Annotated in this window: 51 protein-coding genes (2 of these 51 cut by a window edge); 34 read left to right on the forward strand and 17 right to left on the reverse strand. The window is 41.3% G+C overall.

The window, feature by feature from the left end:
• The 6 genes from nudC to HCZ11_RS04635 form a co-directional block, all read left to right on the forward strand.
• Positions 1-826, forward strand: the 3' portion of a protein-coding gene (nudC, locus tag HCZ11_RS04610) for an NAD(+) diphosphatase (protein WP_130051241.1). 92 nt of this gene lie to the left of the window's left edge; 826 of the gene's 918 nt are visible here — the last part of the coding sequence; its start codon lies beyond the left edge, outside the window; it ends in the stop codon at positions 824-826.
• A gap of 19 nt (positions 827-845) precedes the next feature.
• Positions 846-2,024 (forward strand): cystathionine beta-lyase, encoded by a 1,179-nt coding sequence (locus tag HCZ11_RS04615; RefSeq protein ID WP_130051242.1) that lies wholly within the window; start codon positions 846-848, stop codon positions 2,022-2,024.
• A gap of 114 nt (positions 2,025-2,138) precedes the next feature.
• A complete protein-coding gene (locus tag HCZ11_RS04620) occupies positions 2,139-2,957 on the forward strand; it encodes an ABC transporter permease (protein ID WP_167657779.1) in 819 nt (272 codons plus the stop codon).
• Positions 2,954-3,862, forward strand: coding sequence for an ABC transporter ATP-binding protein (locus HCZ11_RS04625; protein WP_130051244.1), 909 nt, complete (start codon positions 2,954-2,956; stop codon positions 3,860-3,862). Before HCZ11_RS04620 ends, HCZ11_RS04625 begins: the two co-directional genes overlap by 4 nt.
• A gap of 2 nt (positions 3,863-3,864) precedes the next feature.
• The gene (locus HCZ11_RS04630) at positions 3,865-4,239 is read left to right on the forward strand and encodes a PH domain-containing protein (protein ID WP_130051245.1); all 375 of its coding nucleotides are present in this window, start codon (positions 3,865-3,867) and stop codon (positions 4,237-4,239) included.
• 220 nt (positions 4,240-4,459) lie between these two features.
• Positions 4,460-5,248 (forward strand): putative porin, encoded by a 789-nt coding sequence (locus tag HCZ11_RS04635; protein ID WP_130051246.1) that lies wholly within the window; start codon positions 4,460-4,462, stop codon positions 5,246-5,248.
• Between the two features lie 57 nt (positions 5,249-5,305).
• Here the strand turns inward: HCZ11_RS04635 and HCZ11_RS04640 are convergent, their stop codons facing one another.
• Complete coding sequence (locus HCZ11_RS04640; RefSeq protein WP_130051247.1) at positions 5,306-7,156, reverse strand: M2 family metallopeptidase; 1,851 nt, start codon at positions 7,154-7,156, stop codon at positions 5,306-5,308.
• 168 nt (positions 7,157-7,324) lie between these two features.
• Here HCZ11_RS04640 and HCZ11_RS04645 point away from each other — a divergent pair, with 168 nt between their 5' ends.
• On the forward strand, positions 7,325-9,604 hold the full coding sequence (locus HCZ11_RS04645) for an acyl-CoA dehydrogenase (RefSeq protein ID WP_167657780.1): 2,280 nt from the start codon (positions 7,325-7,327) through the stop codon (positions 9,602-9,604).
• 58 nt (positions 9,605-9,662) lie between these two features.
• Here HCZ11_RS04645 and HCZ11_RS04650 read toward each other — a convergent pair whose 3' ends face one another.
• Positions 9,663-12,032, reverse strand: coding sequence for an EAL domain-containing protein (locus HCZ11_RS04650; RefSeq protein ID WP_167657781.1), 2,370 nt, complete (start codon positions 12,030-12,032; stop codon positions 9,663-9,665).
• Positions 12,033-12,223: 191 nt separating this feature from the next.
• Here HCZ11_RS04650 and pyrC point away from each other — a divergent pair, with 191 nt between their 5' ends.
• The 10 genes from pyrC (at position 12,224) to HCZ11_RS04700 (ending at position 21,377) form a co-directional block, all read left to right on the forward strand.
• Positions 12,224-13,270, forward strand: coding sequence for a dihydroorotase (gene pyrC / locus HCZ11_RS04655; RefSeq protein WP_130051250.1), 1,047 nt, complete (start codon positions 12,224-12,226; stop codon positions 13,268-13,270).
• 345 nt (positions 13,271-13,615) lie between these two features.
• On the forward strand, positions 13,616-13,825 hold the full coding sequence (locus HCZ11_RS04660; RefSeq protein WP_036967526.1) for a cold-shock protein: 210 nt from the start codon (positions 13,616-13,618) through the stop codon (positions 13,823-13,825).
• Positions 13,826-14,254: 429 nt separating this feature from the next.
• Positions 14,255-14,869, forward strand: a complete 615-nt coding sequence (locus HCZ11_RS04665; protein ID WP_130051251.1) for a response regulator transcription factor — start codon at positions 14,255-14,257, stop codon at positions 14,867-14,869.
• 474 nt (positions 14,870-15,343) lie between these two features.
• Positions 15,344-16,114 (forward strand): DUF3450 domain-containing protein, encoded by a 771-nt coding sequence (locus tag HCZ11_RS04670; protein ID WP_054551560.1) that lies wholly within the window; start codon positions 15,344-15,346, stop codon positions 16,112-16,114.
• A gap of 6 nt (positions 16,115-16,120) precedes the next feature.
• Positions 16,121-17,485: a MotA/TolQ/ExbB proton channel family protein gene (locus HCZ11_RS04675; RefSeq protein WP_130051252.1), complete on the forward strand. Its 1,365-nt coding sequence runs from the start codon at positions 16,121-16,123 to the stop codon at positions 17,483-17,485.
• Positions 17,485-18,009 (forward strand): MotA/TolQ/ExbB proton channel family protein, encoded by a 525-nt coding sequence (locus tag HCZ11_RS04680; protein ID WP_062570716.1) that lies wholly within the window; start codon positions 17,485-17,487, stop codon positions 18,007-18,009. The genes HCZ11_RS04675 and HCZ11_RS04680 overlap by 1 nt, the downstream gene beginning before the upstream one ends.
• A gap of 14 nt (positions 18,010-18,023) precedes the next feature.
• A complete protein-coding gene (locus tag HCZ11_RS04685) occupies positions 18,024-18,428 on the forward strand; it encodes a biopolymer transporter ExbD (protein WP_054551557.1) in 405 nt (134 codons plus the stop codon).
• Positions 18,428-19,045, forward strand: coding sequence for an energy transducer TonB (locus tag HCZ11_RS04690; RefSeq protein ID WP_054551556.1), 618 nt, complete (start codon positions 18,428-18,430; stop codon positions 19,043-19,045). Before HCZ11_RS04685 ends, HCZ11_RS04690 begins: the two co-directional genes overlap by 1 nt.
• A gap of 11 nt (positions 19,046-19,056) precedes the next feature.
• Positions 19,057-20,316, forward strand: a complete 1,260-nt coding sequence (locus HCZ11_RS04695; RefSeq protein ID WP_130051253.1) for a tetratricopeptide repeat protein — start codon at positions 19,057-19,059, stop codon at positions 20,314-20,316.
• A 56-nt stretch (positions 20,317-20,372) separates the two neighbouring features.
• Positions 20,373-21,377 (forward strand): hypothetical protein, encoded by a 1,005-nt coding sequence (locus HCZ11_RS04700; RefSeq protein ID WP_167657782.1) that lies wholly within the window; start codon positions 20,373-20,375, stop codon positions 21,375-21,377.
• A gap of 14 nt (positions 21,378-21,391) precedes the next feature.
• Here the strand turns inward: HCZ11_RS04700 and HCZ11_RS04705 are convergent, their stop codons facing one another.
• On the reverse strand, positions 21,392-21,727 hold the full coding sequence (locus tag HCZ11_RS04705; protein WP_130051255.1) for a TraR/DksA C4-type zinc finger protein: 336 nt from the start codon (positions 21,725-21,727) through the stop codon (positions 21,392-21,394).
• A 51-nt stretch (positions 21,728-21,778) separates the two neighbouring features.
• Complete coding sequence (locus HCZ11_RS04710; RefSeq protein WP_130051256.1) at positions 21,779-22,756, reverse strand: tRNA-dihydrouridine synthase; 978 nt, start codon at positions 22,754-22,756, stop codon at positions 21,779-21,781.
• Positions 22,757-22,929: 173 nt separating this feature from the next.
• Between HCZ11_RS04710 and HCZ11_RS04715 the strand changes: the two genes are divergently transcribed.
• From HCZ11_RS04715 to adk, 10 genes are all read left to right on the forward strand, one after another.
• Entirely contained in the window at positions 22,930-23,418 is a 489-nt protein-coding gene (locus tag HCZ11_RS04715; RefSeq protein WP_167657783.1) for a hypothetical protein, read from the forward strand.
• A gap of 54 nt (positions 23,419-23,472) precedes the next feature.
• A complete protein-coding gene (locus tag HCZ11_RS04720; RefSeq protein WP_167657784.1) occupies positions 23,473-24,336 on the forward strand; it encodes a DUF692 domain-containing protein in 864 nt (287 codons plus the stop codon).
• The gene (locus tag HCZ11_RS04725; RefSeq protein ID WP_256854835.1) at positions 24,329-25,081 is read left to right on the forward strand and encodes a DUF2063 domain-containing protein; all 753 of its coding nucleotides are present in this window, start codon (positions 24,329-24,331) and stop codon (positions 25,079-25,081) included. The genes HCZ11_RS04720 and HCZ11_RS04725 overlap by 8 nt, the downstream gene beginning before the upstream one ends.
• Positions 25,082-25,172: 91 nt before the next feature.
• Positions 25,173-25,295 (forward strand): hypothetical protein, encoded by a 123-nt coding sequence (locus HCZ11_RS19700; protein ID WP_254907726.1) that lies wholly within the window; start codon positions 25,173-25,175, stop codon positions 25,293-25,295.
• A gap of 151 nt (positions 25,296-25,446) precedes the next feature.
• Positions 25,447-25,992 (forward strand): adenine phosphoribosyltransferase, encoded by a 546-nt coding sequence (gene apt / locus HCZ11_RS04730; protein WP_130051259.1) that lies wholly within the window; start codon positions 25,447-25,449, stop codon positions 25,990-25,992.
• Between the two features lie 3 nt (positions 25,993-25,995).
• Entirely contained in the window at positions 25,996-28,443 is a 2,448-nt protein-coding gene (dnaX, locus tag HCZ11_RS04735; protein ID WP_167657785.1) for a DNA polymerase III subunit gamma/tau, read from the forward strand.
• Positions 28,444-28,502: 59 nt separating this feature from the next.
• Positions 28,503-28,829: a YbaB/EbfC family nucleoid-associated protein gene (locus HCZ11_RS04740; RefSeq protein WP_036967566.1), complete on the forward strand. Its 327-nt coding sequence runs from the start codon at positions 28,503-28,505 to the stop codon at positions 28,827-28,829.
• 10 nt (positions 28,830-28,839) lie between these two features.
• Positions 28,840-29,448: a recombination mediator RecR gene (recR, locus tag HCZ11_RS04745; protein WP_167657786.1), complete on the forward strand. Its 609-nt coding sequence runs from the start codon at positions 28,840-28,842 to the stop codon at positions 29,446-29,448.
• 160 nt (positions 29,449-29,608) lie between these two features.
• Positions 29,609-31,522, forward strand: a complete 1,914-nt coding sequence (htpG, locus tag HCZ11_RS04750; protein WP_167657787.1) for a molecular chaperone HtpG — start codon at positions 29,609-29,611, stop codon at positions 31,520-31,522.
• A gap of 179 nt (positions 31,523-31,701) precedes the next feature.
• Entirely contained in the window at positions 31,702-32,346 is a 645-nt protein-coding gene (gene adk, locus HCZ11_RS04755) for an adenylate kinase (RefSeq protein WP_036967590.1), read from the forward strand.
• Positions 32,347-32,426: 80 nt separating this feature from the next.
• On the opposite strand, the gene tpx is transcribed toward adk, so the two are convergent.
• Positions 32,427-33,008: a thiol peroxidase gene (tpx, locus tag HCZ11_RS04760; protein WP_130051262.1), complete on the reverse strand. Its 582-nt coding sequence runs from the start codon at positions 33,006-33,008 to the stop codon at positions 32,427-32,429.
• Positions 33,009-33,213: 205 nt separating this feature from the next.
• Between tpx and HCZ11_RS04765 the strand changes: the two genes are divergently transcribed.
• Together HCZ11_RS04765 and HCZ11_RS04770 are read left to right on the forward strand one after the other, a co-directional pair.
• A complete protein-coding gene (locus tag HCZ11_RS04765; protein ID WP_130051263.1) occupies positions 33,214-34,218 on the forward strand; it encodes a response regulator in 1,005 nt (334 codons plus the stop codon).
• A gap of 3 nt (positions 34,219-34,221) precedes the next feature.
• Complete coding sequence (locus tag HCZ11_RS04770) at positions 34,222-35,184, forward strand: diguanylate cyclase (RefSeq protein ID WP_130051264.1); 963 nt, start codon at positions 34,222-34,224, stop codon at positions 35,182-35,184.
• 50 nt (positions 35,185-35,234) lie between these two features.
• Here the strand turns inward: HCZ11_RS04770 and HCZ11_RS04775 are convergent, their stop codons facing one another.
• The 5 genes from HCZ11_RS04775 to HCZ11_RS04795 all read right to left on the reverse strand — a co-directional run bounded on the left by HCZ11_RS04775 (position 35,235) and on the right by HCZ11_RS04795 (position 41,713).
• Complete coding sequence (locus HCZ11_RS04775) at positions 35,235-36,116, reverse strand: universal stress protein (RefSeq protein ID WP_130051265.1); 882 nt, start codon at positions 36,114-36,116, stop codon at positions 35,235-35,237.
• 5 nt (positions 36,117-36,121) lie between these two features.
• Positions 36,122-37,636, reverse strand: a complete 1,515-nt coding sequence (locus tag HCZ11_RS04780) for a SpoVR family protein (protein ID WP_130051266.1) — start codon at positions 37,634-37,636, stop codon at positions 36,122-36,124.
• A gap of 20 nt (positions 37,637-37,656) precedes the next feature.
• Entirely contained in the window at positions 37,657-38,943 is a 1,287-nt protein-coding gene (locus tag HCZ11_RS04785; RefSeq protein WP_167657788.1) for a YeaH/YhbH family protein, read from the reverse strand.
• Positions 38,944-38,969: 26 nt separating this feature from the next.
• The gene (locus tag HCZ11_RS04790; protein WP_130051268.1) at positions 38,970-40,892 is read right to left on the reverse strand and encodes a PrkA family serine protein kinase; all 1,923 of its coding nucleotides are present in this window, start codon (positions 40,890-40,892) and stop codon (positions 38,970-38,972) included.
• Between the two features lie 239 nt (positions 40,893-41,131).
• Positions 41,132-41,713, reverse strand: a complete 582-nt coding sequence (locus HCZ11_RS04795) for a superoxide dismutase (protein ID WP_054551537.1) — start codon at positions 41,711-41,713, stop codon at positions 41,132-41,134.
• A 264-nt stretch (positions 41,714-41,977) separates the two neighbouring features.
• On the opposite strand from HCZ11_RS04795, the gene HCZ11_RS04800 reads away from it, so the two are divergent.
• A complete protein-coding gene (locus HCZ11_RS04800) occupies positions 41,978-42,316 on the forward strand; it encodes a Grx4 family monothiol glutaredoxin (protein WP_054551536.1) in 339 nt (112 codons plus the stop codon).
• A 68-nt stretch (positions 42,317-42,384) separates the two neighbouring features.
• Here the strand turns inward: HCZ11_RS04800 and HCZ11_RS04805 are convergent, their stop codons facing one another.
• From HCZ11_RS04805 to HCZ11_RS04830, 6 genes are all read right to left on the reverse strand, one after another.
• Positions 42,385-43,686, reverse strand: a complete 1,302-nt coding sequence (locus tag HCZ11_RS04805) for a PAS domain-containing sensor histidine kinase (RefSeq protein WP_167657789.1) — start codon at positions 43,684-43,686, stop codon at positions 42,385-42,387.
• On the reverse strand, positions 43,686-45,014 hold the full coding sequence (locus HCZ11_RS04810; RefSeq protein WP_167657790.1) for a sigma-54 dependent transcriptional regulator: 1,329 nt from the start codon (positions 45,012-45,014) through the stop codon (positions 43,686-43,688). The genes HCZ11_RS04805 and HCZ11_RS04810 overlap by 1 nt, the downstream gene beginning before the upstream one ends.
• Positions 45,015-45,095: 81 nt before the next feature.
• Entirely contained in the window at positions 45,096-46,301 is a 1,206-nt protein-coding gene (locus tag HCZ11_RS04815) for an ABC transporter permease (protein ID WP_167657791.1), read from the reverse strand.
• Between the two features lie 11 nt (positions 46,302-46,312).
• Positions 46,313-47,626 (reverse strand): ABC transporter permease, encoded by a 1,314-nt coding sequence (locus tag HCZ11_RS04820; RefSeq protein ID WP_167657792.1) that lies wholly within the window; start codon positions 47,624-47,626, stop codon positions 46,313-46,315.
• 2 nt (positions 47,627-47,628) lie between these two features.
• Complete coding sequence (locus HCZ11_RS04825) at positions 47,629-48,336, reverse strand: ABC transporter ATP-binding protein (RefSeq protein ID WP_130051273.1); 708 nt, start codon at positions 48,334-48,336, stop codon at positions 47,629-47,631.
• A 21-nt stretch (positions 48,337-48,357) separates the two neighbouring features.
• Entirely contained in the window at positions 48,358-49,611 is a 1,254-nt protein-coding gene (locus tag HCZ11_RS04830) for an efflux RND transporter periplasmic adaptor subunit (protein ID WP_130052275.1), read from the reverse strand.
• Between the two features lie 695 nt (positions 49,612-50,306).
• On the opposite strand from HCZ11_RS04830, the gene gltB reads away from it, so the two are divergent.
• The 4 genes from gltB to HCZ11_RS04850 all read left to right on the forward strand — a co-directional run bounded on the left by gltB (position 50,307) and on the right by HCZ11_RS04850 (position 57,382).
• Positions 50,307-54,764 carry a glutamate synthase large subunit gene (gene gltB / locus HCZ11_RS04835; protein ID WP_167657793.1) on the forward strand — a complete coding sequence of 1,486 codons (4,458 nt, stop codon included), beginning with the start codon at positions 50,307-50,309 and terminating at the stop codon, positions 54,762-54,764.
• A gap of 9 nt (positions 54,765-54,773) precedes the next feature.
• Positions 54,774-56,189, forward strand: a complete 1,416-nt coding sequence (locus tag HCZ11_RS04840) for an FAD-dependent oxidoreductase (protein ID WP_167657794.1) — start codon at positions 54,774-54,776, stop codon at positions 56,187-56,189.
• Positions 56,190-56,463: 274 nt separating this feature from the next.
• A complete protein-coding gene (locus HCZ11_RS04845; RefSeq protein ID WP_233786743.1) occupies positions 56,464-56,676 on the forward strand; it encodes a hypothetical protein in 213 nt (70 codons plus the stop codon).
• A gap of 13 nt (positions 56,677-56,689) precedes the next feature.
• Entirely contained in the window at positions 56,690-57,382 is a 693-nt protein-coding gene (locus HCZ11_RS04850; RefSeq protein ID WP_167657795.1) for a response regulator, read from the forward strand.
• 23 nt (positions 57,383-57,405) lie between these two features.
• Here the strand turns inward: HCZ11_RS04850 and HCZ11_RS04855 are convergent, their stop codons facing one another.
• Positions 57,406-57,671 carry the 3' portion of a hypothetical protein gene (locus HCZ11_RS04855; protein ID WP_167657796.1) on the reverse strand. It continues 196 nt past the right edge of the window, so the window shows 266 of its 462 coding nt (coding positions 197-462); its start codon lies off the right edge, out of view — the gene reads right to left on this strand; its stop codon occupies positions 57,406-57,408.

Below are 57,671 nucleotides of genomic sequence, written 5' to 3' on the forward strand. Positions count from 1 at the left end.
CTGGTTATTAGTCAATAACAATCAAAGTTTATTTGTTAAAGACAGTCCTGAAGTGTGTTATTTACGCTTATCTCAAGTGGATCATCTCGATTTATCAAAAGGCATTTTATTGGGGTTAGACGACGATGATGTGGCTCATTTTGCATTAGATGTCAGCCATGAACCAGACTCACTTATTGAGCCAATGCTCAACGGCGCTGAGTTTGTTGATATTCGCAAGTTGGGCCCACAAGTTGAGCTTAAACAAGGCTCAATTGCAGCACTGGCAAGAGGCTTGTGTTTTTGGCACGCAACGCACCGTTTTTGTGGTCGTTGTGGTCATGAAAATAATATGGTTGAAGCTGGGCATTCGCGTTTATGTGAAAACCAAACTTGTCAGCATCAAACTTTTCCGCGAACCGATCCTGCCGTTATTATGATCGTTACGAAAACTTTTTCAGACGGAATAGAGCGTTGCTTGCTGGGCCGTCAAGCAAGCTGGCCTGAGGGTGTTTTTTCAACACTTGCAGGTTTTGTTGACCCAGGTGAAACACTAGAGCAAGCCGTTGCCCGTGAAGTAATGGAAGAAGCGGGTGTTGCTGTTACAGATATTCAATATATAGCTTCACAGCCCTGGCCATTTCCATCATCAATTATGTTTGGCTTTATGGCCACAGCAGTTTCAGAAGATATTCAGGTAGATAAAGACGAGTTAGACGATGCAAGATGGTTTAGCCGTGCTGAACTTAATGAATTCGGCCAATGGCATGAGCAGGGCAGCCATCTTAAACTAACCCGGCAAGATTCTATTTCTCGATTTTTGGTTGAGCACTGGCGCAACCTGTAAAGCACAGCTTGGACAAATTATGACAAAGACAAATAAAAATACCCAAATCGTCTCTGCAGGGCGTAAAAAAGCGTATACACAAGGGGTTGTGAACCCTGTCGTACAACGTGCATCAACTGTGGTATTTGACTCAGTTGCCGACTTAAAAGCTGCGGCTAAGAAACGTGGCGATAAAACTTTATTTTATGGCCGTCGCGGTACGACGACGCATTTTGCTCTGCAAGAAGCAATTGCAGAGCTTGAAGGTGGTGAGGGTTGTGCGCTTTACCCATCAGGTGCGGCTGCAATCAGTAATGCCTTGCTATCGTTTGTGAAAACGGGTGATCATATTTTAATGGTGGATACAGCTTATGAACCTACCCGTGATTTTTGTGACAAAATACTTGCTGGCTTAGGGATTGAAACAACCTATTACCCGCCGGGGATCGGCGCAGGGATTAGTGAGCTTATTAAAGATAACACCCGTGTATTGTTTTTAGAATCACCTGGCTCAATCACCATGGAAGTGCAAGATGTCCCAGCGATGGTTGCTAAAGCAAATGAGTGCGGTGTTATGACCATGCTAGATAACACTTGGGGTAATGGTCTGCATTTTAGACCGCTCGAGCATGGCGTTGATATTAGTATTCAAGCGGCTACAAAATACATTGTTGGTCACTCAGATGTGATGATGGGTGTTGCTGTTGCCAACAAAAAGTATTGGCCAACACTTCGAGAAAATTCATACCTACTTGGTCAATGTACCTCTGCAGATGATGCCTATTTAGCGCTACGTGGTCTGCGTACTATGGCTGTGCGTTTAAAACAACATGAACAAGCAGCCATAGAAGTGGCTAAATGGCTTGAAACACACCCTTTGGTTGATCATATTCGCCATCCAGCCTTTGCAACGTGCCCTGGTCATGAGTTCTTCAAACGAGACTTTGATGGCAGTAACGGCTTATTTTCATTTGTAATGAAGCAGGGTAATCAACAAGCGATTGATGCCTTTTTAGATAGCCTGCACCATTTTAAAATGGGCTTTTCATGGGGCGGTTATGAGAGCTTAGTCACGGCAAACTTGAGCATGAAAGGTCTTCGCTCTGAAACTGGTTGGTCGCAGGGCCCAGTGATAAGGCTACACATTGGTCTTGAAGATGTGGCTGATTTACTAGCCGACCTTGATCAAGCACTGGCTGTGTACGAAAGCCACCTCTAGGTTAAAGTTTATACTTTGTTACATAAGACCTGCTAGTCGGGTCTTTTTTTTCTGGTAATTCAAGCTGTTTCAACTTAGTGTAATTCTAATAATAAAATTCATTAAGGATTATGAGTGACGCAGTTACATCCTAAACGTCTTGCACAAATTGCCCAATTTGAGCTGGTACGACTATTTTTGACCAAGCGTGGTTTGTTGGCGGTTGCCGCTTTTGCCATTTGTTGGCTACTTATTTTACGCTATCCCATTGCCCAATCTGTGACCTTGATTAGCTCACCTGATTTTGCCGACTTTGCTAGGCAGGCATTTGGCGCCATTGGCATCAGTAAATTACTTGATTGGCCTGAATCTGAACTGGCCGTTTATTGGCTGATTGCTTTATTTAGTTTCCCAAGCTTTTGTTTGTTTTTATGTAGTGACCAGACAGTGGGCGACAGACAACGAGGTACGTTACGCTTTTTATCACTTAGAGCCACTCGCTCAGAAATTATCATTGGCCGCTTTTTAGGACAGCTATTAATTTTAGCGGCACTGTTGTTTGTTACTTTGATGGCAACGGTTGCAATGCTCGGTTATCGTGAGCCAAGTTTGCTGCTTTCTGGCTTATCGCGAAGCTTTATGTTGTTATTTTATTTGCTTGTTGCGGTTATGCCTTTTATTGCCCTAATGAGCTTTTTGAATACCTTTGCTCGTTCATCGCGTCTTGCATTTGTATTGGCTATTTTGTTCTTTGCTGGCGGTAATATTGTGATTGGCTTACTAACATGGCAATGGCCTGCATTTGAGGTTTTAAATTACATATTTCCGGGCTATCAACTTGATTTAATGGCTGGTCAACGTGCCGGCGTAACACTTGCTCTTGGTTTACCACTCTTACAAACTGCAGTGTTATTGATTGCTGGTGAACGAATTTTTTCGAGGAGCTCACTATGACCGTTTTAATTCAAGCACAAGGTTTGTCAAAAAACTATGGGGCTAAACGAGCGCTAGATAACGTCAGCTTTGAAATAAATAAAGGGGCTCCAGTGGCGCTGGTTGGTCCAAATGGTGCGGGTAAAACGACCTTATTTAGCTTGTTATGCGGCTATATTTTACCTAGTTCAGGAAAATTATCGGTAATGGGACATACCCCAGGGAGTGCGGAGTTATTTGGTAAGCTAACGGCATTACCACAAGATGCACAGCTTGATCCTCGCTTTAGTATTGCGCATCAACTTAACTTTTATGGTCAATTACAAGGGCTAAGTGGTGCGGTTCGTAAAAAAGAAACGGCTCGTGTTTTAGAGCTCGTTGGTTTGTCAGAAGTGGCTAAGCAGCGACCAGATGACCTTTCTCATGGTATGCGTAAGCGAGTGACGATTGCACAAGCCTTGATTGGTTCACCAGAAATAGTGATGCTTGATGAAGCAACTGCGGGCCTTGACCCAATTCATGCTCGTGAGGTGAGAGAGCTGGTAAGTTCTTTAAGTAACGAAGCAACATTTATTTTAAGCTCCCATGACTTGACTGAGCTTGAGCGTTTATGTTCTCAGGTGTTACACCTTGATAAAGGTATTTTAAGTGAACATCAAGCCCGTTCAAGCACTCAAGATAACAAACACTTTATTACGCTACAGTTGAATCAACAATATGATGATGTAGAAGCAAAGCTTGCTGGCCTTGCCCACGTACATCATGTTTATATGAGCCAAGCAAAAGAATATGTGATCGAGTTTGAGAAAACAGCCGAGCCTTTTGATATCAATCTTCTACACTTTTGTTATCAACAAGGTTGGCAGTATCGTCAACTGGTGAATGGTCACACACTCGAAAACCAAATCTTTCATAAGGAGAGCTAGTTATGGGGCTATTAAGTGGATTAATGGGTAACGCAAGTGAAGTTGATAACGACGATTTAGAAGAACTGCTTGCCAATACCCTGATTGATGGTGAAACAGTACAAAGAGCCTATAAAGTCATTCGTGATATGTTCATCTTTACAAATAAAAGATTGATTATCATTGATAAACAAGGTGTTACTGGTTCAAAAGTTGAAATGTTGAGCATTGCTTACTCAAAAATTACTAAGTTTAGTAAAGAAAGTGCCGGGCATTTTGACCTAGATGCTGAACTGAAAATTTGGGTTGGTTCAGATCCAACACCAATTAGTAAAGACTTTAAAGCAGGAGATAACATTAATGAGGTTTATAGAATTATAAGCCAGTTTGCTTTATAAGGTACTGACACACTTTATTTTTTCTTTGAAAGTTGGCTCAGAGGCGAAAGTTTCGGCCAACTTTTTCTTTACATTTGCCGACACTTTATTACAATTAATCAAGTAAAAACAAATGCTTAGTTAAGTTCTCATTCAGTTTTCTCACGTTAGCATGTGCCCAACTTAGCCATCAGGCTAGTTTTCAACAGCAATGAAACAATGTTAATAGGGAAATCTGTTTATGAAAAAGTTAGCAGTTATTATTTCGAGTATGCTTCTGTCAACTGCCGCGACTGCTGCGGATAGTTACCAATCAATCAGCCATTTAGGGTACATGGACACCGATGGCAACGACACAGTAAGTGTTGATTCAACATATTACTTCGCACCAAAGAAAACAATGGGTCCATACGACCAGTTTGAATACATTAACAGAACAACCAACGTGTTTGGTTCGTACGCTGATGATGACTTTGGTGATGTGACTAACATCGGTGGTGAATACTTCGTACAAGATTTCGTAATCGGTGCAGGTTACAGCAACTACGATTACGGTTCAGATACTGATTTATTCAACGTGTCTGCAGGTTACTTCTTTAATCCTAACCTTCTTCTTAAAGCGACATTTATTGACGTAGAAGACGGTGATAACACAGTAATGTTTGACCTTAAGTACAATCATCAGCTTAACAGCACTGATTACTTAGGTTTTACTTTCACAGCTGACGACGAGTTTGATTACCGTGCAGTAAATGCGAAATACTTCATGGATCTTAAACAAGGTAACTACCTAACAATTGAAGGTACAATCTTAGATACAGACGATAGCGGTAGCTCTTGGGAACTAGGTTCAAACTACTACTTCTCTAAAGCAACATCAGCTTTTGTAACCTTTAATAAAGAAGATGACTACAGCTTTGGTGCACAGCACTTCTTTAACAAAAACGTTGGCTTAAAAGCAGGTTATGCAAACAACTGGGATGACTCAGATTACGATGCATACTTTGCAAACGTAAGCTTACAGTTTTAATCATTAATTTGATGACATAAAAAAGCCCGCATTATGCGGGCTTTTTCGTTTTTATCATTACCAACCGCACTGGCGGCCTTCATTTTGCTCATCAAGGTATTTTTGTAACGGTGCAAAGTAATCTAAGATTGCTGTTGCATCCATTTCTTCTTTACCAGTGATCGTCGCAAGAGCTTCTTGCCATGGGCGGCTTGAACCCATTTCTAACATCGCATTTAGTTTTTCACCCGCCTCAGCAGAGTTGTAAACTGAGCAGCGGTGTATCGCTTCTTTGTTACCAGCAATTTCACATAAACTTCTGTGGAAGTCGAATTGTAAAATGTGTGCTAAGAAATAACGCGTGTAAGGCGTGTTACCTGGTACGTGATATTTTGCACCCGGATCGAAGTCTGCTTCGCTACGTGCGATAGGCGCTTGTACACCTTGGTATTTTTCACGTAATTCCCACCACGCTTTGTTGTAGTTCTCTGGCGTTACTTCACCTGAGAAAACTTTCCAGCGCCATTGGTCTACTAATAAACCAAATGGGATAAATGCTACTTTGTCTAATGCCATTTTCATTAGTAGGCCAATATCTTTTGACTCATCAGGCACTTCGTCTAATAAACCAATTTCTTTTAAATAACCCGGTGTAACCGAAAGCGCAATGGTGTCACCAATCGCTTCGTGGAAACCATCGTTCGCACTCTCTTGATAGTAAACAGGCTGATTTTTGTATGCACGTTGATAGAAGTTATGGCCTAGCTCATGGTGAATAACAGAGAATTCTTCACCTGTACGTTGAATACACATCTTAATACGCAGGTCATCTTTGCTATCAATATCCCATGCTGAAGCATGACACTGCACGTCACGGTCTTGTGGTTTAGTAAACAGTGAGCGTTCATAGAAAGTATCTGGCAGTGGCGCAAAGCCCATCGATGTAAAGAACTTCTCAGCACCACGTACCATTTTAAGTTCGTCGTAATCGTGCTCAGCTAATAGCTCTGTTACGTCATAACCAGGATCGGCATTTTCAGGTGCGACAACATCGTAAATGTTACCCCAAGTCTGTGCCCACATATTACCTAAAAGGTGTGCTGGGATAGGTTGGTCTTGTGGTACTTTATCTTCGCCATATTTTTCACCTAGCTTGGCACGAACATGACAATGTAATGAATCATAAAGAGGTTTAACTTGGCCCCAAATACGGTCAAGCTCTTTTGCAAAATCATCGGCTGGCATGTCGTATTTACTACGCCACATAGCACCTGTATCCGCATAACCTAGCTCTTTTGCGCCTTCATTGGTTAAAGCAACTTGTTGTTCATACAGTGGGCGCATTGGTTTTGAAACCTGACGCCAACCTTGCCATAAATCAAGCAATTCATTGTAATCACGGCTCGTTGCCATTTTAGCGGTCATTTCGCCAAGGCTTAAACAGCTACCATCTTCTTTACAGTATTTACCTTTACCATATATACCACCTAACTCAGCAACTAACTGCGAGAGTTTTGCTGTTTTTTCAGCATCTTGTGGTGCAGGTAAAGTGAGCGCTAGTTTTAGCTTATCAAGTTTACGGCGTGCATCGTAATCAAGTTCTAAACTATCAAATTTTGCAGCTTCATTAGCAAGGCGTACAACGGCTTCGGTCATTTTGCGATTAACTTCAGCAGATAGCTCAGCAGTATCATAGGTGATGAAGTTGGCATAAATCCACTCAGCGCGGCTTGCTTCTAAATAAAGCGCACTTAATTCTTTTTCAGTATCGGCGATAAATTTAGCGGCATCTTGTGCGGTTACTTGACTTGTTTGGACTTCAGTCGTTGTCGTTTTTGTACTCGCAGCGTCATCATTACAGCCAGTAAGTGCAAGAGCACTCGCTACCATAAGTGCGCTCATACTGAGCTTAAATGGAGTCTTTTTCATAACGTTCCCTAGAAGTTTATTGTTATTTATTGCACATGCATAATAGCAGTGTCTTAGTAAACAACAAACAGCATCGCTAAAAACAACCTTAGTAAGAGCTGCTTACGTTGTATTTATGGCACGATCAGTCATACTTGAAGCAGTTAAATAAAATAAAAGGATTGCACAATGACGACCGTAATTATTCTGTTACTAGTTGCTGTGATTGTAATTTTTGCTGTGAAAGACATTCGCATCAATCTTGTTACACGACCTACGTTTAGTATGTTTAAAAAAGTTTTGCCGCCATTATCGCAAACAGAGCGTGAAGCCATGGAAGCAGGTGATGTTTGGTGGGATGGTGAATTATTCAGCGGTAACCCTGATTGGCAAAAGCTGCATCGTTTCCCTAAACCCGAACTTAGCGAAAAAGAACGCGCATTTATGAGCGAGCAAGTCGAAACCTTGTTAGCTATGCTTGATGACTATCAAATCGTGCAAAAAGATAAAGACCTACCAAAAGAAGTGTGGGACTACCTAAAAAAAGAAGGTTTCTTTGCGTTAATTATTCCTGAAAAATTTGGTGGCCGTGAGTTTTCAGCCATAGCTAATTCAACCATCGTATCGAAAATTGCCACTAAGAGCTTAACCGCTGCGGTCACCGTCATGGTGCCAAATAGCTTAGGCCCAGGCGAATTACTGCTTCATTATGGTACTACCGAGCAACAAGAGCGTTGGTTACCAAGCCTAGCGAAAGGTGATGATGTGCCTTGTTTTGCTTTAACGGGCCCTGAGGCGGGTTCTGATGCGGGTAGTATTCCAGATACTGGTGTAGTTTGTAAGGGCATGCATAACGGTGAAGAAGTGATTGGCTTAAAACTTAACTGGTCAAAACGCTATATCACGCTTGCGCCAATTGCTACAGTGCTGGGTCTTGCATTTAAAATGTACGATCCTGACGGCTTATTAGGTGATAAAACAGAGCTTGGCATTACATGTGCGCTAATTCCTACTGATCACGAAGGTGTACAGACAGGTGAGCGTCATTACCCGTTGAATATGGCATTTATGAATGGCACAACTTACGGTAAAGATGTGTTTATTCCACTTGATTGGATCATTGGTGGCGAAAAAGGCGCAGGTAGAGGTTGGCGCATGTTAGTTGAGTGTTTAAGTGCAGGCCGAGGTATTTCGTTACCTGCGCTTAGTACAGCAACAGGCCATTTGGCTTCAAGAATGACATCAGCCTATGCAACTGTGCGTCAACAATTTGGTGTTTCAATTGGACAATTCGAAGGAGTGCAAGAGGCTCTTGCGCGCATAGGTGGTTTAACTTACACCTTAGAGTCTGCAAGACTAATGACTGCAGGCGCGATTGATATGAAGTTGAGTCCGTCTGTGGTTACTGCAATTGCAAAATATCATATGACAGAAATGGGTCGTACTGTTATGAATGACGCTATGGATATTCACTCAGGTAAAGGGATCCAAGTGGGCCCAAATAACTATTTAGCTCATGGCTATATGGGGATCCCGGTGTCGATTACTGTAGAAGGTGCAAACATTCTCACTCGTAATTTGATGATTTTTGGTCAAGGTGCTACGCGTTGCCATCCTTTTGTTCTTAAAGAAATGGAAGCGGCTGCAATGGAAGATCATGATGTTGCTTTAAAAGAGTTTGACTCATTACTACTGCAACATATTTTGTTTGCTGGTAGCAACGCAGGTATGGCGTTTGTACACGGGTTAACACGTAGTTACTTCGCAAAAGCGCCGGTATCTGGTGCAACAGCTGTGTATTACAAACAATTAAGCCGCATGAGTCGTGGCTTAGCGTTTTGTACTGATGTTGCTATGCTGGTTTTAGGCGGTGAGTTAAAACGTAAAGAGATGATTTCGGCGCGCCTAGGTGATGTGCTTAGTCACTTATATTTAGCTTCATGTGTACTGAAACGCTACGAAGATGAAGGCCGTCAACAAGCTGATTTATCATTTGTACAATATGCTGTTGAGCATTCGTTATTTTGCATAGGTCAGGCATTCGATGGTTTCTTTAAAAACTTCTCTAATCCTGTTATTAATTTCTTACTGAAACGCATTGTGTTCCCGGTAGGTAATCATTATCTCCGCCCAAGTGACGAGTTAGCACAAACTATGTGTGAGCACATGAGCAAGCCAGGTGTCTTCAGAGACAGATTAACTCACCTTTGTTATGTTGATGAAAATGCCGGTACAGGGGTGATGGAAAATGCCTTTCTAGCCATGATTGATACCCACGATGACTTTAAGCAGCTTCGTAAATGGCAAAAAGAAGGCACTATTGCTAAAAACCTTGAACTTGAGGATGCAATAGTCGTAGCGGCAGAGAAAAACTTGATTAACGAAACCGTTGCTGAGCGAATGAACAAAGCCAATGAGCTGCGCAAAAAAGCGATAGCTGTGGATAACTTCGCTCCTGGGGAGCTGTAAACGTTCCTAATATTTAATAGAGCCAAGCCTTGCATTCGCAAGGCTTTTTTATACTTAGTTACAGGCCGTTTGCTATCACTTTTTCTGCTTCACTAGCGGGCATAGGCTTTGCTTTTAAAAAGCCTTGACCAAATTTACATTGAGTTTGCTTTAAAATAGCCAATTGTTTTTCCGTTTCAATTCCTTCTGCGACTACATCGAGCTTTAATGATTGCGCTAACGATAAAATAGCATCGACTAAGGGGTTGTGCGCTTTGTTTAAATGGTCAATGAAACTTTTATCAATTTTCATTATATGAATCGGTAATTGGTGTAAATACCCAAGCGCGGAATAGCCTGTACCAAAGTCATCTAAACACAGTTTCACTTCAAGAGGCTCAAGACCCTTGATGATTTTTGTCGCCAGCTCTAGATTACCGATAAGTCCAGATTCGGTTATTTCTAAGCATAGTGAGCCAAGAGGTAACTTATATTGCTTATATAAGGCATGTATTTGTTCCACAAAATCGAGGCTAGCAAAGTGACGCGATGACACATTTACGGTAATTCGGCCAAATGCTTTTCCTTCACTCGTCCACTTTGCAATTTGCTTTGCAGCAAGCTGAAGTAAATGTAAATCTAGGTTGATAATTTGACCTGTGTCTTCTGCTACCGGAATAAAATCATTTGGCGAGACAAAGCCTTTGCTTGGGTGATGCCAGCGCACAAGGGCCTCAAAACCAACAACTCTTGTGTCTTGAATAGTAAAAATTGGCTGGTAGTAAAGTTCAAAGTCGTCATGCTCAATGCCATGCTGTAAATCATTTTCTATATCGGCATGATTTTTAAGTTTTTTACGCATTGTATTGTTGAAAAACTTAACTTTACCACGGCCAGATGATTTCGCTTCGTACATTGCTGCATCAGCATGCTGCAATAGCTTATACGCTTGATCTCGACTACTTTCACAAAAAGCAACACCTATACTAGTCGATGCTTGTAAAAGGTGTCCATCAATATCAAGGGGCTGTGCGAGCACATGCTGGATCCGCTCAAGGGCATCATTTATTTGTTGTTTATCGGTAATGTTTTCCATAAAAATGGCAAACTCATCGCCTCCTAAGCGGGCGAAGGTGTCGGTGTTACGAATAGTGCTTAAGATCAATTCACAAATTTTAACTAAAAAATGGTCACCAACTTCATGGCCTAACGAATCATTGATACTTTTAAAGCGGTCAAAGTCTAAATAGAGTAGGGCATGCTTATGTTGCTTATTTGCTCTTGCAAGGCGAAGTATTGCATGTTTAATTCGCTCAATCAGTAAAGACCGATTAGCAAGTCCTGTTAATTCATCGTGAAGAGCTCGATGCTCAAGCTCTTGCCTTGATAATTGACGGTCTATTGCCATGCTGATTTGACGGCTAACATAAGTGAGTAAGGCACGATCATGCTCGTCATAATGGTAACTTTTACTGTAGCTTTGTACGGCAATGACACCGCTAATACGCTCATTCACTTTAAACGGTACACCTAGCCAAGACTCAGCCTGACGACCGACCATTTTAAAATGCCCAGCATCAATGTGCTGCTGAAATTCTTCTTTAGTAAAAAGAAGTGACTGATCTATATTTAGTAAGTAATAAGACGCAGTGTCTTTTAGTTGTTCTTTCGATATTTTTTTATGAGCATTTGAGCGCACGCCTTCTTCAATAATATAAACTAAATCAAGCACATCGAGCTGCTTGTCATAAAGGCCGATGAAGAAATTATCTGCCCTGAGTAAAGAGGTAATAATGCCGTGTAATGACTCAAAAAAACTATCAAGTTCACTTGATTGATACGTCAAATTGGCGATTTGCAGCATCGATCGTTCTAGCTTTTGCGCATCGTTTAACTGCATGACGGTTTGCTGTAAGTTTTCTATGGTGCGAACCTGATTGATCTTGGCACTTAATAAATGCGCGACAGTTGATAAAATCTCTAAATGCGCGTCATTGTAGTAATCTTTTTGCGGATGCTCACAGTCAATCACACCCAGTATTTTTTCTTTGTAAACTAATGGTACGCAAAGTTCAGAAAGAGCTGGGCGAGAATCTGCGATGTAACGTGGATCTTGGCTAACATCAGCAATCATCAAAGGTTTACCAGTACTTGCGACATAACCCGTAATGCCTTGATCAAAGCTGATTTCTGTACGGTCAATATGGTAAGTATCATGGCTGCCAGCTGTGCCTATAGAAGCCATTTCTTTTAGGGTGCGAGTTTTATCATCTGCGAGGTAAATTACACATTCAATAAAGCCTAGGCGGCTAACCACTTCAGACGTAACATATTCTAATAATTCTTCAACTGTGTCTAATTGCATTACAGATGATGAAAATCGATTAATTATATGTAGTTGGTCTGTTTTGACCTCAAGTGCAAAAGCAGTGTCTAAACTCTTAGGCATAGAATAAAAGGTAACCGAAATGTTGTATTAATTTATTACGTTAACCTACTATCAAACTATCCACAAAGTTATTTTCAAAAAAAACTGGAACTGGTGTAAACTAGGCACCTGAATATGAACTTGGGTAATTTAGCAAGGTTATTTGCTCAAAGTTTACGCTATCCCCCTAACTTTAGCCGTGGAAACAAGCAATGTCAGATTTAAATTCGATGCAAACTCTAACAATTACACGCCCTGATGATTGGCACATTCATTTACGTGATGGTGAGCAACTCGTTGATACCGTTCGTGACGCAAGCCGTTACATGGGTCGCGCAATTATCATGCCTAATCTTGTTCCACCGGCAACTTGTACAGAAACTGCGTTATCTTACTATGAGCGAATTAAAGCTGCCGGCCCACAGGGTAACTTTGAACCGTTAATGGTGCTTTATCTGACAGATAAAACTACGCCAGAAGAAATCAAAAAAGCGAAAGCAACGGGTAAAATTGTTGCAGCTAAGTTGTACCCAGCTGGTGCGACTACAAACTCAGATTCAGGTGTTACTTCAATCAAAAACATCTACCCAGTACTTGAAGCAATGCAAGAAGTGGGTATGTTGTTGCTTGTTCATGGTGAAGTGACAGATTCATCTATTGATATTTTTGATCGTGAGAAGGTGTTCCTAGAAACAATTTTAGCGGACGTAGTGAACGATTTCCCTAACTTAAAAATTGTGCTTGAGCACATCACAACAAAAGATGCGGTAGAGTTTGTTAATAATGCACCTGAAAATGTAGCAGCAACAATTACTGCTCATCACTTACTTTATAATCGTAATCACATGTTAGCGGGTGGAATTCGCCCTCATTATTACTGCTTACCTATTTTGAAGCGTAATATCCATCAACAAGCGTTGATTGCTGCTGCAACAAGTGGTAGTAAAAAGTTCTTCTTAGGTACTGATTCTGCTCCGCACTACAAAGATAAAAAAGAAGCAGCTTGCGGATGTGCAGGTGCTTACACAGCACATGCTGCGATTGAGTTATATGCTGAAGCATTTGAAGAAGCGGGGGCTTTAGATAAACTAGAAGGTTTTGCAAGCCACTTTGGTCCAGACTTCTATGGTATGCCTCGTAACCAAGATACTATTACACTATTTAAAGAAAGCTGGACGGTACCAGCAAGCTATAAACTAGGTGATTCAGAAGTGGTGCCAATCAAAGCTGAAGCGAAAATGGATTGGCAAGTAAAATAATCTAAAGCAATAGCACTCTTTTCTTGAAAATTAGAAGCCCATCATTTTGATGGGCTTTTTTCATTTATTATTAATTGTTTATAAATAATACTGTCATATATTTTTGTTTCGGCAGTTGACCTTAAAATTATTTTCGATTAATAGAGCTAAAAACTATTTAATGTGTTAGTCTTAAATTGCTTTGAGTTTTTGCGTATTGAATTTACGGATAATGTGCGGCTGTACGGTTACCGGTTAGGTTATTGGTTCTTCCTGTACTTTACCCCAAGTTTATTGGGCATTCACTCAGGGAGGATAGAGCCATTATGGCTGAATTTTAATAATTGACTTACAGGAAAATTTGGTATGTCAAACACGGTTACTGGTAAAGTTAAGTTCTTCAACGAAGCTAAAGGCTTCGGTTTTATTGAACAAGAAAATGGCCCTGATGTATTCGTACACTTCAGTGCTATCACAGGTACAGGCTTCCGCACTCTTAGCGAAGGTCAACAAGTATCTTTCGGCATCAAACAAGGTCAAAAAGGCCCTGAAGCTGAGAACGTAGAAGTAGCATAATTTATTATGTGAACCTCTCATTTTGGTGGAACAGTTTCTGTTTCACCAAAATTCATCATTACCTCGCAAATATCGCAACATCCATATCTCACCAAACATTAATTAGCTGTACCGAAATTATATTCCTCCAAAGGCATTGAAAACGACTAATTTAATCAGAAGATAAGCTAGAACTTCACGATCTATGCTCTAAAAGCTACTCTCCATAACTAAAGTATTATATGCTGTAACGATGTAATTTATTAAACATAACAGCGTCTGTTATGTTAGTTAGTAGTTTTGATTGAACTCGAAAGTTAGCAGCAAAATGTTTACAGTTATTTTTCACCAAACTAGAAATAACCCGCTAAACTTAACTTATCCACATGTGGAAATAATGCTGAGTAACTTATACTTGTTTGATGAAATATAATGAAGGTTTGCTAATCGATGAGCATAGGAAACAATATACTTTTGGTAGACGACCACCCAATGGTGGCAACAGCAATTAAAATGGCACTTGCCAAGTCTACACTAGTAAACGAAGTACAAGCTGTTGCAAGTCAAAAAGAAGCGTTGCAGTTTTTAAAAAGTAATAATGTAGCGCTAGCGATTTTAGACATCGAGTTAGAAGACTCCGATGGCTTTAGTTTATATAAGCGCGCCGTCAGTAGTGGTTTTACTGGTAAAGTGTTGTTTCTATCAGCTAAGCAAGACAAGCATATTATCCGTACAGCTGCAAAACTTGGTGCGCAGGGGTTTGTAAACAAAGCAGAAAGCCTTGAAGATATCTCTTCAGCCGTTGAAATGATTTTGCGTGGTTATACATTCTTCCCGCAAGAGCACTTAATCGCTTCGGAAAAAGACATCGACGAGTTATTAACTGAACGTGAGCTTGCTGTGATGAATTATTTACTACAAGGCTTATCGAACAAAGATATCGGTGAAAAGCTCTTTATTAGTAACAAAACAGTAAGTACATACAAAGCGAAAATATTTGAAAAGCTTGAAGTTGATTCAATTATTTCACTTGCCAAGCTTGTAAAAGACCGCGCAATATTTTAACTCTCTCACCCATAGCGGTGAGAGATTTCAACTCTCTCATTCTTGTGTTTAGTGCCTGATTTGGCTGCTTATTGAGCGGTTACACGTGGCGAGTGCATAAAAATTCTTCAAAATAGATTTTTTAGATGAATAAACGGAATTTTTTTTTCATTTTTCTTCAGCATTTTCAGATTTCATAAAATGTTACATTTATGTTTAAGGTTGAACCTAATATGAATGCAATGTTCGCCAGCAAAGGGCTATAGAAGTATCATATGAACACCTCTGTTATATTTTTGTTAATTCGTTGTTTTGGTTCTTTTCCTTTCAACGACGAGTCACCAAATTTTTCCGACGAAAGCCGAACATCAAGTTGACAGACTCTGATGCATTTAGCATTATTGGAGGGTTGATATCTATTAAAAGATATCAGGGTTGTCCTCTTCGGGGGGTAATTAAATTATAAAAGTAACATTACTTAATTGGTTGGGAACTATGTCTGTTAAAATCAGAAAGAGTCTTGTAGCATCAGCGTTGGTTGGCGCTTTTGCATTTGCAAGCAGCAATGTGATTGCAGATCCTTTGAAAGATGTGCAAGATGCAGGTCAACAAATTCAAAAGGCTGCTGTTAAGTCTCAAACTAAAATTGACAATGTATATGGTCAAACTCAAGAGCTAATCGCTGAGTACCGTAGCGTTGTTGACGAAACTGAGCTAATGAAGGTTTATAACGATCACGTAGCACGTTTGGTCGCTGACCAAAATGCTTCAATCGAGTCGTTTGACCGTCAAATCGCAACTATCGATAACACGAAACAAAACGTTGTGCCTTTGATGTATCGCATGATCGATACGCTTGAGCAATTCATCAAAGCGGACGTTCCGTTCAATCTTGAAAACCGTCTAGCACGTGTTGAAAGACTTCGTGACATCATGGCGTCAGCATCAGTTACTACATCTGAAAAATTCCGCCAAGTTCTTGAAGCTTACACTGTTGAAACTGCATACAGCTCAGCTGTAACTGCTTCACAAGGTACTCTTGAGATCGACGGTAAGAGCATCAACGTTGACTTCGGTCGTTTAGGTCGTATCACTTACGTTGCTCAGTCTTTTGACCTTAAGCACGCGTGGGTGTGGGATAACAACACTAAACAGTGGAAAGAATTAGGTGAAGAATACCTAAAACCTGTTAAAGAAGTTATTCGTATGGCGCGTAAACAAGCGACATTAGAACTTGTTAAACTACCAATCTTTGGCGCGGAGTAATCAATAATGAAGAAACTATTTAAAGGTTTTGCTGTTGCAGCAGTACTATCTGTTTCTGCAGGTACCGCGCTTAATGCACATGCAAACACTGATGCTTTAGACAAAATTCTTGAGCAAGTTAAGCAAGAACGTATCTCTGAAGGCAAATTAAATAAGCAACGTGAACAAGAGTTCCTTTCAGCTCGTGCTGATAAGCAAGCGTTACTTAACAAAGCTAAAAGTGACCTAGCTGCTGAAAAAGCTCGTGGTGATCGTTTAGCTAAAGAATATGCACAAAACGAAAATACTTTAGCTGAGAAAGAGCAAGCTCTTTTAAACGCTCAAGGTACGTTAGGTGAGATGTTCGGTGTTGTACGTCGTGCAGCTGCTGATGCAATCGGTTCAATCGAAGCATCACTTGTTTCTGCTGAAAAACCAGGACGTGCTGAAGTACTTCGCTCACTAGCTGCTGCGAAAGAACTTCCAACTGTACGTGAACTTGAAGAGCTTTGGATTTCTCTTCAAACTGAAATGACTGAGTCAGCTAAAGTTTCAACTTTCGAAACTGAAGTTGCGGGTCTTGACGGTTCATCTTCTGTGAAGAAAGTAACGCGTATCGGTAACTTCAACTTAGTAACTGACGATGGTTATTTAATCTACTCACCAGAAACTAAAGCAATCCAACCACTAGGTAAGCAACCTGATAGCTACATCCTAGCTGGTATCAGCGATTTAGAAAATACTTCTTCTGACAACTATGCTGGCGTATACATCGACCCGACTCGTGGCGCGATCTTACGTATCAACACGCAGAAGAAATCGTTAATGGAATACTACGAGCAAGGTGCTGAAGTAGGTTACATCATCACAGTATTACTTGTTGTTGGTCTACTTATCTTCATCGTTCGTTTCATTGATCTTGCGCTTACTAGCACTAAGATTAAGAGCCAGCTTAAAAACCTTTCTACTCCGAATACAAACAACCCACTGGGTCGTATTCTTAAGGTTTATGCTGACAACAAGAATCAAGACGTTGAAAACCTTGAGCTTAAACTTGACGAAGCAATCTTACGTGAAACGCCTCGCATTGAAGCTGGTATCAACATCATCAAGATCTTGGCAGCAATCGCTCCATTACTAGGTCTACTAGGTACGGTAATCGGTATGATCCTTACGTTCCAAACAATCACATTGTTCGGTACAGGTGATCCGAAGATCATGGCTGGTAATATCTCTCTAGCACTTGTTACTACAGCGTTAGGTCTAATTGCAGCTCTACCACTTATTCTACTTCACTCAATTGTTGCGGGTCGTAGTAAGTCGGTTCTACATGTCCTTGATGAGCAAAGCGCAGGTATCATCGCTGCTCACGCGGAGAAGGAGAAAGCCTAATGCTAGTCCTGATGGAGATCTGGGAATCTATCAGGGATTTTGTTGGCACAGGCGGCCAGGTTTTATACGTGGTCGCGATAGCACTCTTTCTTATGTGGGTTTTAATGATTGAGCGCTATTGGTTCCTACTAGCTGAGTTTCCTCGTATGACGAAGAACATTGTAGCTCAGTGGGATGCCCGCCAAGACACTACGTCTTGGTACGCACACAGAATCCGTGAAGCATGGATTTCTGAAGCGTCTGAAAAATTAGATCAGCGTATGTTGTTGATTAAGACATTGGTAGCTATTTGTCCTTTAATAGGCTTACTAGGTACTGTAACGGGTATGATCGCGGTTTTCGAAACCATGGCTACTCAAGGTACAGGTAACGCACGTTTAATGGCATCAGGTATTTCAATGGCAACAATCCCAACAATGGCTGGAATGGTTGCGGCACTATCTGGAGTATTCTTTAGCTCACGTCTAGAAGCGAGAGCGAGAATGGCGAAAGCTAAACTTGTAGATAGCATGCCTCATCACTAGAGAGAGAATTAAATATGGCACGTAAACAACGTTTTCGTGAAGAAGAAGAAGCAGCGGTTGACATGACGCCAATGCTTGACATCGTATTTATCATGCTTATTTTCTTTATCGTAACTACATCGTTCGTTAAAGAGGCTGGTATCGAAGTCAATAAACCTAAAGCAGCTGCAGCTACGAAGCAAAAAAATGCAAACATTTTTGTTGCTATCCGTGCTGACGGTGCGATCTGGATTGATAAACAACAAGTAGACGTTGAGCGTGTATCAGCTAAACTTGAAAGTTTATTAGCAGAACAACCTACTGAAGTTGTGATTTTGCAAGCTGATAAAGAAGCAAAACACGGCGTAGTGGTTAAAGTTATGGACCAGATCAAAGCGACGGGTGATAACCTTAAAATTTCAATAGCTGGAGATCAGTAATGATTCGTTTTCTGTTTTCACTGATTGCAGGTGGGGCAGTTACTTTCGGCTTGTTCTACTTCATGGCGTACCTCATCTCCGGTGGAGCTGATCGTGCGACTGAACAAAAAGAACAGATCGTAGTCGAAATTATGACGAATCCGCCTGAATCTAAGGTGCAGGAGAGGAAGCGTGTTCCGCCTCCGCCTCCGCCACCGCCAAAGCAGCCGCCTAAGCCGCAGCCGCCTCAGCCGGAAAACAGCAACCCGAACACTGGTGGTTTGTCATTTAATATGCCAAGCATCGATGTGGGTAGCACAGCTGGTGGCCTAAGTGGTCCAGGTGCATTTGGACGTGATGGTGATGCGACACCTATCGTTCGTATTGAACCAAAATACCCTACGCAAGCAGCGCGTGATGGTAAAGAAGGTTGGGTACAACTTTCATTCACTATCAATGAAGTTGGTGGTGTAGAAGATGTTGAAGTGATCGACGCCGATCCAAAACGTATCTTCGACCGCGAAGCTAAACGTGCGCTACGTAAGTGGAAGTACCGTCCGAAAATCATCGATGGTAAACCACAGAAGCAATTTGGTCTTCAAGTACAATTAGACTTTAAACTTAACCAAGGCAACTAAGGAGGCGAGTAATGAGAAATTTATCTAAAGTAACTGCACTTGCGCTTCTTATGTCTCTATCAGGTGTAGCTTTCACTGCACCTGCTTTAGCAGCGCCAGATTACGCGAAGATTGAAGCGCGTAAAAAAGCAAAAACTAAAGTTATGGGCGAGCGCGTTGGTAAGAAAGTTATTAAAGCGTTTGACTTGTACAATGAAGATAAGCTTGATGAAGCGATTGCACTACTTAAAGAAATCGATCCTTCGGATGATTTCGATAAGGCAACAGTTGATCGTTACTTAGGTCAGATGTACGCTCAAAAAGAGCAGTACCAATTGGCTATTAAGCACATCTCAGCGGCAGTTAAGCCTGACGTTTTAAACTTTGCTGACCAAGAGCAAGGCCTAAAACTTCTAGGTGATATGTACGCGGGTACTGAGCAATATGCAAAAGCGAAAGAAGCTTATGCAGCTTGGATGGACTTCACAGGTGAGGAAGACGACAAAGTTTATACACGTATTGCGCAAGCAAACTACGAGTTAAAACTTTACAAAGACGTTCTTCCTGCTGCAGACAAAGCAATTGAATTGGCAAAAGAACCTGCAAAAGCTTCTTACCAATTAAAGCTAGCTGCCTATTTTGAACTTAAACAGTACAAAAACATGGTAGAAGTAGCTGAAGAGATTGTTCGTGTTTGGCCTGAAGACAAAAAAGCCTGGGTTGGTTTAGGTAAATACTACCTACAAACCGAAGACTTCAAAAAAGGTCTAGCGACCATGGAAGTTGCCTACAAAAATGGCTATTTTGAAAACGAAGTTGAATACAAAGTACTTTCTAACTTCTATTCGTTAAATGATATTCCTTACAAAGCAGCTGTCGTGCTTGAAAAGGCAATCAACGAAGAAAAAGTTAAGCGTAACAAGCAAAATATCAGCGCAGTGGCATCTAATTACCACCGTTCTAAAGATATTGAAAAAGCAGCTAAATACTATGAAGAAGCGGCTAAATTTGATGACGATGCAGAGCTTTACCGCAAAGCAGGTTCATTACTTTTACAATCGCAAAATTATAGTGCAGCCGTTGTTCGTTTGAACAAGGCATTAGAGTTAGGTTCTGATAAAAAAGGAACTATCTATTCTGATTTAGCTGAAGCTTACTACTACCAAGAGAAGTACAAGCAAGCTTACAACGCTATCACTAAGGCAATGGATGATCCGCGCACGCGTCGTTTCGCGAAGAGCTGGTCAGCCTTCATCAAAGATAAAGCCGCTCGTAACGGTGTAAAAATCTAATTGATGTTGTTTTAAATTAAAAAGCCCCTCTGGGGCTTTTTTTATGGAATTTTAAAATGCTAAGACAGATCGTATTATTACTTGTCGCAAGTGTGATGCTGATAGCTTGCTCTGAGCAATCTTCAGGTTTCAAGACTTTTAGGGAAGGGCAGCAAGCGCTGCAAAGAATTAATAATTTATTATCTAATCAAGAACTGCAAACTGAAGCTACTAGCTGGCCTTTCTCTGAAAGTTATTTGCAAGCACGTCACCAAGCTTATCAAAAGCTAAAAGCGACGTCTTTAGATGAGTCACAACAGGCGCAATTAAATTATTTAATTATTGCCGAGCGTTATCCTGAACGTTATTTTGTCTGGCCTGTACAACGTGATGTTATTAGTCAAGCTCGTTCACAGGATAACTATTCAGCAAATGCACTAGCTAATTGGTTAGAGTTAGTTGAAATGCAGTTAATTGCTGCTGAACAAAGCAACCTTAAATTAAATAAAATTGAGTTAACGTTATTGCATAACATGGTTAAATCGCATCTGGATAACAGCGATGACAGTGTCCAAGCAGCGCTTTATAAACTTAATCAATACTTAACTCAATATAAACCTCGTACAAAGCTTGGTTTAGTTGGTTTAGCGAACGGTAAAGACTGGTACCAAAGTAAACTTAATTACTTCAGTGGTGAGACTAAGTCTCCTTTAAACTGGCTTAGTGAGGTCCAAAGTTCACTTAAGCAGTTACAAAGAGCAGATTTTGTATTACCTGTATCAGATTCTCATGTTAGCCCATTAGTGATGACTTATTTTGTGGAAAATCATCAGCACAGTGGTCTTGATTGGCAGCTTGATTATATAGACCCGCTAAAAAGTAAACGTAAGCTAACGCAAGGCGAGCAATACTTCTGGCAAGTTATGATGGAAACCGACTTAGGTATTCATTATCACACTTGGAGTGAACAGCAAGCACGTGTCAATTTAATGAAGCGTTTAGGCGTAGATCAGCTGCAAGCGGATTGGTTAATTGAGGATATTATACTTTATCCTGCAATGAGTTTTATTTTTATAAATTAGTACAGCATTGCGCTCTATGGAGCGCAACGCCGACAACGTTGGCTTGCAGGATCTGCAAGTAAACGTTCGTCATCGATTTTTTCTTCGCAATCACAGCAATAGCCATACTGCCCGATATCAATTTGGCAAAGTGCTGCTTCCAACTTTTCTATCCGAGCAATCAATATTTGATATTCAGAGCCAAGGTTATTTGCTGTCAGCTCTAACCAATCCGAAGGAGGGTTATCTTTGAGTTGCGATAGTAGTTGCTGATGATAGCTTTGTTCAGAATTAGCCAGCATATCAAGTAAACGTTGTCTGACCTGCGCAAGTTCCGCAGATAACTTTGTTTGAATTTCAGTATTGTTCATCGCGTTTCTTCCAAGTGGGCAATACTAGTATTATCAAACAAAATCCGTTTGCTAATTATGATTTGTATCAATACTCGGCGCTTTGGCATACTTTCTTAGCACATCAGCTACTTCATCTTTGGCTTTTAAGCGACGTATCTCATCAAAAAGTACGCTTGCTTGTGGGTATTGGCGTTTTAAATAACCGAGCCATTGCTTAGTTCGAGAAGCAAAGTACTTTTCACATTTACTTTCGTCTTGGTGCATTGATGAATGAATAATGTGGTATATCACATGCTCCCATAACATAGGAGTATAATGTTCGTTTTGTGCATGTGACTTTATTTGTTTTGCTAAATCAGGCATTGCTAGTGCGCCACGACCAAGCATTAAGTCTTGGCAATGGCTTCTTTTTTGGCAAAGTATAGCATCTTTAACTTGCCAAATTTCACCGTTAGCAACTACTGAAATATTCTTGTTTTTGATTAATGGGGGGATTTTTTCCCAGTAAGCAGGAGGGTTATAACCATCTCGTTTAGTTCTGGCATGAATAGCAAGACTTGAAGCGCCTGCGCTTACAACAGCATCAACAATTTCTTGGCTATTACTATCATCATCAAAGCCAAGTCTGATTTTAGCACTCACCTCATGGCGTGGGTCGACAGCATCACGTACGGCTTTGATTATCTCGTACATATGCTCAGGGTCTTTTAAAAGTACCGCACCACCTTTACTTTTATTTACCGTTTTAGCAGGGCAACCAAAGTTTAAGTCGATTCCATGTGAGCCTAGGCGTATTGCTTTAACTGCATTTTCAGCTAAAGCATTGGCAACTTGACCCAGTAATTGAATACGTACAGGTGTACCTGCACGGGTATAGCCACCTGTTTTTAGCTCAGGACAATAGCGATGAAACACGCGCTCGGGTAGCGTGTCTTCGACGACACGAACAAACTCTGTAACGCATAAATCAAATCCACCTAAATCAGTTAGGAGTTGTCGCATTTTAAAATCTACAACACCTTCCATCGGTGCTAAAACTAGTCGCATGATACCTGTTTACTTATCAAAAATTAGGACGCGTATTCTAGCTGTTCTAGATTGTTTTATAAATCGTAATTTGCTTTCTGCGCACTTTCAGAAAATAATTAGAAAAAATTGAAAGATATTTGTAGTTCACAGGTCTTGTTTAATAACCCTTTATAAAAAAAGAGAGTCATCGAATGAACACAGTTAAGAAAAATTCAATTGCATTAACATTAGGTGCGGTTGTAGTAGGTGCGTCAAGTTTTGCAGTAACTGATGCGAACGCGAATCCATTTGAATTTCAGCAAATGCAAGCAGGGTATCAGTTAGACGCGGCTGAAGGTAAGTGTGGAGAAGGCAAGTGTGGCGGCGATAAAAAAGCGGCTAAAGAAGGTAAGTGCGGCGAAGGTAAATGTGGCGCAGACAAAAAAGCAGCTAAAGAAGGTAAGTGCGGCGAAGGTAAATGTGGCGCAGACAAAAAAGCGGCTAAAGAAGGTAAGTGCGGCGAAGGTAAATGTGGCGCAGACAAAAAAGCAGCTAAAGAAGGCAAGTGCGGCGAAGGTAAATGCGGTGCAGCTAAAAAAGCAGCTAAAGAAGGTAAGTGCGGCGAAGGCAAATGTGGCGCAGACAAAAAGAAAGCTAAAGAAGGTAAGTGTGGTGAAGGTAAATGTGGTTCTAACCACTAAGCGCTCACTTAGCTTTTGAAAGGGCCGTAAAGGCCCTTTTTAGTAGGAGGTAGTATGTTAAAAGAATCAGTAGCTGATTTTGGGCAGATTGGGCTAGGTTTGCGCCGAGAAATGCTTGATGAAATGCTTATCGATGTTCCTAAACCCATTGAGTTTTTAGAAGTTGCACCAGAAAACTGGCTAAAGCTTGGGGGTCGATTTGGTAAGCAATTTAAGCAGCTAACCGAGCAACATGCCTTTGTATGTCACGGTTTGTCGTTATCGATTGGGTCACCTTCAGCACTTGATATTGAGTTTGTGCAATCGCTTAAAACTTTCTTCAAAGAGCATAATGTTCGTCTGTTTAGTGAGCACTTAAGTTACTGCTCGGGAGAAGGGCACATGTACGACTTAATGCCAATTCCGTTTACTGAAGATGCTATTAAGCATGTTGCCTCTCGAATTAGGCAAGTTCAAGATATTCTTGAGCAGCCAATTGCAATTGAAAATGTCTCTTATTATGGCGCGCCCGGTCAACAAATGACGGAACTTGAATTTACTAATGCGGTTTTAGAAGAGGCGGATTGTAAATTACTGCTCGATGTTAATAATATTTACGTCAATTCGATTAATCATGGTTATGATGCAGGGAAATTCTTAGCAGCATTACCAACTAATCGCATTGCCTATGGGCATGTTGCTGGTCATTACACTGAGGCTGAGGATTTACTCGTTGATACTCATGGTGCGCCAGTGATCGATCCCGTTTGGCAATTGCTCGAAAAAGCCTATGAAATTCATGGGGTATTTCCCACCTTATTAGAGCGTGATTTTAATATTCCTCCTATGAGTGAATTATTAACAGAGCTGAGAACCATTGGAGCGTTGCAAGAGGCTGCTGCTCATCGAAATCAAGCAACGGTGAAACACAGTGCCTAATCATTTTACGCAAGTACAGCAAGAGTTTATGGCGCATATTCGCGACCCAGAAAATAATAAGAAGCCAGCCGATGTTGAAGAGCGTCGCATGGCGATTTACCGCGATTTATTTTTTAATAATGTGGATGGTTTTGTCAGCTCTGCGTATCCAGTGCTAAAAAGTTTATATACTGAGCAAGCTTGGCAGAGACTCATTAGGCATTTCTTTAGTATGCATGACTGTAAATCACCTTATTTTTTAGATATAGCAGGGGAGTTTTTGACTTTTCTTGCAAATGACTATGAAATGCAAAGTGATGATCCTGCTTTTATGTTCGAACTGGCGCATTATGAATGGGTTGAGCTTGATGTGTCGGTTGCTCAAGAGGTGGCACAAGAAGTGAAATTATCAGCTCATAAAGTGACAAGCTCCCCATTATATTTAAGTTCGTTTGCTCGCAATTTAAGTTATAGCTTCCCAGTTCATACTATCAGTGTGGATAATCAACCAAGTGAGCCGACAGCACAAGCAAGTTACTTCGTGGTTTATCGTGATAGTGATGATGAAGTACAGTTTTTATCAACAAATGCGATGACCGCATTACTGCTTAATATTATTGAATCTAAGCCTGGTGCAGATTTAAATGATGTATGCCAAGCAGTTGCAGAGCATGCTCCTCAATTTAGCCAAGAGCAGCTGTATCAAGGGGCCCTCAATACCTTAAGCGCTATGGCAGAGCGCGGTGTTGTGGTTACTAATACATAGGTTTAAAAATCGGCTAAAGCTCTTTATTGATGAGGGCTGTTCGACTATTATGTGCACCTTATTTTGTCGTGCTTAAATAAAGGTAGTAACTATGTCGAATGATAAAGACTTTAAAGATCCGTTCAATGCAACTTATTTCATTGCGTTTTTAGCTGTATTCGGTGGCATTGGCTGCCTTAACGCTATTCTTGGTTGGATCACTTCTTTATCTTAATCTGCGCAAGCAAATTTAAGACACTAGGCTGCACCATGCAGCCTTTTTTGTTGTAGTTAAGTGATTAATTTCGAAACTTGCTACCGACTTTCCACTAAGGTGATGTTATACTCTCGAGCTTTGTTAGATAAACTTTTTGAGCAGTATAATTATGACTCAAGCAACTTCAACGCTCATCAAACAGAGCATTGCAACGATCGCTGATTACCCTAAGCCGGGCATTATGTTCCGCGACGTAACAACATTAATGGCTAATGCTGACGCATTTAAAGCAACTATCGACAGCTTTATTGCAGCATATAAAGACCAAGGTTTTACAAAAATCATCGGTACTGAATCTCGTGGTTTTATCTTTGGTGCACCACTTTCATACGCACTAGGTATTCCATTCATTCCAGTTCGTAAACCAGGTAAACTTCCTCGCGAAGTGATTTCACAAAGCTACCAATTAGAGTATGGTGAAGATATTCTTGAGCTTCATACAGACGCAATTGTACCTGGTGATAAAGTGTTACTAGTAGATGACTTACTTGCTACAGGTGGCACAATCGAAGCAACTGCAAAATTAGTTGCTAAACTAGGCGGTAACGCAACTGATGCGGCATTTGTTGTTTCTTTACCAGAGCTTGGTGGTGAGCAACGTGTTGCTGAGATGGGCATCAAAATCTTAAAGTTGGTTGAATTCGAAGGCGAATAATTAATGAGTTATCAGGTTCTAGCAAGGAAATGGCGACCACAAACCTTTCACGAGTTAGTGGGGCAGTCTCATGTTAAACAAGCATTAGTGAATGCATTAACACAAAATAGACTCCATCATGCTTATCTCTTTACTGGAACCCGTGGGGTGGGTAAAACAACCATCGCACGTATATTCGCAAAAAGCCTCAACTGCGATAAGGGTATCTCTGCAGAGCCATGTGGTCAATGTTCAAGTTGTACTGACATTGAAGCAGGTCGTTATATTGATTTATTAGAAATCGATGCGGCATCGCGTACCAAAGTAGAAGATACCCGCGAAATCCTTGATAACGTTCAGTACGCACCAACACGTGGTCGTTACAAGGTATACCTAATCGATGAAGTTCACATGCTGTCAAAGCATAGTTTCAATGCATTACTAAAAACATTGGAAGAGCCTCCAGAGCATGTGAAATTTTTATTAGCGACAACTGATCCGCAAAAACTGCCCGTGACGATTTTATCGCGTTGCTTACAGTTTAATCTTAATGCTTTGTCGCAATCAGAAATTCATGATCAGCTTGCCCATGTTCTTAATCAAGAACAGCTAAGTTTTGATGATAAATCATTGTCTATTTTAGCTAAGGCCGCTGATGGTAGTATGCGTGATGCACTGAGCCTTACAGACCAAGCAATTGCGCAAACCAACGGCAGTATAAATCATCAGGCAGTACAAACCATGCTTGGCTTGATGGATACTCAATATAGCCAAACCATGTTAGCGGCGCTACTGTGCCAAGATGGCGATGCACTACTTCAAGAAGTAAAAGCGGTCGTAAGTCGAAACCCTAACTTTGTAGCCTTGCTCGACGATTTAATCGCCCTGACGCACCTTATTCAGCTTGTGCAACTCGTGCCTAGTGCAGCGGCACTTGATGATACTAACCGTGATTTTATTGAGCAAGTAGCGCAAACCACTGATGCACAACAGATGCAGGTTTACTACCAATTGCTATTAAATGGTAAAAAAGATTTGCAGTGGGCACCCGATGCTAAACTAGGTTTTGAAATGATTATGTTGCGTTTGTTGGCATTCCAACCTACGCAATTTGCACAAAGCCAAACACCAACGAATACCCAGCAGCAGGTTAAGCCAAGTGGTGCCGGTGCACTGCGTGATATTTTGAAAAAATCAACGGCGCAACGTGAACAAGCAGCGTCAGAGCAAGCACTTTTAGCACAAAGTTCTGCACAGACAACTGCTGTTCCTTCAGAGCCTCAGCAAATTCAAGCTGAGCCTATTGAAGCTGAACCTGTTCAAGCAGCTAAAGCAGAAACAGTGCATAGCCAAGAGCCTGACCAGCAAGTTGAAGCAACAGCGGTAGTACAGCCTGGTGTTGAACAACAGCCTCAGCAATCTGTTGAAACTGCAATGACCGCTGAAGTTGAACCAGCGCCACAACAGCAAGAGCAAAGCTACTCAGAGCAAGTACCTGCAGCTGAATACTCTCCACAGGAGTATTCTTCGCAAGATTATATAGACGATCATGATGCACAAATGGACTCATCACTTGCTGCGCAATACGATGATGTGATGAATAGCGCCTATGATCAGGGCTTTACTGCAAATGAAGCACCTCAGCAACAGCAAACTGCACCAGTGCAATTACAACAGCAGCAAAGTCAGGCGCAGTCGGCCATTGCTCGTATTTTACAAGACCGCAATATCTCAGGTGCTGGGCGTTTAAGTGGTGCTGCAACGCAAACGAATGCTAAAGCAGAACAACAACCTGAAGCGAAGCCCAAAGCAGAGCCGCCAGCGCAACAAAGCACAGCCACGACCAATATTCAGCCTCAGCAGCAAGCAATGGCTGCTGAAGTAAAAAAGCCCATCCCCCAGCAAACGGGGGAGAGCAGTAATAAAGTAAAAAAAGTCGACTTTAGAGAAAAGCATCAAACAATTACTGAAAACTTAGCGCCTGAGCTGCTTGAGCAGATCAACCCGCAAAAAGTGCCAGAGCCAGTAGTAGAAGAAGCCAGTATTCCGGTCCCTGATGATTTTGAAAGTCCGATCAGCAGTATTAAATTTGCACACGAACAAGATGAATGGGCGTATTTAATAAAGCGCATGGGGCTCGGCGGACGGATGCGCCAATTTGCACTGCATTCAATTTTTACCAAGCAGAATAACCAACTGCACATTGAGGTTGACTCGTCACAGCGCCATTTAGACAGCGCAGTACTAAGGCAAAAGCTCAATGCTGCATTAAGTGAAATTTACGGCCATAATGTAGAGCTTAGTATCGAGTTTGCTGATGGCGTAATTGACTCACCGTATTTGATTCAGCAAAAAATCGATGCAGGACGTCATCAACAGGCTATTGATGTAATAAATAGCGACGAAAACATAGTGCAATTTCAACAGTTATTTAGCGCTATAATCGATGAAAACAGTATTCAGGCATTGTAATTCGTTACAATAGCCCTTATCTTCATGCCAATTAAAGTAGTTTAGAAAGAGAGACAGTTATGTTTAAAGGTGGAATGGGTAACATGATGAAGCAAGCGCAGCAAATGCAAGAGCGCATGCAAAAAGCCCAAGAAGAAATCGCAAACCTTGAAGTAGTAGGTGAAGCAGGTGCAGGCCTAGTTAAAGTAACTATGCTTGGTAACCACAATGTACGTCGTGTTGAATTAGATGAAAGCCTAATGGAAGACGACAAAGACATGATCGAAGATTTACTAGCGGCAGCGTGTAACGATGCTGTACGTCGTGTTGCTGAAGAAACGCAAGAGCGCATGAGTAAAGTAACTGGCGGTATGCAATTACCACCAGGTATGAAAATGCCATTCTAAGTGATTTTGTATGCAACTATCTCCTAGTTTAACACAGCTAATTGAAGCGCTACGATGCCAGCCAGGCATAGGCCCTAAGTCGGCACAGCGCATTGCTTTTCATTTGCTTGAGCGTGACCGTCAAGGTGGTAAACAACTTGGCCATGCATTAACTAAAGCAATGGATGAAGTAGGGCATTGTCAATCTTGTCGTACTTTTACAGAGCAAGCTGTGTGTGATATTTGTTCTAGTGTTAAACGCCAAGATAGTGGTTTATTGTGTGTGGTTGAATCACCAACCGATGTACTTGCTATTGAGCAAACTGGTCAGTACCAAGGACTTTACTTTGTTTTAATGGGTCATTTGTCGCCAATTGATGGCATAGGACCAAAAGAAATTGGCCTTGATATTCTTGAAAGCAAGTTGCAACAAGGTGGCATTAATGAGGTGATCCTAGCAACCAATCCAAGTGTTGAAGGTGAAACCACAGCCCACTATATTGCAGAGCTTTGTCATAAGTATCAGGTGAGTGCATCTCGGATAGCTCATGGTGTCCCTGTTGGTGGTGAGCTCGATTTACTCGATGGTATGACGCTTATGCACGCATTTAGCGGACGACGCGCCGTAAACCAAAGCTAATACCAAAAATGGTATCAAAAGCCTGCTTGAAGCAGGCTTTTTTGTGTTTAACCCCTAATTTTCCCGCGAATTTAATTTTTTGCCTTGAAGTTCCAAAAGCCTGCCCCATATAAAGAGTCATAGTGCAGATTAGACACTTTGTTAATTGGAGATTTACACAATGACTGCAGCACAAAAAGAAACATTAGGCTTTCAAACAGAAGTCAAACAACTATTAAACCTGATGATTCATTCTCTTTACTCTAATAAAGAGATATTTTTACGTGAGCTTGTATCAAATGCCTCAGATGCGGCAGATAAATTACGTTTCCTTGCGCTTTCTAATGGCGATTTATATGAAAATGATGCGGAACTAAAAGTACGTATCAGTGCTGATAAAGAAGCAAACACGGTCACCATTACTGATAACGGTATTGGTATGAGCCGTGAAGATGTGATTAATTCACTAGGTACCATTGCAAAATCTGGCACTGCAGAGTTTTTTCAAAACCTAACAGGCGACCAAAGCAAAGATTCACAATTGATTGGTCAATTTGGTGTTGGTTTTTACTCAGCATTTATCGTTGCTGACAAAGTAACAGTGCGTACTCGTAAAGCAGGTGAAAGCCAAGGTATTGAATGGCAATCTGCAGGTGAAGGTGAGTACACATTACAAGAGATTGATAAACCATCACGCGGTACCGAAATTATTCTTCACCTTCGTGAAGACGAAACAGAGTTTGCTGATGAGTTCCGTTTACGTAGTATCGTAACTAAATACTCTGATCATATTTCGATTCCTGTTGAAATGTATAAAGCAGAAGTACCTGAATCTGAAGGTCCTGATGGCGAGAAGATTCCAGCACAGCCAGGCGAGTGGGAAGGTATTAACCGCGCAACAGCACTATGGACTCGTGATAAGTCAGAAGTAACAGACGAAGAGTACAAAGAGTTTTATAAGCATATCGGTCATGATTGGGAAGAGCCACTAAGCTGGGCACATAACAAGGTTGAAGGTAAAACAGAATACACTAGCCTGTTATACATCCCGAAAAAAGCACCTTTCGATTTATGGAACCGTGAGCGTCAATCAGGTTTAAAACTGTATGTGCAACGCGTTTTCATTATGGATGACGCAGAGCAGTTCATGCCAAGCTACCTCCGTTTTGTGAAAGGTTTACTTGATTCAAACGACTTACCACTTAACGTGTCGCGTGAAATCTTGCAAGACAACAAAGTAACACAGGCAATCCGTAAAGGTTGTACATCGCGCGTACTTAAAATGCTCGAGCGCATGGCGAAAAACCGCGAAGAAGATTATCAATCTTTCTGGAACGAATTTGGTCAGGTGTTAAAAGAAGGCCCAGCGGAAGATATGGCAAATAAAGAAGCCATTGCTAAGCTACTGCGTTTCGCTTCTACACATACTGACGAAAGCACACAAAATGTATCGCTTGAACAATACATTGAGCGTATGAAGCCAGAGCAAGATAAGATTTACTATGTAGTTGCTGATTCATTCGCTGCAGCGAAAAACTCACCACACTTAGAGATCTTCCGTAAGAAGGGCATCGAAGTATTGTTACTAAGTGACCGTGTTGATGAGTGGATGATGAGCTACTTAACAGAGTTCAACGAAAAGTCATTCCAGTCAATTACCCGTGGTGACTTAGATTTAGGCAACATGGATGACGAAGAAACGAAAAAAGCGCAAGAAGAGTCAGAAAAAGAAGTTGCTGGCCTAGTTGAGCGTATTAAAACAGCACTAGGTGATAACGTTAAAGACGTACGCTTTACGCATCGTCTAACGGACTCTCCTGCATGTGTTGTTGCTGATGAGCATGATATGAGCTCACAAATGCAAAAGTTAATGGAATCAGTTGGTCAAACTGTGCCTGAGCAAAAGCCAATTTTTGAGCTTAACCCAGAGCATCAGCTTGTTAAACACTTAAATGTTGAACAAGATGAAGACAAGTTTGCCCAGTGGTCACAAGTACTTCTAGATCAAGCACTACTCGCTGAGCGCGGAACTTTAAAAGACCCTGCAGGCTTTGTAACTCGTTTGAATAAACTTATGCTAGATTTAAGCAAATAAGCGTTTTAGCATAATGAGTTGGAAAAGGGAGCAAGGCTCCCTTTTTTATTGCCGCTAATATAGGCAATTGGTATAAGTTACTTGAGGTATAGCCTTAGTTGTGGAAGAATTCAGGCTCTAAAAACAAAACTCCACTGATCGACCATTTTTAAGATTAGTATCACACAGAGGACAATGATATGCGCATTATTCTTTTGGGCGCGCCGGGTGCAGGTAAAGGTACTCAAGCTCAGTTTTTGATGGACAAATACGGTATTCCACAAATTTCTACGGGCGATATGCTGCGTGCAGCAATCAAAGAAGGTACACCACTTGGTCTTGAAGCTAAAAAAGTAATGGATGCAGGTCAATTAGTATCTGACGAAATTATTATCGGTCTAGTTAAAGAGCGCATCGCTAAGCCAGATTGCGAAAAAGGTTTCTTACTAGATGGTTTCCCTCGTACTATTCCTCAAGCAGATGCAATGAAAGAGAATGGCGTGGTAGTTGATCACGTTATCGAATTTGACGTTGCTGACGAAATCATCGTTGAGCGTATGGGCGGCCGTCGCGTACACCCTGGTTCTGGTCGTGTTTATCACGTTGTTTATAATCCACCTAAAGTTGATGGCAAAGATGACATCACAGGTGAAGATCTAATCATTCGTGATGACGACACTGAAGAAACAGTACGTAAGCGTTTAGGTATTTACCACGACCAAACTAAACCATTAGTTGATTACTACCAAGCTGAAGCAAAAGCAGGCAACACTCAGTACCACAAATTAGACGGTACTCAAGCTGTTGAAGCTGTTAGCCAACAACTTGGTGAGCTACTAGGTTAATTTACCTTTTAGAATCACAAATAAAAAACCGCCTCTGGGCGGTTTTTTTGTGTCTGTCTCACTGCAAGTAAAATTGCGCTTTACAGTTTCTTTAATGCCGCAATGGCACCGTCGTAATCAGGTTCTTTTGATAAATTATCAACTAGCTGCTTATAAACGATGTTATGTTCTTTATCTAACACAAACACCGCACGGGTTAATAAGCCCATATCTTTGATAATCAAACCGTAGTTCTTACCAAAGTCACGCCACACTGAATCAGACAAAGTCACCACTTTGTCGATATTTTCGGCTTTACAAAAACGCTTTTGTGCAAAAGGTAAATCTGCGCTTAAGGTAAGCATAGCAACACTTGGGTACTCAGTAGCTACTTTTTCATTAAAGTGTTTGGTTTGAATACTACACACACCCGTATCTAAACTTGGCACTACGCTTAAAAGCACTGCTTGACCTTGGTAGTTATCTAGTGTGACAGGTGTAAAGCTGCCATCTACTACTTTAAAATTAGGCGCTTTTTGACCAACTTCAACACCTTGACCTAGTAAAGTGACCGGCTTAGATTGGGCAGAAACCTTACCTGCATCTAAACTATTTTCTGATAAATCACCAGCATAACTAAACGTGCATACAGCACCTAGTGCAAATATTAGCGGACGTAACATAATAAGATTCCTTCAAATTAACGCATTTAACATCAGTGTATTATACTCATAGAGTGGCTCAAAGGATTAGTACAATTTAAAATTGTAAATAACCAATAGTTTGATTAACATGTGTTCGTGAACCGATTTTTTATATAGAAAAATAATAATAAAGTTACTGGCACTAGTTAGTATCTAGTTAAAAGTGCGTATTTAGAGAGAAGGTATGTCAACATCGGTATTAGTTTGTGATGATTCAAAGTTAGCACGTCGACAATTAGCGCGCTCTTTACCCGATGATTGGGATATTAAAGTTGAGTTCGCTGAAAATGGTGTGCACTGTATTGAGCAGATTAAAAAAATTCAGCCAGAAATTCTATTTCTCGATTTAAACATGCCTGAAATGGATGGCTATGAAGTGCTTCAAGCAATTCAAGAACAGGACCTTCATGTTCTCACCGTGGTTGTGTCTGGTGATATTCAACCTAATGCGCATCAACGAGTGCTAGAGTTAGGTGCCATCGACTTTATTCAAAAACCTTGCTCTGCGGAAAAGCTCGCTAATATCATCGAACACCATGGTATTAAAGATAAAGCCATGCGTGAGCGCCTTGCTAATAAGCTAGGTGAGCAAGTTGACCCTGATGTGCGTGATATCTATCAAGAGCTCACTAACGTCGCTATGGGGCAAGCAGGGGACTTATTAGCGCGTCTTCTTAATGTATTCGTAAAGCTGCCTATCCCTAATGTAAATGTATTAGAAGTAAATGAGCTTGATATGGCTCTGCGCTCTATTGATGCTAATGCAACTACATCGGGTGTATGCCAAGGTTTTATCGGCGGTGGAGTATCTGGCGAAGCATTACTACTTTTAAACGATTCAAGTTTTAAAGAAATCGCGTCATTGATGAATTACGAAGGTGAGCTAAACGATAATGTCGAGCTTGAGCTGTTAATGGATGTGAGCAACATCCTGATCGGTGCGATTTTATCAGGGCTTTCTAAACAGCTCGATATGCGTTTTAGCCAAGGTCATCCTGTGGTGCTAGGACAGCATTGTGATGTCACCGATTTAGTAAAAGCCAATAAATCTCGCTGGCAACGAACACTGGCGATTGAGATCAGCTATGGCATCGAAAATCACAATATTAACTGTGATTTGATGTTGCTGTTCACTGAGGACTCACTTAAAACCCTTAAGTACAAAGTAGCTTATTTATTAGAAGACTAAACTATGCCTGCAGCCGATTTTAATATGAATGAACTCCATTGGTTAATGGATATGTTTAATACCGTTGATGTAGGCCTAGTAGTGCTCGATAGAGACTACAAAGTATGCATCTGGAATGGTTTTATGGAAAACCATTCAGGCTTGCTACCAAGCGCGGTGAAAGATAAAGATCTGTTTGATTTATTTCCATCAATTGATGAAAAGTGGTTTCGCAGTAAATCAGAGTCTGTGTTCATACTAAATAATCGTTCATTTACTATTTGGGAGCAGCAGCCATATATTTTCCGTTTCAAAAACTACCGCCCAATTACCGGTAAAGCGGATCATATGTATCAAAATGCTACCTTTATTCCGCTGACAACGACCACAGGTGAAGTGTCGCATATCTGTATCATTATTTATGATGTAACGGATGAAGCTGTAAACAAAAAAGAGCTAGAAGAAGCCAACAGTAAGCTTGAACAAATGAGTCGAACAGATGCGCTGACTAAACTGACCAACCGTGGTTATTGGGAAGAAAAATTACGTAAAGAGTATATGCGTATTGTTCGCAGTGGCGGGTGTAGCAGTTTGTTGATGTTTGATATTGATCATTTTAAAAAGGTTAATGATGAGCATGGCCATCGCGGAGGTGATGAGGCGTTGCGTCATATTGCTGACCTTCTGCGTAAGACTTTGCGTGAAACCGATTTAGCTGGCCGCTATGGTGGTGAAGAGTTTGCGGTAACCTTGCTAGATACTGATCATGAAGGTGCGCATATTTTTGCTGAGCGATTAAGAACACTGATTGAGAACTCATCAATATACTTTGATGGCAAACAAATTCAACTGACGGTCAGTATTGGTTTTGCCTGCTTTGACGAAAAGTTTGATCGCTACGAAAAGTGGGTTGAAGCGGCAGATAAAGCCTTGTATCACTCTAAAGAAAATGGCCGTAACATGGTTACTGCTTATACAGATTTATAAAAAGGGGCAAAAGCCCCTTTTTTATACTAATTTTCTTAAGATTTTGCCGATTAAATGCCAAGTGGCGGTAAAACGAGAATATCTGTTTTAAGTAGCTTCATGACCTTTTCAGCAGTATTACCAATTAAATGACCTTTAATACCTGTATTACCAACCGAGCCCATAATCACTAAATCAGCATTTAATTTTGCTGCAACACTTGGAATCACTTGTTCAACCACACCAGCTTTGATTTTTAGTTTTTCTTTTAAGTCGTGTGCTTCAATTAAGGTACGCTGCGCGACGGGGAGTTTTTCAAAAGCATTTGTCACTTGTTCATCTGAAAATACAATGCCTAAATCACGTAAAAATGGTGACACGTGCACGGTATAACACGCATAAAATTCGCTTTCGTAGTCTTTAGCATAGGCCAAACCTGCTTTAATAATTGCCTCGTTTAAACAGTATTTAGTGGCTTTTTCGCTGCCTAAATCAAGAGCCGCGAGTACATTGGTATTGTTACGCCATTTGTTATCGGCGGCTAGGTAAAGGGGGAGTGGGCTAAAACGGATAAGCTGCCAATCTAGTTCGCTAAATTGCGTTTCTTCGTCAATGTGACGGGTTTTAATCACCATATCATAGTTTGACGTATCAAGCTCATTTGCAAGCCACTGTACTGGGCTTTCATGCCACAGGTTTTGCAATGTATAACTGCCGTCATCTAGATGCTCACTGATCAGAGGGCTAAGCGCTGCACGGACTTTAGCGAGTTCTTTGTCTTGTATCGCAAGCGCTTCATCTGGTGGAATAGAGAATAAAATGTTATTGGTATCTTCATAACTAAAAGCAACAAGATCAATATGCTTAACGCCTTTGGCTTTTTGCTTTGCATGTAAAATAGACGTTTTAGCATCGGCTATTGAGTCGATGATCACCAGTATTTTTTTATTCATTTTGGCTACTCTGTTGTGTGTCGGGTATCACTGCTTGGGCATTCACCCAGTAATGAAACTTCACCTGTTGAGGTTTCTTGTTCCAGTTTTACCTTAAAGCCCCATAGCCTGTAAAGGTGTTTTAGCACTTCATCTTTTGATTTAGCTAAGGGAATATTGTTATGGGGGACATAGCGCAGAGTTAATGAACGATCTCCTCTGATATCAACGTTATAGACTTGAATATTTGGCTCGAGATTACTTAAGTTATATTGAGCCGAAAGCGTTTCACGAACTTGTTGATAACCTAGCTCATCATGAATTGCCCCCACATTAAGAGTCGGTTCTTTTTCATGGTCAATAATGGTAAATAATTTAAAATCACGAATTATTTTCGGCGATAAAAACTGGCTTATAAAGCTCTCGTCTTTAAAGTTTTGCATTGCGAAATGCAGCGTCTCTAACCAATCGCTGCCTGCATATTCAGGGAACCACTTTTTATCTTCATCAGTTGGGTTTTCACACATTCTGCGGATATCAACCATCATGTTAAAGCCAAGGGCATAAGGGTTTATACCTGAATAATAGTTACTGTTGTATGGTGGTTGATACACTACATTTGTATGGCTTTGTAAAAACTCGAGCATAAAGGCATCTGTGAGTTTTCCTTCATCGTAAAGGTGGTTCAAAATGGTGTAATGCCAAAATGTTGCCCAGCCCTCATTCATAACTTGAGTTTGTTTTTGTGGATAAAAATATTGAGAAATCTTACGAACAATACGGATGACTTCCCGTTGCCATGACTCAAGCAGCGGGGCATTTTTCTCGATGAAGTACAAAATGTTTTCTTGTGGCTCATCAGGAAAGCGGCGCTCACGCTTTTTAGACTCTTGCTGTGAGGTTGGAATAGTACGCCAAAGTTCATTCACTTGTGATTGTAGGTAATCTTCACGTTCTTGTTGGCGCTTTTGTTCTTCATACAGTGAAATTCGTTGCGGGCGCTTGTAACGGTCTACACCATAATTCATAAGGGCATGACATGAATCAATCAGGTTTTCGACCTCGGTAATGCCGTATTTTTCTTCGCATTTAGCTATGTAATTTTTTGCAAATAACAAGTAATCGATAATTGAGCTGGCATCGGTCCAGGTTTTAAATAAGTAATTACCTTTAAAAAACGAGTTGTGGCCATAGCAAGCATGAGCCATTACCAAAGCTTGCATTGGTAGGGTATTTTCTTCCATTAAATAAGCAATACAAGGGTCTGAGTTAATAACAATTTCATAAGCGAGGCCCATTTGTCCTCGTTTATAGTTTTGTTCTGTTTGAATGAATTTTTTACCATACGACCAGTGGCTGTAGCCAATCGGCATCCCTACACTGGAATAGGCATCCATCATTTGTTCTGCGGTGATCACCTCAATTTGATTTGGGTAGGTATCGAGTTTATAAATTTTCGCAACCCGCTCAATCTCAGTTTGATACTCTGCTAATAAATCAAATGTCCAATCAGGACCGTCACTAATACGTTTATCGGCCATACTTTACCTCACTCGCAAGGCTATGCGGCGCCTTGCTGCTGACGATTCTTTTTAAATAATTCACGGAAAATAGGGTAAATGTCCTCAACGCCCCGGATATGTTGCATTGCAAAATTGTCGTGGGTTTGCGCTATCGACTGATACTCTCGCCACAAGCTTTGATGGGCACGGGCTGTAATTTCGATGTAGGCGTAATAGCGCACCGCCTTTAGTAGTTTATTACGTAAAATTTCGCCACAGTTCGGTGAGTCGTCTGCCCAGTTGTCGCCATCAGAGGCTTGTGCTGCATAAATGTTCCACTCTTCTGGGTTGTAGCGATCAGCGATAATTTCGTTCATTAGCTTTAATGCGCTCGATACAATTGTGCCACCCGTTTCCTGAGAATAGAAAAACTCTTGCTCATCTACTTCTTTCGCTTGGGTATGATGGCGAATATAGACGACTTCTATATTTTTGTAGCTGCGGGTTAGAAATTGATAAAGCAAAATATAAAAGCGTTTTGCCATATCTTTAGTAGCTTGGTCCATCGAACCTGAGACATCCATTAAGCAGAACATCACTGCTTTGCTTGTAGGATGTGGCTGTTTTTCATAATTACGAAAACGTAGGTCATAATTATCAATAAATGGCACTGCGTTAATGCGACTTTGTAGTTCCTCAATTTGACGTTCGAGTAACGCAATGGCAGCTTTGTCTGGTTCTTCCTCTGCTTTTAGCAGCGCTAACTGACCTTCAAGCTCAGCAAGGTGGCGCTTTTTGCCTGCGGTCATTGCTACTCTGCGAGCAAGTGAGCCTTGTAATGAGCGCACTATATCAATATTGCTTGGCATGCCATCATTACAAAAACCTGCACGATGGGTTTTCATTTGTACGAGTTTATCTAGCTGATTTTGTTGTAGGTTAGGCAGTTCAAGATCTTCGAACAGTAAGTCTAAGTATTCATCCTTTGAAATAGAGAATACAAAGTCATCTTGTCCTTCACCCGAGTCACTGGCTTCACCTTCGCCACTGCCTCCACCTTGACCACCCCCTTGCGGCCGCTTGATTTTATCGCCCGTAGAGAATTGATCATTACCTGGGTGGATTTGTTCGCGGTCACCGCCACGTCCTTGATGAAAAGTAGGTTCACTGATATCACGTTGCGGAATAGAAATACTCTCGCCGCTGGTAGTATCGGTTACGCTACGCTTATTAATGGCATCAGATACCGCTTCTTTAATCTGTTTCTTATAACGCCTGATGAACCGTTGACGATTCAAGGTACTTTTGTTTTTTCCATTCAGGCGTCGGTCAATAAAATGCGCCATAACAACCCCCTTAAAACAAACGTTTTTTACTGCGATTTTCTAACGCGTAAATACCATTCAGAAAGTAAACGTACTTGTTTTTGGGTATAGCCTTTCTCAACCATACGATTGACAAAGTCTTCGTGTTTTTTCTGATCTTCAGCCGAGGTTTTCGCATTGAAAGAAATAACAGGCAGTAGGTCTTCAGTGTTTGAGAACATTTTTTTCTCAATAACAGTGCGAAGTTTTTCGTAACTGGTCCAAAGCGGGTTCTTGCCTTGGTTGTGTGCACGCGCACGCAATACAAAGTTGACAATTTCATTACGGAAATCTTTAGGATTTGAAATACCCGCAGGTTTTTCAATCTTCTCAAGCTCTGCATTGAGTGCTGCACGGTCAAATAGCTGGCCTGTATCTGGGTCACGATACTCTTGATCTTGGATCCAGAAATCTGCATAAGTGACGTAACGGTCGAAGATGTTTTGTCCGTATTCAGAATAAGATTCTAAATACGCCGTTTGTAACTCTTTACCGATAAACTCAACGTACTGAGGAATGAGGTAACCTTTTAAGTGGCTTAAGTAACGCTCCTCAACATCGGCAGTAAACTGCTCACGCTCAATTTGCTGCTCCAGCACATAGAATAAGTGCACGGGGTTAGCAGCTACTTCTGTGGTATCGAAGTTAAATACCCGCGATAGAATCTTAAACGCAAAGCGGGTAGATAGCCCTGTCATGCCTTCATCAACACCGGCGTAGTCGCGGTATTCTTGATACGACTTAGCTTTCGGGTCGGTGTCTTTTAAGCTTTCGCCATCATAGACTCGCATTTTTGAATAAATGCTTGAGTTTTCTGGCTCTTTAATCCGCGAAAGTGTGGTAAATTGCGCCAATGTCTTTAATGTGCCGGGTGCACATGGTGCATCATGTAACTCACTGTTTTCAAGTAGTTTATTGTAAATTTTAACTTCTTCAGACACACGTAAACAATAAGGTACTTTGACGATGTAAACACGGTCTAAAAATGCTTCATTATTTTTGTTGTTCTTAAATGTTTGCCACTCAGATTCATTTGAGTGAGCTAATATCATGCCATTAAACGGTAGGGCACTAATACCTTCTGTGCCGTTGTAGTTGCCTTCTTGAGTGGCTGTAAGCAGTGGGTGTAGCACCTTGATTGGCGCTTTAAACATTTCCACAAACTCCATTAAGCCTTGGTTTGCTAAGCAAAGGGCACCAGAGTATGCATATGCATCAGGGTCGTTTTGCGCAAAGTGCTCTAGCTGGCGAATATCTACTTTACCTACCAAAGCTGAAATATCTTGATTGTTTTCATCGCCGGGTTCTGTTTTGGCAATTGCGATTTGATTTAAAATTGATGGGTAGCGCTTAACTACTCTGAATTGGCTAATATCACCATTAAACTCACTTAAGCGTTTTGCAGCCCATGGTGACATCACTGTTTTTAAATAACGTGGCTTAATGCCGTATTCTTTTTCTAAAAGCTCAGCGTCTTCATTTGGGTCAAATAACGCTAGAGGGTGGTCGTTGACGGGCGAGCCTTTTATTGAGTAAATTGGTACTTGTTGCATTAAATATTTAAGCTTTTCAGCAATTGATGATTTACCACCACCTACTGGGCCAAGTAAATACAGCACTTGCTTACATTCTTCTAAGCCCTGCGCAGCATGCTTTAAGTAAGAGACGATTTGTTCAATGGCATCTTCCATACCATAAAAATCGTGAAATGCAGGGTAGCGTGCAACTACGCGATTTGAAAACAGCCTGCTTAAGCGCGCATCGGTCGATGTGTCGATAATTTCCGGCTCACCGATCGCCATCAATAGACGTTCAGGTGCGCTGGCATAAGCTGATTTATCCTTCTTACAGATTTCGAGAAATTCCTCAATACTGTATTCTTCTTCTTGCGCTGCTTCGTATCGTGATTGGTAATGCTCAAAAATACTCATAGAGACCTCCGAAAACCCGCTAAAATGACGTGTAATTAGATTAAGAGAAAAGCAAAGGCTAATTAAAGCTTAGTCACGATTTTGAATTTTTGCGCAAGAAAATTAAGAATTTAATTGAAAAAAGCTCATCTTGATTACGCTTTTTGGCTGAGGACTTGGCTGCGACTTAGAGGGGGCGTGCAATGGCAATAAAAAAGACGCCGAAGCGTCTTTTTTGGATTACTGTTAGTAACAGAAGATTAAGCGAAGTTAGCGTTCGCGAAGTCCCAGTTAACTAATGCCCAGAAACCTTTTAGGTAATCTGGACGAACGTTACGGTAATCGATGTAGTAAGCGTGTTCCCAAAGATCCACAGTTAGGATTGGTGTAACACCTTCATCAGTTAATGGAGTTGCAGCATTTGACGTGTTTACGATATCAAGTGTGCCGTCAGCTAGTTTAACTAACCAAGTCCAGCTTGAACCAAAGTTGTTTACTGCTTTATCGTTTAACGCTTCTTTGAATGCGTCGAAAGAACCCCATTTAGCATTGATCGCGTCAGCGATTGCGCCAGTAGGCTCGCCACCACCGTTTGGAGATAGGCTGTTCCAGTAGAAAGTGTGGTTCCAGATTTGTGCAGCATTGTTAAATACGCCACCTTCTGAAGAACATACGATTTCTTCTAGAGATTTGTTTTCGAATTCTGTGCCTGGGATCAGACCGTTTAATTTCACAACGTAAGTGTTGTGGTGTTTACCGTGGTGAAACTCTAGAGTCTCTTTTGAAATATGTGGCTCTAATGCATCGATTGCGTATGGTAGTGACGGTAGTTCAAATGCCATTTTTTATCTCCATCTTCTTGGTTGATAGTCCACTCAGTTATAGGTAATAGCAAGGTAAACAGCGTACTTCCCTATACCAAGTGGTATTATAGTGTTACTATAATTGTTGAGTATTTTACTCAAGTTTTAGCAAACAGCAATGCTATTGCTAAAGACTATTTAAAATTGTGGCTACGAATGCCGATTTTAAGTTATATATCTGAGGCCACAGTGAAACTTTTTCAAGGCCAATGTAGTAAGCCAATGTCTTTTTTGAGGTTGTAAATGGAAACCATCGATAAAATTAAACAGCAAATTTCTGAAAATCCAATCCTTCTTTACATGAAGGGATCACCAAAGTTACCTAACTGTGGTTTTTCTTCACAAGCATCACAAGCACTTATGGCATGTGGTGAGCAGTTTGCTTACGTTGACATTCTACTTAACCCAGACATCCGTGCAGAGTTACCTGCATACGCAAACTGGCCAACATTCCCACAATTATGGGTAGAAGGCGAGCTTATCGGTGGTTGTGACATTATCATCGAAATGTTTCAGCGTGGTGAATTACAACCACTAATTACTGAAACAGCTGCAAAGTACAAAGAAAAAGACGCTGAATAATCGAATTTAGTGTAGAAAAAAGCCGCTGATTGCGGCTTTTTTTACACCAATATTATTGCTTATAGGTATTATGAGGGTAATAAAACATGCACGCTTAAGCCACCTTGCTCGCGGTTGTGTAAGCTAATTTGCCCGTGGTGTGCTTCAACTATTTCTCTGCAAAGTGCTAAACCTAGGCCACTACCAGTTGTCTTGGTTGAATAGAAGGGGATAAGCGCATTAGCCATCACAGCTTCACTCATGCCTTTGCCTTTGTCGCTCACTGTGATGTGAGTGCCGTTTGCTTCTTGTTGCACAGTTAAATTGATATCTTCAGGGTTAGAACCTGATTCATAGGCATTTTTTAATAGGTTGATCAGTAATTGTTCTAGTTGTGTGTGATCAGCTTCAGTTGTTACACCCTCATCTAGTGATACATCAACCTGCCACTGGCTTTTTAGCTGTTCAATAAGAGTATGCCAGTTAACCGTCGATAGTTGCGGTGTTGGTAACTTGGCAAATTTGCCATAACCTTGCACAAACTCATTAAGATGCTTGATGCGGTCCTCAATGGTAGTAAAGACCCGCTTCAAGCGTGGCTCGTCGACTTCTTTAGTTAATAACTGAGCGCTATGAAGCATGGATGACATTGGGCCGAGTGAGTTATTCAGCTCATGACTAATGATGCGAATGACTTTTTTCCACACTTCAACTTCTTGGCGGCTTAGCTCGCGAGTGAGCTGTTTAAATACAAACAGTTGGTGAAACTGATTATTAAGTAATAATCGGCCTGTCGCCATATGCCAAGTTTGCGATTCTTGCTCTTCTTTATCAAGGGTAAATAAACCATCGACCCCTTTGTGAATCGCGCGCGTTAATTGCTCACAGCTAGATTCTAAAAAGTGTTCAAGTTTAGCGCCTTCAAGAGCTGATTTAGCATCGAGTAAGCTGCGTGCACTGTGGTTGCTATAAACGATAAAACCTTGGTCGTTAGTCAAAAGCACTGCTTGTGGCGAGCTTTGTAAAACTTTATCGAGCATCAGCTCTCGCTGATATATCCATTGTTTTTCTTGGCGAAGCTGTTTTGCAGTTTGGTTATAAAGCCGACATAAATCGCCAAGCTCATCACTGCCCTCATATGCTAATAATGTAGCCAGCTCGCCATCTTTAAAATTCAGTAGCCCGGTTTCGAGAGAGTTCATTCCATCAATGAGCGGGGCAGATAACTGGGCGGCAAAAAGAGCACTTATCAACACGCATGCAAGTAGAGCTAAAATGCTGTAAAACAAGCTTATGCCCGAAAAGTAACAAACCAATATCAGCGGCAATACAGACGCTGTAATACATAAGGTTATGATTTTATATCGAAACGAAAAACGCTGTGTTGTCATTAATAATCAATCTTAAATTTATCAAGTCTACGATAAAGGGCTTGGCGACTTAATCCAAAATGACGAGCCACTTTCGCAATAACACCTTGGTACTCGCGCATGGCAAGTTCAATCTCTTGCTTGCTTGGCTCTGTTCTTGTTTGTGCGGGGCTATTTACTTCAACTTGTAAGCCAAAATCGGCAAGCTCAATCATCCCTGTGGGCTTTAAAACCCCAGCACGTTTACAGGCATTTTCAAGTTCGCGAACATTACCAGGCCAGCTGTGGGCAAGTAGGGCTTTTTCTGTGCTGAGTGAGAATGCTCGCTCAGGTAAAAAGTGTGCGACCAAAGCTAAAATGTCATCTGGGCGATCAGCAAGGCTTGGCAAATTTAACTCAATGACATTCAAACGGTAGTAAAGATCTTCACGAAACTGACCAGTTTTAATTGCATGACTTAAACCTTCATTGGTTGCTGAAATTACCCTAACATTCACTTTGCGTGTTTGTGTTGAACCTAAGCGTTCAAATTCGCCGGTTTGTAAAATGCGTAATAGTTTCATTTGCCCAGAGAGTGGCAAGTTACCAATTTCGTCTAAAAATAGGGTGCCACCATCGGCGGCTTCAAAACGACCAATACGCTGTTTAGTAATTCCTGTATACGCACCGGCTTCTGCACCAAATAGCTCAGCTTCGATCAGTTCGCTTGGCAGGGCGCCAGCATTAACAGTGATAAAGGGTTTGTCTGCTAATAATGAATTAGCCTGAATTATTTGTGCAATTCGCTCTTTGCCACTGCCGTTAGGACCTGTGATAAGCACCGAAATATCCGATTTAGCAACTTGAATTGCAAGATTAACAATGTGCTCCATAGCGGTACTTTTATATATAAGACCCACTAAATTAGCGTTATGCACAGATGCATCACGTTCTTGCTGGTGGCGGGTAAAGGTTTCGTTTTGTTGTTTTACTTTACCCAGCTCTATCAGGTTATTTACACAGGTAAGTAACTTGGTATCGTCCCATGGTTTCGGTAGATAATCAGCTGCACCCGCTTTTACGAGTTCAACGGCTGTTGACAGCTCAGTCCATGCGGTAATCAAGATAATTGGTAAATGAGGGTTAATGTCTCGTAAGGCATAAAAGAGCTCTTTGCCTTCTTCGCCTGAGGTTGTGTCGGCGGTAAAGTTCATGTCTTGAATAACAAGCGCAATACGTTGATATTGCACTGCTTGAATTGCCTCAAGAGGATTGCTTGCTGTAACGACCTCAAAATCGTGAATTTCAAGTAATAATGACAACGCATCCAAGATGGCTGGGTTATCATCGACGATAAGTATTTTTTCCATATAATTGTTTTAGTTATTTTCCTAATAAGGGTGCAAGATAAATGCTACACTGTAAATCCAGTGTAGCATAGGTTGGGAGAACTAAATTGTTCGAGTTGCAATGCTCGGAGAGATGTTCGCCGCCCGTTTTGCTGGAGCAAGTACTGCCAACAGACTCATAATAAATACTGCTAATGCTGTTACTAGCACGTAGCTAATATCAAGTTGAGCAATTGAGAAATGCTGCATCAGCACCTGGCCTAAATATATGGCAGCAATAACACCAATCACTAAACCAACTACACATATCATGGCGTTTTCAACTAAGAAGTAGTTAATAATGGCTGATTTTCTTGCACCTAAAGCGCGGCGAGTACCAATCTGTTTTGTACGTTTACTGATATTAAATAAGGTAAGTCCGAAGATACCCAGTGCAGTTACTAATACTAAGATTGCAATGAGTACAACCAGCATTCTCATCATTAATGTGTCTTCAGCCATGTACTGTTCTTTGTCATCATCTAAACCACGGATACGAGAAATAACACGTTTGTTGTAGTTTTTAAGCATGGCCTCTTCAACGCGATTCATAACTGATTGACGTTGACCTGGCTCAGTTCTGACCACAAAACGTGCATTTGTACCTGGCTTGATAAAAGGTAGCAGTGCTACGTTATCTGGGCGGCTGTCTTTTAGCCATGGACCTTTCATAAGATCAATAACACCAATAATTTTCATTGGAATGTCACCAAAATAAACTGTTTGACCTAAACCATTTCCGTCAGGGAATAGCTCATCAACTAGGGCTTTAGTTACAACAGTTACTTTTGAAAGTTCATCATAGTTATCGGTCACGATGACTTCATCTTCGGTGTAGTTACGCCCAGCAATGAGCTTAACACCGTAGGTATTAATGCCATGCTCATCGATAAACATGTAAGACGTACGGACGGATTTACTCTCTTCAGGTGCAGGCTTTAAACTAAAATCTGACGAAGATCCACTGCCTGAAAGCGGTGTATTACTAGAGTAAGCCGCATCAACTACACCTGGGATTTGACGGAGCATAGTTTCATCTAGCTCGTACTGCTGAGATGGAGACACGTCTTTGCCAAACATCATGACATTAAAAACGAAAATATCTTCTTCAGGGTAGCCTGTTTCTTGGCTTAAGTAGTTGACCCTGTCTTGAATAATAAACGCGGCATTACTGACAATCGCAGTGGTGATGGCAATTTGTATCAGTAATAAAATAGCGCCAACTTTTGAGCGGCATAAGGCGTGAAAGATAGGTTTAATTTCTAACATAGGTGTCATCCTTATTGGCTCTTAAGATAAATAGCAGGGTTGGTTTTACACACTAGCCATGCAGGGTAAAGGCCAGCAATAATACAGGTGGTAATTGCAATCACTGGCGCGCTTAATAGCATGCTTAAATCCATCGTGGCTAAGCTTTTGTAGTAGCTATAGCTATGGCGTACGCCTAATAAACCTATTTGCGCCAAAATAATACCGAAGATGCCACCCAAGAAGCCTAACATTGCCACCTCAACGATATGTTGAAAGAAGATTTGGCGCTTACTGGCGCCTAATGCGCGGCGTACACCCACTTCAGGAGCACGACGTAAAAACTTCGCCAGTAATAAGCCTAAAATATTAGCAAGGCACACGGCTAAAAACATAAAACTTAGGCCGACTAAAATTTCGTTGTCTTCACTGACAACATTGTTGTATTGCATCCACTCATTTACATCGCGCAAGGTGGCCGTTAGTTTTTCACGATTAAAACGACCGAGCTTTTGTTGCTCTTGCATATAGGCCATCAAAAAGTCTTGGTAAGCTTGTTTTTCTGCAGGTGTTTTTAGTTCAACCCAAAACTGCAACCACACCATTTCTGAATTTAGTTTGTCGTTAAAGGTGTTGGTTTTTTCATGTTTCCAACCATTGGTATTACCCCAATTTTCAAGCTCGCGGGATTTCATTAGGCTAAATGGTAAAAACAGTTGTTCGGTTTTATTAAATGCGCCGTTATTAAGGTCATAGTATTTTGTGGTGATATCCCAATCATCAATCACGCCAATAACTTCATAACTGGCATCATCTAGATAAACCATTTTACCTACGGGGTTTTGACCTGCGAAAAGCTTGTCGTTTAGATCTTTATTAATCACCACTACAGGGGCTGCATCTGCTTCTTGTTGCTCAGTCCACACTCCACCATAAATAAACGATAAGTTAAACATATCGAAAAAGTCAGGAGTGGTTAGACGCGCTTGACCAATAAATGGTTTTACTTTGTCTGAGTCTAAATAAACCGAAAAACCCGTTCTTACCATAGTGACGCGTTTACCACCGGCTTTTGCTTTATTAAGGTTGACTGCATCTTGATAAGTTAATTGCAGTGGCATGTTATCGACTGTCCACCAAGTACGGCCTTCATCCATGGTTTGTAACTGCACAGAATAAAGGCTGCTACTTTTTTCAGGAATAGGATCTGCCGACATCATGTGATACACAGATAAACTTGTCATGGTTACGCCAATACCAATAGCAATGGCCAATACCATTAAAAAGCTTACAAGTGGCGTGCGCTTAAAGCTGCGCCAGCTTAAATCTAAATAATGAAGGAACATGGTTATACTCCAGCCGCTTTGAGATTTTGGGTACCTTGATATAAGGTGAAGTCAGCTAGCTGGCCGTCAACAACTTGGATATTGCGTGGGGCTCTGCGCGCAAGTTCTGGATCATGGGTTACCATGATGATGGTTGCGCCGTCACGATTGATTTGCTCAAGTAGTTCCATTACTTGGCGTGCCATTAAGCTATCTAAATTACCCGTCGGCTCATCGGCAAGTAAAAAGCGAGGCTCACCGGCTAGTGCTCTGGCAATGGCCACACGTTGTTGTTGACCACCAGAAAGTTGTTGCGGTAAGTGTTTTGCTCGTGAAGCTAAACCAACTTGCTCAAGGCATTGCTCAATACGGCGTTTACGCTCAGCGGCTTTAATGCCACGATAACGCAATGGCACTTCAATATTTTCATATAAGTTCAAGTCAGGGATGAGGTTAAAACCCTGGAATATAAAACCAATTTTTTGATTTCGTAGATCAGCGCGTTGGTTGTCATTTAGTTTCCCCACATCAATACCATCTAACATGTACTGGCCTTCGCTAAATGGCTCCAACATACCTGCGATGTTTAAAAAAGTGGTTTTACCCGAGCCACTTGGGCCAGTTACTGCAATAAATTCACCTTCATCTACTTGTAGGTTGAAGTCGCGAAGGGCATGAGTTTGTACCATGTCAGTTTGATACACTTTGCTGATGTCGTTCATTGTAAGCATGTTGATTTTTCCTTTTATTTGTTAACGTAAAACCAGTGTGGATGCTTTTTTAAAGCGGTCGTAATTCGAGATGATTAGCTTATCGCCAGGCTCTACGCCTTCTATTATCTCGACAGCATTGATACTGCTAGCACCGGTTTTTATATCGATTAAATAAGCCATGTCACCTTCAACTTTATAAGCCTGGGTGCCACCTTGCTGTAAGAATGCACCGCGTTTTACTTGCAATACATCATCGCGATTCTCTAATAAAATACGTGCGGTTAAGCGTTGGTTTTGGCGAATACCAGAAACCTCACTGTCAAAGCGTACGCGGGTAGTTACCTCGCGATTATTCACCTCCGGTGAAATAGCCGATAAGGTTCCTGTTACATGACGGGCACCTAAAGTCAGTTCAACTTGCATACCAAGACCTAGCTCATTGGCATAGCTTTCTGGTACTTGTAGTTCAGCTTCAAAGTTACTTAAATCCACCAAAGTCATTAATGGTTGGCTTTGTGTAACGGCTTCTTTTTGCTGCACTAATAAGTTACCAACAATACCGCTTACACTGGCAGTAATTGTGAGTTCATTCACCTGCCTAAATAAGTCATCAACGATGAGTTGCTGACGCGTCAGATCGCGCTCTGCAGCTTTTAGTTCAAATGCGAGGGTATCTTTAGCTAAGCTGACTTCTTGCTCTGCATGTTTAAAGGAAAGTTTGGCGCGGGCCAAGTCATCAACGGCTTTTTCTAAATCTATTTGGCTGATTAAATGTTTTTCGATAGAGAGTTTAGCTCGGCGGTTTTCTCTGTCTGCGGCATTTAGTTCAACCTGTGCTAAATCAAGGGCTTTAGTAAGGCTTAGTTTTTGTCGACGTGCTTCAAGTTGCTTGCGTTGTAGTTCACCTTCTAATCGTGCTAATACTGATTGTTGCTGTTTTAATTCGTTAGTAAGCTCAGGGCTGGTTACGGTGGCGATTACTTCGTTTACTTCAACGCTGTCACCGGCTTTTACTTTTAAATCAACAAAACCTCGTTCAGGGCTATAAACTTTTGGCGCATTAGCTGCAACGATTTTACCGCTCGCTGCCACATCTCTAGTAAGCGTCTTTTGGCTTACTTCACTAATTTGTAGGCTTGCTGCATCAACCGAAATGCTGCCATCGCTACTGGCAAATAATGCTTGAAAGCCAAGCGCACCAACAAGTATTACACCTACTGCTAATATAAGTGGTTTCTTAATGGTGTTTTTTTTAGCCACAGTAATATCTTGGGCACTGGTATCCTTTATCATCATAACTCCTTACGATTCTCAAAACATACAATCATGAAGCCAACGGCAATCATGGTAAGCGGAGAAGCCATAAACAAACTGATAGTGAACATTTTGAAATCCTTAATTTCGCTGATGACTTATCTATACCATTAGCGTGCCAATTATTAAGTTGCTGATAATATTGTTTTTTTATTTGTTTTGATGAGTAGATGTCTGTCCGCGGACAGAAAAAGTGTCCGCTGCGGACACTTTTAAATTGCTGATTATTGACGCGAGGGTAAAGAAAGTCAGTCATTGCGACTAAGGTCGGCTGCTCAGAGACCTAGTTTGTTACTATGCTAAAGCCAAGAGTAAATAATGATGCAGCAGCGTTAGGTGTTACCTCATAAAAACTGCATTGATATTCAGATCGTGAATAATTATTCATAATTAAGCGCAGTTTACGTTAACGTAAAGAGGCTGGTTTTAGATTGTTTTTTTACAAGTTGTTAAATTTGACACCAGTGTCATAAAAAAATAACGGGTGAAATACGCCTAAATGTAAAAAAATAGCATAGAATTTAGAAAGTGCCTTTAAGTGAGAAATATTCATGAATATGAATATGTATTCAAAACTCTATTGACTCATGAGGTATTTGGCGATAGTTTTGTTCGTCTGCTAGCACTGTCACAAAAGACTGAACCGCTAGTCGTTGTAGCAAGGGGAGGGGTCTATGTTATACGACTCAAAATTAGAAAAAGATAATTGTGGCTTTGGCTTAATAGCCCAGGTCAATGGTCAGGCGAGTCACCGCTTGATTCGAACAGCAATCACTGGCTTAGATCGCATGGAACACCGTGGTGGTATTTCTGCAGATGGTAAAACTGGTGATGGCTGTGGTTTATTAATGCAAAAACCTGATAGTTTCTTTCGTGCTATTGCCAGCGAACATGATTGGCACTTAGGTAAGAACTACGCCGTTGGCATGGTATTTTTAAATGCCGATCCTGTACTTGCGCAAACAGCTAAAGATGTGTTGAGTGAAGAACTCGAAAAAGAAACCTTGAGTATTCAAGGCTGGCGCGTAGTACCTACCGATGCGTCATGTTTAGGGCCAATTGCAAAAAAACAACTACCAGGCTTTGAACAAATTTTTGTTAGCGCACCAGAAGGCTGGCGTCCAAAAGATTTAGAACGTCGCTTGTATGTAGCGCGTCGTCGTGCTGAAAAGCGCCTCGAAAACGATGAACACTTTTATATTGCCAGTTTATCTGGTTTGGTCACTGTCTATAAAGGCTTGATGATGCCTGTAGACTTACCTAACTTTTATTTAGACTTAGCTGACATTCGCATGACCAGTGCGATTTGTGTATTCCACCAACGTTTTTCTACTAATACACAGCCTCGTTGGCCTTTAGCTCAACCTTTCCGCTATTTAGCGCATAATGGTGAAATTAATACGATTCAAGGTAACCGCCAATGGGCACGTGCCCGTGCTTATAAGTTTGCCTCACCACTTATTCCAGATCTGCAATCAGCCGCACCATTCGTTAACGAAAGCGGATCAGATTCTTCAAGCTTAGATAATATGCTTGAGTTGTTCTTAGCGGGAGGCATGGATTTATTCCGTGCAATGCGTATGCTTGTGCCACCAGCATGGCAGAAAAACCGTGCCATGGATGATGACCTACGTGCGTTCTATGACTTCAACTCAATGCATATGGAACCATGGGATGGCCCAGCTGGTATTGTAATGTCTGACGGCCGTTTCGCGGCTTGTAACCTTGACCGTAATGGCTTGCGTCCGGCGCGTTATGTAATTACCCAAGATGGATTTATCACGCTTGCCTCTGAAGTGGGCATTTGGGATTACGCACCAGACGAAGTCGTTGAAAAAGGCCGTGTCGGACCAGGTGAGCTGTTAGTTATTGATACTCATCAAGGGAAAATATGGCATTCAGATGAGATTGACCAAGACCTTAAATCTCGCCACCCATATAAAGCCTGGCTAGAGGCAAACGTTAAGCGTTTAACGCCATTTGAACAGTTATCTGAAAAAGATGCGGGTAACCGTTCTTTTGATGACGAAACACTGCTTAAGTATCAAAAAATGTTTGGCTATACCAACGAAGAACTTGATAGCGTGATTCGTGTTATGGGTGAAAATGGTCAAGAAGCAACGGGTTCTATGGGTGATGACACGCCATTTGCGGTACTGTCAGAAGGCCATCGCTCACTGTTTGATTACTTCCGACAAAAGTTTGCGCAAGTAACGAATCCACCGATTGACCCACTTCGTGAAAATCACGTTATGTCACTAGCAACCTGTATTGGTAGTGAGCAAAACGTATTTAACGAAACCACCGGCCATGCTAAGCGTTTACAGTTTGATACGCCAATTTTGATGTACGCTGATATGCAACAGCTGATCAATGCTGACGATGAGCACTACAGCTACTGTAAAATTGATATCACTTACACCGCAGAAGAAGGCTTAGAAAAAGCAATCACACGTATCTGTGATGAAGCACAAGAAAAAGCGGCGTCAGGCTGTGTCATGCTTATTTTAAGTGATCGTAACTTTAGCGAAACGCATTTACCGATTCCTGCGGCGATGGCGGTTGGTTCAATTCAAAAGCGTTTAGTAGATAATAACTTACGTTGTGAATCTAATATCATCATCGAATCGGGCAGTGTCCGTGATGCGCATCAATTTGCGGTATTACTTGGTTTTGGTGCAACGGCAATTTATCCGTACCTTGCTTATGAATCATTAGTTGCAATGAGCGATAACAAGACCCTGAATAAGAGCTATTGCGAAGTAACGCTTGCGTATCGTAATGCGATTAACAAAGGTCTGTATAAAATCATGTCGAAAATGGGCATCAGTACTGTCGCTTCGTACCGCTGTTCAATGTTATTTGAGGCAGTTGGTTTATCAGATGCGGTTGTAGAAACCTGTTTTAACGGTGTAGCTAGTCGTATTAAAGGGGCTTGTTTTACAGATTTTGATGATGACCAACGTAAGCTTCATAAGCTGGCCTTTAGTAAGCGTAAATTATTGAGCCATGGCGGATTATTAAAATATGTTCATGGTGGTGAGTACCATGCTTATAACCCAGATGTTATTCAAACACTGCAAAAAGCAGTACGCTCTGGGGATTACAAAGATTACTTAGCGTATGCTGATTTAGTAAATAACCGCCCGATCACCAATTTACGTGACATGTTGGCAGTCAAGATCCCTGATACAGGTGTGAGTGTTGATGATGTTGAACCTGCAACTGAGCTGTTCAAACGTTTTGACTCTGCAGCAATGAGTATTGGTGCGTTATCGCCAGAAGCGCATGAAGCACTCGCAATTGCAATGAACCGTTTAGGTGGTTGCTCAAACTCGGGTGAAGGTGGTGAAGACAAGCTTCGCTACGGCACAGAGAAAAACTCGCGTATTAAGCAGGTTGCCTCAGGTCGTTTTGGTGTAACACCACATTACTTACGTAGCGCTGATGTAATTCAGATTAAAGTTGCGCAAGGTGCAAAACCAGGTGAGGGTGGTCAATTACCGGGTGAAAAAGTAACGCCGTATATTGCAAAATTACGTTATTCAGTGCCGGGTGTGACTTTGATTTCGCCTCCGCCACATCACGATATTTACTCGATTGAAGATTTAGCTCAGCTTATTTTCGATTTAAAACAAGTAAATCCAGATGCACTTATTTCTGTGAAACTAGTTTCTGAACCAGGTGTAGGTACTATCGCAACAGGTGTAGCTAAAGCCTATGCCGATTTGATTACCATTGCTGGTTATGACGGTGGCACAGGTGCAAGCCCGCTCACTTCTGTTAAGTATGCAGGTAGTCCTTGGGAGCTTGGTCTTGCTGAAACTCAACAGGCGTTAGTAGAAAATGGTTTACGTCACCGTATTCGTCTACAAACAGATGGTGGCCTTAAAACGGGTCTAGATATCATTAAGGCGGCTATTTTAGGTGCTGAAAGCTTTGGTTTTGGTACTGGGCCTATGGTAGCTCTTGGTTGTAAATACCTACGTATTTGTCACCTAAATAACTGTGCGACCGGTGTTGCAACGCAAGACGATACGCTGCGTCAAAAGCATTATCATGGTCTGCCAGAAATGGCGATGAACTACTTTAAGTTTATTGCCGAAGAAGCGCGCCAAATTATGGCAAGCCTTGGTGTAACTCGCTTAACAGATTTAATAGGTCGTTTGGACTTACTTGAAGCAATTGAAGGCAAGACAGAGAAACAAAAGAAAGTTGATTTGTCTTCAGTTATTGCCGTACCAAACAACCCAACGGGTGAAACCTTGTATTGTAGTGTGCCTAATAGCTCACACTACTTAGGTCAGCTAAACGAAACCTTACTTGAAAAAGCGAAGCAAGCAATTGATGAAAAATCAGGTATCTCGCTGGTTAACCGTATTTGCAATACAGACCGCTCAGTAGGGGCTATGCTATCGGGTTATATTGCGTCAAAACATGGTAACCAAGGTATGGCTGCTGATCCTGTTTCTATTGAGCTCCATGGTACAGCAGGTCAATCATTTGGTGTGTGGAATGCAGGTGGTCTTGAAATGACGCTTGTTGGTGATGCGAATGACTATGTTGGTAAAGGAATGGCTGGCGGTAAGCTAGTAATTCGCCCACCGCTGGGTTCTTCTTTCGAAAGCCACAAAGCGACCATTGCCGGTAATACCTGTTTATATGGTGCAACGGGCGGTAAATTATTTGCCGCAGGCTGTGCCGGTGAGCGTTTTGCAGTTCGTAACTCAGGCGTCCAAGCGGTTGTAGAGGGCGTGGGTGACAATGGTTGTGAATACATGACAGGTGGTGTTGTTTGCGTACTTGGTAAAGTGGGTATCAACTTTGGTGCTGGTATGACAGGCGGTTTTGCTTATATTCTTGACGAAGGTAATGACTTTGAAAAACGCATTAACCCTGAACTTGTTGAGATTGTCACGCTTGAAGGGTTGGCATCACACCAAGAACATTTACGCGGTCTAATTGCTGAGCATTTAGAACTTACAGGCTCAAACCGCGCTGAGCAGATTTTAGCTAACTTCGATTTATACATTCCGATGTTTAAATTAGTTAAGCCAAAATCTAGTGATGTAAAAAGTTTACTTGGGCACCGAGCGCGCAGCAGCGCAGAGCTTCGTGTTCAGGCTCAGTAAGGGGGTAGTATGAGCGAAAATGTATACCAATTTATCGATGTACAACGTGTTGATCCGCGTAAAAAGCCAATCTCAGCGCGTAAACAATCTTTCGTAGAAATTTACGAGCCGTTTTCTGAGACGCAAGTTAACTCACAGGCGGATCGCTGTTTAGATTGTGGTAACCCTTACTGTGAATGGAAATGCCCAGTACATAACTATATTCCACAGTGGTTAAAATTAATTCGTACTGGCCGTATTTTAGAAGCGGCAGAGTTGTCTCATCGTACAAACAGCTTACCAGAGGTGTGTGGTCGAGTGTGCCCACAAGACCGCTTGTGTGAAGGCTCTTGTACACTTGACGAAGAGTTTGGTGCTGTCACTATCGGTAATATCGAAAAGTACATCACAGATACCGCTTTTAAGATGGGCTGGAAACCAGATATGTCGTATGTGGTTTGGTCTGACAAAAAAGTGGCTATCATTGGTGCTGGTCCGGCAGGCTTAGGTTGTGCGGATATTTTAGTGCGTAACGGTGTAAAACCTGTGGTGTTTGACCGTCACCCTGAAATTGGCGGCCTTCTTACATTTGGTATTCCTTCATTCAAACTTGAAAAAGAAGTAATGCAAAAGCGTCGTGAAATTTTCACTGAAATGGGTGTCGAGTTTCAGCTAAACACTGAAGTTGGCGTTGATATTACTCTTGATGAAATCTTGGCCGAATATGATGCCGTTTTCTTAGGTGTCGGTACGTATCAAAGTATGCGTGCAGGGCTTGAGAATGAAGATGCTGATGGTGTGTTTGATGCACTGCCGTTCTTAATTGGTAACACAAACCGTGTTATGGGCTATGCAGAAGACAAACAAGCTTATCTCGATATGGCGAACGAAAAAGTTGTCGTGTTAGGCGGTGGTGATACAGCAATGGACTGTGTGAGAACCTCTATTCGTCAAGGTGCTGCAAAAGTAACTTGTGCTTATCGTCGTGACGAAGAAAATATGCCAGGCTCTAAGCGTGAAGTTAAAAATGCTCGTGAAGAGGGGGTAGAATTTACCTTCAACGTACAGCCGAAAGGCATTGTTGTTGACGAGCAAGGTAAAGTTGCTGGCGTTAAGATGGTGAAAACCCAGCTTGGTGAGCCGGACGAAAATGGTCGTCGTCGTGCTGAAGAAGTTGCCGGCTCTGAACATGTTATTGAAGCTACCAAAGTGCTAATGGCTTTTGGTTTTAAACCTCATATAATGGATTGGTTAGAGCCGTACGGTGTTGAAATCAATCATTGGGGTGGCATCAACGCACCAGAAAAAGGTGAATTTACCCATCAAACAACGAACCCTAAAATCTTTGCTGGTGGCGATATTGTTCGCGGCTCAGACTTAGTGGTAACCGCTATTTTCGAAGGCCGAAACGCCGCAGAAGGGATTATGGATTATTTGGAAGTTTAATCCTAAGGGGTTCATTTAATATTTATAAAAGCAAGCTACCTAGCTTGCTTTTTTATTACCTGCCATAAAATATACTTATTTCTTGTTATGAGAATTTAAGCAAGATCCAGAAAGATAATGAAAAAATAGCGCTTATTACCTACAATCTTCGAATGAATTCTACAGTAGAATATAAAAGTTCATTATTTCGTATTAACTCCATATTTACTCCACATTGTTGCGTTTAAATGTCTATCAGAGGCAGAAGCCCATCTGAATATTTGATGCTAACAACATGGATAAAAAGAAAATGTTTTGCGAACACACTAATAACGAGCAGTTAAGCTTTTTTCAGCCGAATTCAAAATCTGAAAATGATTTACTCAATGAGGTCATGAATAGTGAAGACCTGCACGATATTCTGACTATGGTTTTACTAGATGAAACCTTATCAGACGCCCTTAAAGCGATGGTGAAGCAACAACTGAAAACAATAAAAAAAATATAAAACGGAAATAAAAATGCCGCAGATATTAGTCGTTGAAGACGACTTAGATATTGCAGAACAAGTACTGTTGTTCTTTAATGCATCTGGTTTTACTACTCACCACATCACTGATGGCAGTGCTGTGGTGTCGTGGGTTAAAGAAAAAAATCCAGATGCAATAATTCTAGATGTAATGTTACCTAATTTAGATGGCGTGGAATGCATGAAGCAGATCCGCGCTTTTTCAATGGTGCCTATTATTATGGTAACCGCTAAAGTCGAAGAAGCTGATAGGTTAAAAGGGTTAGAACATGGCGCAGATGACTATGTATGTAAACCATTTAGCGGTGCAGAGCTGGTGATGCGTGTTAAAGCTATTTTAAGACGCTGCACGCCAGTATCTATTAGCAAGGAAACTGTTGAAACGCCTGCTACTATTTGCTTAAACGAAGATGCGCTTGAAGTTGAAATAAAGGGCGTGTCTTTGGGTTTAACTAAAGTAGAATTTGACGTATTCAAGCTTTTGTACAAAGCCCCTAAGCGTGTTTTTTCAAGGCAGCAGATACTTGATCACATTCAGCCCAATAACTTTGATATTACCGACCGCGTAATCGACAGTCACATCAAAAATATTCGTAAAAAACTGAAGAATTTACAGTTCTCTCCTAAGATAGTCGCTTCCGTTTATGGTGCAGGCTATCGCTATGATGAACGTCAAATCAATTGATTTGGCGTTCATCGCCTTTACTATTAATTACACACTGTACGTTCACCTTTTCGAATCGAATGGGTAAACACATACACTGATAATTCCCTTGCTTGAATATCTTGCCAAATTTGTTTGCTAGGGACAGGGCACAGCGCGTAATGTAAATATTGGCTAAGCGCTTCACCTTCAAGGGCTATCGAATAGGGCGTTCGTACATAGACCTGAATCGCATCAGTTGAGTACTTAATTTGATCTAATCGCCACTGGCCTAGTAAAAATTGCTTTGCAAAAAACTGAGAAATACGTT

The sequence above is a fragment of the Pseudoalteromonas sp. HF66 genome (assembly GCF_011806445.1).
GTDB classification, from domain to species: Bacteria; Pseudomonadota; Gammaproteobacteria; order Enterobacterales; family Alteromonadaceae; genus Pseudoalteromonas; species Pseudoalteromonas apostichopi.

Bases quoted from the DNA above. Each gene is read 5' to 3' on its own strand.
- HCZ11_RS04690 (WP_054551556.1), top strand. From the start codon at position 18,428: ATGATTCGTTTTCTGTTTTCACTGATTGCAGGTGGGGCAGTTACTTTC.
- HCZ11_RS04785 (WP_167657788.1), bottom strand. From the start codon at position 38,943: ATGGCGCATTTTATTGACCGACGCCTGAATGGAAAAAACAAAAGTACC.
- HCZ11_RS19700 (WP_254907726.1), top strand. From the start codon at position 25,173: ATGTCGAATGATAAAGACTTTAAAGATCCGTTCAATGCAACTTATTTC.
- HCZ11_RS04660 (WP_036967526.1), top strand. From the start codon at position 13,616: ATGTCAAACACGGTTACTGGTAAAGTTAAGTTCTTCAACGAAGCTAAA.
- htpG (WP_167657787.1), top strand. From the start codon at position 29,609: ATGACTGCAGCACAAAAAGAAACATTAGGCTTTCAAACAGAAGTCAAA.
- adk (WP_036967590.1), top strand. From the start codon at position 31,702: ATGCGCATTATTCTTTTGGGCGCGCCGGGTGCAGGTAAAGGTACTCAA.
- HCZ11_RS04740 (WP_036967566.1), top strand. From the start codon at position 28,503: ATGTTTAAAGGTGGAATGGGTAACATGATGAAGCAAGCGCAGCAAATG.
- HCZ11_RS04630 (WP_130051245.1), top strand. From the start codon at position 3,865: ATGGGGCTATTAAGTGGATTAATGGGTAACGCAAGTGAAGTTGATAAC.
- HCZ11_RS04810 (WP_167657790.1), bottom strand. From the start codon at position 45,014: ATGGAAAAAATACTTATCGTCGATGATAACCCAGCCATCTTGGATGCG.
- HCZ11_RS04665 (WP_130051251.1), top strand. From the start codon at position 14,255: ATGAGCATAGGAAACAATATACTTTTGGTAGACGACCACCCAATGGTG.
- HCZ11_RS04780 (WP_130051266.1), bottom strand. From the start codon at position 37,636: ATGGCCGATAAACGTATTAGTGACGGTCCTGATTGGACATTTGATTTA.
- tpx (WP_130051262.1), bottom strand. From the start codon at position 33,008: ATGTTACGTCCGCTAATATTTGCACTAGGTGCTGTATGCACGTTTAGT.
- HCZ11_RS04670 (WP_054551560.1), top strand. From the start codon at position 15,344: ATGTCTGTTAAAATCAGAAAGAGTCTTGTAGCATCAGCGTTGGTTGGC.
- HCZ11_RS04805 (WP_167657789.1), bottom strand. From the start codon at position 43,686: ATGACAACACAGCGTTTTTCGTTTCGATATAAAATCATAACCTTATGT.
- HCZ11_RS04815 (WP_167657791.1), bottom strand. From the start codon at position 46,301: ATGTTAGAAATTAAACCTATCTTTCACGCCTTATGCCGCTCAAAAGTT.
- HCZ11_RS04715 (WP_167657783.1), top strand. From the start codon at position 22,930: ATGAACACAGTTAAGAAAAATTCAATTGCATTAACATTAGGTGCGGTT.
- HCZ11_RS04700 (WP_167657782.1), top strand. From the start codon at position 20,373: ATGCTAAGACAGATCGTATTATTACTTGTCGCAAGTGTGATGCTGATA.
- HCZ11_RS04850 (WP_167657795.1), top strand. From the start codon at position 56,690: ATGCCGCAGATATTAGTCGTTGAAGACGACTTAGATATTGCAGAACAA.
- HCZ11_RS04845 (WP_233786743.1), top strand. From the start codon at position 56,464: ATGGATAAAAAGAAAATGTTTTGCGAACACACTAATAACGAGCAGTTA.
- HCZ11_RS04765 (WP_130051263.1), top strand. From the start codon at position 33,214: ATGTCAACATCGGTATTAGTTTGTGATGATTCAAAGTTAGCACGTCGA.
- gltB (WP_167657793.1), top strand. From the start codon at position 50,307: ATGTTATACGACTCAAAATTAGAAAAAGATAATTGTGGCTTTGGCTTA.
- HCZ11_RS04705 (WP_130051255.1), bottom strand. From the start codon at position 21,727: ATGAACAATACTGAAATTCAAACAAAGTTATCTGCGGAACTTGCGCAG.
- HCZ11_RS04825 (WP_130051273.1), bottom strand. From the start codon at position 48,336: ATGCTTACAATGAACGACATCAGCAAAGTGTATCAAACTGACATGGTA.
- HCZ11_RS04775 (WP_130051265.1), bottom strand. From the start codon at position 36,116: ATGAATAAAAAAATACTGGTGATCATCGACTCAATAGCCGATGCTAAA.
- HCZ11_RS04820 (WP_167657792.1), bottom strand. From the start codon at position 47,626: ATGTTCCTTCATTATTTAGATTTAAGCTGGCGCAGCTTTAAGCGCACG.
- HCZ11_RS04800 (WP_054551536.1), top strand. From the start codon at position 41,978: ATGGAAACCATCGATAAAATTAAACAGCAAATTTCTGAAAATCCAATC.
- apt (WP_130051259.1), top strand. From the start codon at position 25,447: ATGACTCAAGCAACTTCAACGCTCATCAAACAGAGCATTGCAACGATC.
- HCZ11_RS04710 (WP_130051256.1), bottom strand. From the start codon at position 22,756: ATGCGACTAGTTTTAGCACCGATGGAAGGTGTTGTAGATTTTAAAATG.
- HCZ11_RS04680 (WP_062570716.1), top strand. From the start codon at position 17,485: ATGCTAGTCCTGATGGAGATCTGGGAATCTATCAGGGATTTTGTTGGC.
- recR (WP_167657786.1), top strand. From the start codon at position 28,840: ATGCAACTATCTCCTAGTTTAACACAGCTAATTGAAGCGCTACGATGC.
- pyrC (WP_130051250.1), top strand. From the start codon at position 12,224: ATGTCAGATTTAAATTCGATGCAAACTCTAACAATTACACGCCCTGAT.
- HCZ11_RS04695 (WP_130051253.1), top strand. From the start codon at position 19,057: ATGAGAAATTTATCTAAAGTAACTGCACTTGCGCTTCTTATGTCTCTA.
- HCZ11_RS04840 (WP_167657794.1), top strand. From the start codon at position 54,774: ATGAGCGAAAATGTATACCAATTTATCGATGTACAACGTGTTGATCCG.
- HCZ11_RS04675 (WP_130051252.1), top strand. From the start codon at position 16,121: ATGAAGAAACTATTTAAAGGTTTTGCTGTTGCAGCAGTACTATCTGTT.
- HCZ11_RS04685 (WP_054551557.1), top strand. From the start codon at position 18,024: ATGGCACGTAAACAACGTTTTCGTGAAGAAGAAGAAGCAGCGGTTGAC.
- HCZ11_RS04645 (WP_167657780.1), top strand. From the start codon at position 7,325: ATGACGACCGTAATTATTCTGTTACTAGTTGCTGTGATTGTAATTTTT.
- HCZ11_RS04635 (WP_130051246.1), top strand. From the start codon at position 4,460: ATGAAAAAGTTAGCAGTTATTATTTCGAGTATGCTTCTGTCAACTGCC.
- HCZ11_RS04790 (WP_130051268.1), bottom strand. From the start codon at position 40,892: ATGAGTATTTTTGAGCATTACCAATCACGATACGAAGCAGCGCAAGAA.
- HCZ11_RS04795 (WP_054551537.1), bottom strand. From the start codon at position 41,713: ATGGCATTTGAACTACCGTCACTACCATACGCAATCGATGCATTAGAG.
- HCZ11_RS04720 (WP_167657784.1), top strand. From the start codon at position 23,473: ATGTTAAAAGAATCAGTAGCTGATTTTGGGCAGATTGGGCTAGGTTTG.
- HCZ11_RS04770 (WP_130051264.1), top strand. From the start codon at position 34,222: ATGCCTGCAGCCGATTTTAATATGAATGAACTCCATTGGTTAATGGAT.
- HCZ11_RS04615 (WP_130051242.1), top strand. From the start codon at position 846: ATGACAAAGACAAATAAAAATACCCAAATCGTCTCTGCAGGGCGTAAA.
- HCZ11_RS04650 (WP_167657781.1), bottom strand. From the start codon at position 12,032: ATGCCTAAGAGTTTAGACACTGCTTTTGCACTTGAGGTCAAAACAGAC.
- HCZ11_RS04625 (WP_130051244.1), top strand. From the start codon at position 2,954: ATGACCGTTTTAATTCAAGCACAAGGTTTGTCAAAAAACTATGGGGCT.
- dnaX (WP_167657785.1), top strand. From the start codon at position 25,996: ATGAGTTATCAGGTTCTAGCAAGGAAATGGCGACCACAAACCTTTCAC.
- HCZ11_RS04640 (WP_130051247.1), bottom strand. From the start codon at position 7,156: ATGAAAAAGACTCCATTTAAGCTCAGTATGAGCGCACTTATGGTAGCG.
- HCZ11_RS04830 (WP_130052275.1), bottom strand. From the start codon at position 49,611: ATGATAAAGGATACCAGTGCCCAAGATATTACTGTGGCTAAAAAAAAC.